Raw genomic sequence first — 44723 nt, 5'->3', positions numbered from 1 at the left:
CGCTGCTGGCGGCGGCCGGTCCGGCACGGGGGCGGCTGCGGCTGCTGTTCGCCGGACGGCGGTCGCGGGCGGGGGTGCGGGAGGCCGTGACCGGGGTCCGGGCGGCCGTCGCCGACGCGGCGGAGCGGGGGTTGCCGCCGCTGTTCGCCCAGGTGTCGGCCGATCTGCTGCGGGAGCCGGGGTCCCCGGCCGCCGCCTGGGTCGACTTCGAGCTGCGGTCCGCCGAGTACTACAGCCTGCTCGCGGAGCTCTCCGGCTCGGGGCCCGACCGGGACGCGGCCGAGGGGTTCCTGCCGTCGGGGATGGCCGGCCGGGTGCGCGGACTGCGGCTGGACGACGCCCGGCTGCGGGTCTCCCTGCGCGGCTACCAGTCGTTCGGTGCCCGGTTCGCACTCGTCCAGAAGCGGGTGATCCTCGGCGACGAGATGGGGCTCGGCAAGACCGTCCAGGCCATCGCGGCCCTGGCACACCTCGCGGCGCACGGGGAGACGCACTTCCTGGTGGTGTGCCCGGCGAGCGTCCTCATCAACTGGACGCGGGAGGTCCGGGCCAGGTCCACCCTGCGCGCGGTACCGGTGCACGGGCCCGAGCGGCGCGAGGCGTTCGCGGAGTGGCGGGAGTCCGGCGGGGTCGCGCTGACCACCTTCGACGCGCTGCACGCCCTGCCGGACGCGGCGGAGAGCGGGGTGCGGCCCGGGATGCTCGTGGTGGACGAGGCGCACTACGTGAAAAACCCGGAGACCCGCCGTTCGCGCGCGGTCTCCGGGTGGTCGGGCCGCACGGACCGGGTGCTGTTCCTGACCGGCACCCCGATGGAGAACCGGGTGGAGGAGTTCCGCAGCCTCGTCCGCCAGCTCCGGCCCGAGCTGGTCCCCGCGGTCGGCGCCGGCCACGGCGCGGCGGGCTCGCGGGCGTTCCGCCGCGCCGTGGCCCCCGCGTATCTGCGGCGCAACCAGCGGGACGTCCTCGCCGAACTGCCCGCCGTGGTCCAGGTGGACGAGTGGGAGGAGTTCGGCGAGGGCGACCTGCTGGCGTACCGGGAGGCGGTGGCCGCCGGGCACTTCATGCGGATGCGCCGGGCGGCGTACGCCCGGCCCGAGACCTCCGCCAAGCTGAACCGGCTGCGCGAACTCGTCGCGGAGGCGGCGGGCAACGGGCTGAAGGTCGTGGTGTTCTCGTACTTCCGCGAGGTCCTGGACACGGTGCGCGGGGCGCTCGGTGACGGGGTGTACGGCCCGCTGTCGGGGAGCGTGGCGGCGGCCCGGCGCCAGGAGCTGGTCGACGCGTTCGCGGCGGCGGACGGTCACGCGGTGCTGCTGAGCCAGATCCAGGCGGGCGGCGTCGGGCTGAACATGCAGGCCGCGTCCGTCGTCATCCTCTGCGAACCGCAGATCAAGCCGACGACGGAGCACCAGGCCGTGGCGCGGGTGCACCGGATGGGCCAGATACGGACGGTGCGGGTGCACCGGCTGCTCGCCGCGGACAGCATCGACCAGCGGATGCTGGACATCGTGGCCCGCAAGGAGCGCCTGTTCGACGCGTACGCGCGGCGCAGCGATGTCGCCGAGACGACGCCGGACGCGGTGGACGTTTCGGAGGGCGAGCTGGCCCGCAGGATCGTCGAGGAGGAGCAGCGGCGCCTCGGCGCGCCGACGGGCGGCTGAAGGGCTACCCGTCGTGTCCGGGAATGGTCCCGTCCCGGTCGGCGACGAGGAGCATGCCGCCCATCCCCCGGTCGGCGTGGCTCTGCACGTGGCAGTGGTACATCCAGGCGCCGGCACCCACGTGTTCGCCCGCGACCACCTGGAAGCCGAAGGAGTCCGCCGGGCCGACGATCTTCGTGTCGACCACCCGGCTCGGGTCGTCGGGCCCGGTGAGCATGCCCGTACGGTTGTCCGCCCAGCGGTGACCGTGCATGTGGAAGGTGTGGTAGAAGTCGCCGTGCGTGATCATGACGACTTCGAGCCGGTCCCCTAGTGTCGCCGTGAAGTCCGGGCTCTCACCGGCCGGGGTGTTGTTGATCGACATGCCGTTGAAGACGATCGTGATCGTCCTGTCCGGCAGGACGTCGCCCCGGCGCCGGACGACCAGCGGTCCGTAGAGCCCTTCGCGGATGCCGCCGGTGCCGTGGTCGGAGCCGACGGCGTGGTCGTGGTAGTGCCAGTAGCCCGCGCTGCCGGGCTGCCAGGTGCCGTCGCGGCGCAGGCCGGGGGTGTGGGTGCGCCAGGTGTACGTGCGGGTGGCGCCGGGTCCGACGGTGCTGTGGTTCATCCGGGTGCCGTCGCTGGCGATGTCGTAGTCGACGCCGTGCGCGTGGAGCCCGGCCGGCACGTCGAGGGTGTTGACGAACTCGATGTGCAGGGTGTCGCCCTCGTTGAGCTCGATGAGCGGTCCGGGCACGGTGGCCCTGCCCTTCTCCAGCCCGTAGCCCATCCGGCCGTCCGGCAGCTTCTCCGCGTACATGCGGATGTGCCGGACCACTCCCCCGGCGGGCGCCCGGCGGAGCCGGTGGGGCAGGGCGGCAGCGGTGGGCGCCGGAAGGGACAACGATGTCACCCCCGCGGCCGCCGCGACTCCGCCGCCCATCAGCATCCGCCGGCTGAAACTTCTGCGGTCCATGTCGAACTCCCCACTGCTGACGGGTGCTGCCGAGGATATGGCGACGGGTCGTCACGCATCCCGGAAAATCGCTTACCCACAGTAAGGAGAAGTCCGCCTCCGGGCCGTCAAGCCGGGTGGGCGAGTCGCGAAATACGCCTACCTGATCAGGTGACCGTCGCCGCGTGCTGCGGCATGTGCGCGCGCCCGCCGGGGTGGCGGTGGCGCCACACCCAGAAGACCGTGCACGAGACGAGTGCCCAGGCCGCGAGGACCAGGTAGGGGAAGAGGCGCTGGTGGCCCTGGTAGTAGACGGCGGTGTGCTGGGCGTTGACCGAGGCGCCGGGGGGCAGCCAGCGTCCGATGTGCCCGAGGAGCGAGGGCAGCAGCGGCCAGGAGACGGCTCCGCCTGAGGACGGGTTGCCCAGGAGCACCATGACGCCCCAGGTCGGCAGCATCGCCCAGCGGCCGATCAGGGTGTTGAACATGGTGAAGACCATGCCCGAGGTGAACATCGTGAACGCGAGGATCAGCCAGGACTCGACGAAGGGCAGGTCCACCGCCCCGAGCAGCCAGTCGACCACGGCGGCGATGGCGAAGGCCCCCAGGAGCGAGTAGAGGATCGTGAAGCCGATCCGTTCCACCGGGACCAGCGCCCGGGCGTGCACGCTGAGCTGGATGGCGCCCACGAAGCCGACGATCACCGCCGCGAGGGAGATGTAGAAGAGCGCGAGGCCGCGCGGGTCCCCCTTCTGGAGCGGCTTGACGTCCCGCACGGCCACCGGGATGTTCAGCGCGTCGCCCACCTTCACGGCGGACTCGGCGAGCAGCTGGGCGACGGCCGCCCCGGAGGCCGCGGCCACGTCCAGGGACACGCCCCGGGGGCCCGACCGCACGATGGCGAAGACCTTCTGCTCCTCCAGGGCCTCGCGCGCGGCGGCCGCCGTCGGATAGACGCGGATGACCAGAGAGGCGTCGAGGGCCTTGTCCATGCCGGCGACGAACTCGCGGCCGCGCGAGGTGTCCGGCTCGCTGACCACGGCGGTGGGGACGCTGTGCGGGGTCGGGTTGGCCATGGCGTAGGTGTAGGAGCCGGCGAAGAGCCCGGCGGCGGCCGAGAGGATGAACAGCAGGACGATCGCCGGGAAGTACGGGGACTCCTTGAAGCCCTGCCACTTCTGGCTCCGGGTCAGCGGCCGGCCGTGCGCCCCGTGCTCCGCGCCGGCTTCCGGCTCGCTCATGCCTCGTCGCCCTTGTCACGGCGGGCGCGGCTCGGCTGCACGCGCTTCGGCTCCCCGGGCATCTTCGGGTACTCGGGCGGGTAGGGCAGGTCGCCGGGCCCGCCGTCGCTCGCGTGCCGGTCGGCGAGTTCGAGCAGGGAGTCCAGGCGGAACGCCTCCTGGTCCATGCCGGCGTGCACGTCGCCGTGTTCCGCGTACCGCACGGGCATGGTGCGGAGGTCGAAGTCGCGGGGTTCGGCGTCGTCCAGCTCCTCCCAGCGCAGCGGGGCGGAGACCGGGGCGTGCGGGAAGGGCCGGACAGAGTAGGCGGAGGCGATGGTGCGGTCGCGGGCGGTCTGGTTGTAGTCGACGAAGATCCGCTCGCCGCGCTCCTCCTTCCACCAGGCGGTGGTCACCCGGTCCGGCATCCGGCTCTCCAGCTCGCGTCCGACCGCGATGGCGGCGCGCCTCACCTCGGTGAACGTCCAGCGCGGCTCGATGGGCACGAACACGTGGATGCCGCGCCCGCCGGACGTCTTGGGCCAGCCGCGCAGCCCGTGCTCCTCCAGGACGCCGCGCAGCTCGTGGGCGGCGCGGACCGCGTCGGCATAACCGGTGCCGGGCTGCGGGTCGAGGTCGATGCGCAGTTCGTCGGGGTGGTCGGTGTCCCCGCCCCGGACCGGCCAGGGGTGGAAGGTCAGGGTGCCGAGGTTGGCTGCCCAGAGGACGGCGGCCACCTCGGTGGGGCACATCTCCCGGGCGGACCGCCCGCTCGGGAAGGCGATCTCGGTGGTCGGGATCCAGTCGGGGAGGTTCTTGGGGGCGCGCTTCTGGTAGAAGAACTCGCCCTCGACGCCGTCCACGAACCGCTGGAGGGTGGTGGGCCGGTCGCGCAGGGCGCGCAGGATGCCGGGGCCGACCGCGAGGAAGTACTCGGCGACGTCCCTCTTCGTGTAGCCCTTCGCCGGGAAGTAGACCTTGTCCGGATGGGACAGCCGGACCGCCCGCCCGGCCGCGTCCAGCTCCACCGCTGTGCCCGCTGCTGCCATGTCGGCCACGGTAGGCCGGGCACACCTATGCCGCATATCGGGAGACTCCGGTCGTTGTACCGTTCACAATCGGTTCATGGACCTGCCGGTGATGCCACCCGTGAAGCCGATGCTCGCCAAGTCGGTGAAGAAGATCCCGCCGGGCATGCAGTACGAGGCCAAGTGGGACGGCTTCCGGGCGATCGTGCACCGGGACGGTGACGAGGTGGTGATCGGCAGCCGGACCGGCAAGCCGCTCACCCGCTACTTCCCCGAAGTGGTCGACGCCGTCCGGGAGAATCTGCCCGAGCGGTGTGTGGTGGACGGCGAGATCGTCGTCGCGTACGACGGCCGCCTCGACTTCGACCGGCTCAGCGAGCGCATCCACCCCGCCGCATCGCGGGTGCGGCTGCTGGCCGAGCGGACCCCGGCCGCGCTGATCGCCTTCGACCTGCTGGCGCTGGGCGACGACTCGCTCCTGGACACCCCGCAGGCCGACCGGCGCACGGTCCTGGAGGCGGCGCTCGCCGGGGCGTCGGCGCCGGTCCACCTGGCTCCGTCCACGACCGATCCGGCCCGCGCCCGGGAATGGTTCGAGCAGTACGAGGGGGCAGGGCTCGACGGGGTCGTGGCGAAGCCGCTCGACGCGCCGTACCGGCCGGACGTCCGGGCCATGTACAAGATCAAGCACGAGCGCACCGCCGACTGCGTGGTGGCCGGCTACCGCTTCCACAAGAGCGGCCCGGTCGTCGGCTCGCTGCTGCTCGGTCTGTACGACGACAGCGGCGCGCTCCAGCACGTCGGGGTGTGCGCGGCCTTCCCCATGAAGCGCCGGGCGGAGCTCGTCGCCGAGCTGGAGCCCCTGCTGATCGACGCCGACGACCACCCGTGGCGTGCCTGGGCCGAGGCCGAGGCGCACGCGGGTGCCCGGCTGCCCGGCGCCCCGAGCCGCTGGTCCGGGAAGAAGGACATGTCCTGGGTGCCGCTGCGGCCGGAGCGGGTCTGCGAGGTGGCGTACGACCACATGGAGGGCGACCGCTTCCGGCACACGGCCCAGTGGCGCCGCTGGCGGCCCGACCGTACGCCGGACAGCTGCACGTACGCGCAGTTGGAGGAGGTCGTGCGCTACGACCTCGCCCAGGTCCTGGCGGGTGGCGGCTGAGTCCTTCAGTCCGCCGTGGGCGGCAGGGTGGGCGTGGTGCAGGGTTCGTCGTTCGTCGCGGGGCCAGGGGAGGGCGAGCCGGTGGGCTCGGTGGTGTCGGTGGGCTCGGGCGCCGGAGTGGTCGTGCAGCCCGGGTCCGGCTTCGGCGTGGTCGGGTCGGGGTCGGGGGTGGTGCTCGGGTCCGGGGTGGCGGAGCCGGTGTCCGTGGGGTCGGGCGAGGGACCGGTGGTGTCCGTCGGGTCCGGGTCGGGCGTGGTGCCCGGGTCGGGGTCGTGGGTGCCGGGTGCGGTCGGGCGGGTGCTGGGGGTGGGCTGCGGGCCGACCTCGATTCCGCCGCCGCCGTCGTCGTCGGCACCCGAGCCGCCCACGGGGTGCTCGGGCTTGCGGGGACTGCCGGCACCGGGGCTCCTGGGGATGGGCCCCGTGCCGTCCGTGACCGGGTGGATGCCCTTGCGGTAGAACTCCAGCCAGGACAGCACCGTACGCAGATACGCTTCCGAGTGGTTGTAGCTGAGGATCGCGCGGTTCATGTCGGAGGGGACCGAAAGGTCGCGCGTTCCCGCGCACAGGTAGGCCCCGGCGGCGAGCGCCGCGTCGTACACGTTGTTCGGGTCCCGGCGCCCGTCGCCGTTGCCGTCCCGGCCCCAGTGCGCCCAGGTGGAGGGGATGAACTGCATCGGGCCGACCGCACGGTCGTATGTCGCGTCCCCGTCGTAGGCGCCGCCGTCGCTGTCCGGGATATGGGCGAACCCCGCCCCGTTGAGGACCGGGCCGAGGATCGGCGAGACGGTCGTGCCCTTCTCGTCGACCCGGCCGCCGGCCGCGTGCCCGGACTCCACCTTGCCGATCGCCGCCAGTAACTGCCAGGGCAGCCGGCAGCCGAGGTCGCTGCGCCCGATCGTCGCCTCGGCCTTGCGATAAGCGGCGAGCACGGTGGCCGGGATGCCCGCCTCGGCCCATGTCCGCTTGGCCGCGGGGCTCTGCTTCTCGCCCTTCTTCGGCGGCTTCGGGCTCTTCAGCGGCGGGAGTTCGGTGTGGTACGAGTCGTCGTTGGGGACCTCGGACCAGACAACGTCGTCCGTCTTCTGGCGGTGCTTCGGGGCCGCCTCGTGCGCGGCGAGCTGGGGTGCCTGGGACGCCGTGAGCGCGGCCATCGCGGCGACGGCCGCGGCGGTGCTGCCGAGACCGCGGCGCGTGGTGCCGTTGAACCTCATGCGTGCTCTCCTTGGGGGGTCGCCTGGATCACCGGGTGAAGGTGTCGATCGCGGAGATCCGCCAGCTGCCGCCCTTGCGGACCGCGTCCACGCTGAACATGGCGGCGGCGTACGTGGTCTCCTCGGACTTGCCGGTACGGGTGTTGCGCTGGTCGGCGTAGATCAGCAGCCGGGCGCGGTCGCCGTCGAGCATCTCCACGCCGCTGTCGGTGACGGTGGTGGTGAGGACCAGCTTCTGCTTCGGCGCCTGCGCCCGGACCTCGGCGAGCATGTCCGCGTGCTGCTGGACCGCCTTGCCGGTCAGGTACTTCGTCACCGCCGCCTCGGCCTTGGTGGGTGAGGCGTAGTCGTACGAGAAGACCGCGCCGACGGCCTCCGTGATCTGGCCCTTGACCTCGCTGGTGCGGCTGATGTCGGTCAGGGCCGTGTTCTGCCGGCCGGGGTCGTCGCGCAGGCCCGCCGCCGAGGTGAACGCCCAGGCGGCGACGGCGCCGAGGAGCAGGGTGAGGACACAGAGGACGGCGGGCAGGCTGAGGCGCGGGCGGCGCCGGGGGGTGGCCTTCTCCGGCTCCGGCTCACCCTTCTCCTCGTCCTCCGCGACCGCCTCGTCCGGCACGGCGTCGGGCTTCTCCGGATCCGGGCCGCGCCCCGGGCGGGGGCGGGGCGGGGCGGTCGTCGCGGTGCGTTCGGCGGCCGCGACCGTGGCCAGGCGGCGCTGACGGTTGACCAGGTGACGGGTGGTCGACATGTCGGGGTTCCTCTCGGTGCGGGGCGGGGGTGTCAGCCGGCGGTGTTGCCGACGGGCGCCTGGCCGAGGGCGCTGAGCTTCCACCCGTCGGGGGTGCGGGTGAGCTGGCCGAGCATCCGGCTCTCCTTCACCGCAGGCTTGCCCTTCGGTGCGGTCACGGTCACGCGCAGCGCCACCATGACCCCTGCCTTCCCGGCCCGGTCGTCCAGCTCGGTGACCGCGCCGGCCAGCACCTTGGCGGTGCTGACGGTCTTCGCCTCCTGGATCTGCTTCTCGAACCCGCCCCGCCCTTCGACCAGTTGCTGGTGCAGGTCTCCCGTGGTGGAGTCCTCCCAGCTGTCGAGCCCCTTCTCCAGCCGCGCGTGGTCGAGCGTGTTCATGTTCTGCACGGCCTGCTCCCCCGCCGCCAGCACCTCGTCGCGGGTCTGGGCGTACGCGGCCGAGCTGTCGTGCGCCGCCTGGTACCGGGACACCCCGCCCCAGCCCGCGGCGCCGGCCGCCGCGACCGTCAGCACGATCGCCGCCGCGACCAGCGGATTCCTCGTCATCGCTACCCGTGCCATCGCTGCCTCTCCCTGCCGGCGGTCCCGCCGTGCTGTGCTGTCCGTGCTCGGTGGTGCGGTGGTGCCGTCTCGGAGCTACCGGGAGGTGATCTCCACGATCGTCCAGTGCCCTTCGCGCAGTCGGGCCGTGACGGAGAGCTGTGCGGCCGCCTTGCTCGCCGCCTTGCCCTTGCGCTCGTAGACCTGGTCGAGGAAGACGAGCAGATGGGCGCTGTCGGGCGTCAGCCTGGTCACCCCGGCGCGCACGACATGGGTGGTGAGGGTGAGCTTCTGGTCGGCGGACTGCTTCTCGACCTGGCCGAACAGCGCCGCGTACTGCTGGAGCGCCTTGCCCGCGAGCAGCTTCTGCGCGGACGCCTTGGTGGCGGCGGTGCCCTCGGGGCTGTACGAGAAGACCGCGCCGAGGGCGTGGGTGACCTCGCCGGCCACCTGGGCGGTCGCCGCGCTGTCGGTCAGCGCCAGGTTGGCGGTGGCGGGCGTGTCCCGCAGCTGCCTGCCCGCCACGTACATCACGGCGCCGGCGGCGAGCAGGGCGACGACGAGGACCGCGGCGAGGACACGCGGCCAGCGGCGGGCCGGGCGGGTGCCGGCGTCCTCGGTGTCCTGCGGCGGCTCGACGGCTGCCTCCGGCTTCTCCTCGACGTCCGTGTTCATGCGCCGCTCCCTATGCCGAGCGCCGTGAGCGCCTTGATCTTCCAGCCGTCCCCGGTCCGGGCGAGCGTGGCCTCGAAGCGTTTGCGCTCGGTGCCCGCCTTGCCCGCGCGCGGGGTGACCTCGACGTCGACGGTCGCGATCATCAGCGCGGTGCCGGTCCGCTCGTCCAGCTCCGTGAGCGCGGCGTCGGTGACCTTGCCGCGCGCGGTGGCGCCGGACGCCTTGAGGTCGGCGGCGTCCTTCTTACGGGTCCGCTTCAGCTGGTCGTACAACGGGCCGGTGGCGGACTCCAGCCAGTCGGCCAGGCCCGCGTCCACGCTCGTCGCGTCCTTGCCGTCCAGCGTGTTGAGCCGGGCCAGCGCCTGCCGGCCGTCCGAGAGGGCGGCGTCCCGGCTCTTGGCGTAGGCCAGGTCGTCGTCGCCGCGCGCCTGGGCGTACGACCAGCCGCCCAGGGCGCAGACGAGGGCCGCGATCAGCAGGGCGGCCCAGCCGCCGAGGCTGCGCGTACGGGGGTTCACTCGCCGTCCTCCTGTCCCAGGCCGAGCAGCCCGGCCATGCCCTGGGCCCCCGGTGCCGTGTCGGTCGCCGCGCCGAGCGCACCGGGCAGCCGGTCCTGCCGGGCGTCCCCGACGAGCAGCGCGCCGGCCTTCGCCGGTTCGGGCAGCGGGCCGCCCGTCGGGGCGTTGGCGCTGCCCCGGACGTCGATGCCGGTGCCGGGCGAGGCGGCGCAGCGGGCTCTGGTGTTGACGGCGGGGGCGGGTGAGAGGTCGAGGCCGTTGCGGTAGGTCGTGCCCTCGTACCCGGCGGTACAGGGCAGCGGTTCGAAGAAGGTGACCGACATGCCGAACCGGGCGCCGTCCTCGTCCACCGCGCTGGCCCCGGCCGCCGCGACGGCGGGCAGTTTCACGAGCAGTTCCTCCAGGCCGCGCTGGCGGGTGACGGCGACGTCGGAGGTGGTGAGGAGGTTGGCGACGACGACGCCGAAACTGGGTTCGACGTCCCGGAGGAGCCCGCTGATCTGGTTCGTCGCGTCGGGGGCGGCGGCGATCAGCTTGCGCAGGTCGGTGTCGGACCCCTTGAGCTGGGCGGCCAGTTCCTTCGCGCCGGAGGCGAACCCCTTGAGTGCCTCGCCCTGTTCGACCTGGGTGCGCAGCACGGTCCTGCCGTCCTTCATCAGCCTGGTGTTGACGGGCAGGGCGTCGTCAGCGGCGTCCACGAACTCGCTGCCGGTGTCCAGGAGGACCTGGAGGTCGTCGCCGCGCCCGCTGAACGCGGTGCCGAACTCGTCCACGACGGTGCGCAGGGACTCCAGGTCGACCGAGGAGGTGAGGTCGTTCACGCTGGTGAGCACGTTCGTCACGGGCGCCGGGACGGTGGTCTCGGCCTCGTCGATGACCGAGCCGTTCGCGAGGTAGGGGCCCTCGGTGCGGGTCGGCCGCAGATCGACGTACTGCTCGCCGACGGCGGAGAGGTTGGCCACGACCGCCTTGAGGCCGTCGGGGATGCGCGGGGCGGACTTGTTGATCCGCAGCTCGGCCTCGACGCCGTCGTCGGTGAGTTCGATGGCCCCGACCCGGCCGACCGACACCCCCCGGTAGGTGATGTTGGAGTGCGTGAAGAGGCCCCCGGTGCGCGGGAGTTGCATCTTGACGGTGTAGTAGTCGCGCATGCCGACGTAATGGCCGAGGTCGGCGTAGCGCACCCCGAGGTAGCCGAGTACCAGCACGGAGATGACGAGGAAGGCGACGTTCTTGAGCCGGGTGGCGAGGGTGATCATCAGTTGCTCCCCTTCGATTCCGTGGGCCGGCTCGTCGTCGGTGCCGAGGTGGCGGGGAGGGGCAGCGGCAGCCCGGCGCCGGCGACCGCCTGGGCCGGAGCGGGCGGGGTCTGTGCGTCGGGGTCGTACGCGGGGATGATCTGGGTGCCGGGCTCGGCCGTCAGGTCCAGGTACACGTTGAGGTAGTCGCCCTTCACACCGCGCAGCACCTCGTCGGTGAACGGGTAGGTGAGCAGCACCTGGAGGGAGTCGGGCAGATCGTTCCCGGAGTCGGCGAGGGCGCGCAGGGTGGGGGCGAGGGCCTTGAGGTCGGCGATGGTGTCCGCCTTGCTCCGGTTGATGGTGGTGACGGCGACGCCGGAGAGGGTGTCCAGGGAGCGGAGCATCGTCATGAGCGAGCCGCGCTGCTTCTCCAGGACCTTCATGCCGGGGCTGAGTTTGGTGAGGACGGTACCGACCTGCTGTTTGCGGCCGGCGAGGGTGCTGGACAGCCGGTTGACGCCGTCGAGCGCGGCGGTGATGTCGCCGCGGTGGTCGTCCAGGTTGGTGACGAGCTTGTCGACCCGGTGGAGCATGGACTTGACCTGGGGTTCCTGCCCGCTCAGGGCCTTGTTGAGTTCGGTGGTGATGGTCTTGAGCTGCTGGACGCCGCCGCCGTTGAGGAGCATGGACAGGGCGCCGAAGACCTCTTCGACCTCGGGGTTGCGGTTGGTACGGGTGAGCGGGATGCGGTCGCCGTCGGCGAGGGTGCCCTGCTCCTTGCCCTTGGCGGGCGGCGTGAGCTGGATGTACTTCTCGCCGAGCAGGCTGGACTGCTCCAGGTGGGCGTAGGCGTTGCCGGGCAGGTCGATCTTCCCGTTGACCTCCATGGTGACCCGGGCCTGCCAGCCGTCGGGCGCCAGCGAGATCTTGGTGACCCGGCCGACGGCGACGTCGTTGACCTTGACCGAGGACTGCGGGGAGAGGCTGAGCACGTCACCGAAGTCCGCGGTGATCTCGTACGGGTGGTCGCCGAGGTCGGCCCCGCCCGGCAGCGGCAGGTCCTCGATGCCGGAGAAGTGCGGGGCTCCGCATCCGGTGACGAAGAGGGTGCAGCACAGGCCGAGCGCGACGAGTGCCGGCCCGCCCGTGGTGCCGAGGGCCGCGGGTCTGCGCGGTCTCCGGTTCATCGGTTCGCCCCCTTCGCGTCCTTCGTGTCCTTGGCGTCCTTGGCGCCCCCGGCGTCCGCCGGCGTGCCGTAGACCGTGCCCACGGCCGGGAGCGGCAGCGCGGGCAGGGCCTTCCGCTGTTCGGCGTCCACCGGGGCGAGCCCTTGGAGGGCGAGGCTCGATTCGAGGAGCGGGCCGCCCATGCTGAGTTCGTTGAGGTTGGTCCGGCCGTTGAGGGTGCGGTGCTCGGGGTCATAGGCGTTGAGGACGTTGCCCGCGGAGAGCGGCAGGACGTCCATCGACTCGGCCAGTGAGGCGCGTTGGTCGACGAGAGCCTGGGTGATCGGCACGAGCGCGTCCACGTTCTTCTTGAGCTCGCCCCGGTTGTCCTTGATGAAGCTCTTCACCTGGCCGAGCGCGGTGCCGAGTTCCTTGAGTGCGGCACCGAGGTTCTTCTTGTCGTCGGCGAGGAAGCCGGTGACGGAGTTCAGCTGTTCCTCGGCGGCCCGGACGTTTCCGTCGTTGTCCTTCAGCATGGTGGTGAAGGTCTGGAGGTAGGACAGCGTGTCGAAGAGGTTGCCGCTCGACTTGTCCAGGGTCTTGGTCGCCTTGCCGAACTGCTCGATGGAGTCGCCGATGTCCTTTCCGTTGCCCTTGAGGTTCTTGGCCCCGGTGTCCAGGAGCCCGGCGAAGGCCCCTTCGGCGTTCGCCCCGTCGGGGCCGAGCGCGGTGGACAGTTCGGTGATGGACGCGTAGAGCTGGTCGACCTCCACCGGGACGGCGTTGTTGGCGGCGAGCAGTTGCGCGCCGTCCTCCATGACCGCTCCCCCGGTGTAGGCGGGGGCCAGCTGGACGTACCGGTCGGCCACCAGGCTGGGGGCGACGACCACGGCGTGCGCGTCCTCGGGGACTCGGACGCCCTTGTCGATGCGCAGGACGACCTTGACGTCCTTGCCGCGCGGTTCGACGGATTCGACGCGGCCGACGCGTACGCCGAGTATGCGCAGGTCGGATCCGGCGTAGACGCCGGTGACCTGGTCGAAGTAGGCGGTGACGGTGGTGCCGCCCTGCTCCTCCAGGGCCGAGACCCCGGAGGTGGCGGCGACGGCCACGACGACGAGGCCGGCGCCGATGCCGATGACGCGGGTGAGTCTCATCTCAGTGCCCGCCTTCCTGCTTCGGCGGCATGCAGCCGGTCTTCGGGGGTGTGTTGGCGGGCAGGTAGTTCTTCGGAACGACCCCGCAGACGTAGTTGTCGAACCAGCGGCCGTTGCCGAGGGTGTTGCCGACGAGCCGGTTGTAGGAGCCGGCGAGCGCGAGCACCTGGTCGAGGCTCTTGCGGTTCTTCCTGAGCACCGCGGTGACCCGGCCGAGCGCCTTGAGGGTGGGCTTCAGCTGCTTGTTGTTGTCGGAGACGAGACCGGTGAGCTGGGTGCCCAGGTCGCGGGTGCCGGTGAGCAGCAGGTGGATGGAGTCGCGGCGGGCCTGGATCTCGCCGAGGAGCAGGTTGCCGTCGTCCAGGAGGGTCTCGAAGCCGCTCTTCTTGTTGGCGAGGGTCTTGGTGAGCTGCTTGCTGCCCTTGAGCAGGGTGGCCAGCTGGGCGTCTCGTTCGGAGACGGTCTTCGAGAGCGCGGAGAGCCCGTTCGCGGCGCTCTTCACGTCGGGCGGGGAGTCCTTGAAGGTGGCGGAGATCGTCTCGAAGCTCTTGGCGAGCTGTTCGGTGTCGATCTCGCCGATGGTCTCGCCCAGTCCGTTGAACGCCTGCGTGACGTCGTACGGGGATGTGGTGCGGGAGGCCGTGATGCGCTCGTCCGGGTCCTGCGGGGAGTCACCGAGCGGGTCGACGGCGAGGTACTTCTCGCCGAGGAGCGTCTTGATGGCGATGCCGACGGTGCTGGCGTTGCCGATCCAGGCGTCCTCGACCTTGAAGGTGACCTTCACCTTGGCGCCGTCCAGGGAGACACCGGTGACCTTGCCGACCTTGACGCCGGCGATGCGGACCTCGTCGCCCTCGCCGAGCCCGGCGGACTCGGTGAAGTCGGCGCTGTAGGCGGTGCCGCCGCCGATGAAGGGGAGCGAGTCGGCCCGGTAGGCCCCGAATCCGAGGAGGGCGAGGAGAAGCAGGCCCACGACTCCGACGGCGACGGGGTTGCGGTGGCGTATCGGCTTGATCATGACAGGCACCTCGGCTGGGTGATCTCGATGCCGGTCGGCGGGGTGCTGCCGTCGCTCGTCGTCACGCCGCTGACCTTGGCCTCGCAGAGGTAGAGGTTGAGCCAGGAGCCGTACGAGGTGAGGCGGCTGATGGCCTCCATCTTGGCCGGGGTCTTCTGGAGGAAGTTCTCGATCTTCGGGGTGTTGTCGGCCAGGTTCCCGGAGAGGCGGCCGAGCTGCTTGATGTCGTCCTTGAGGGGCTTGCGACCGTCCTCGAAGAGGTCCGCGGTGACCGTGGTGAGGGCGCCCATCGCGGTGACGGCCTCGCCGAGGGGTTTGCGGTCGCCCGCGAAGCCGGTGACGAGGGCCTGGAGGGTGTCGACCAGGTCGTTGAAGCCGGCTTCCCGGTCGTTGACGGTCTTCAGGACCGAGTTGAGGTTCTTGATCACCTCACCGATCACCTTGTCCTTGGCGGCGACCGTGCCGGTCAGCGAGCCGACGTGCTGGAGGATGGAGTCGACGGTGCCGCCCTCGCCCTGGAGCACCTGGACGATGGAGCCGGCCAGCTCGTTGACGTCGGGCGGTGAGAGCCCTTCGAAGAGGGGCTGGAAGCCGTTGAAGAGCTGGGTGAGGTCGAGCGCCGGGGTGGTGCGCGACAGCGGGATGGTGGCGCCCGGGGCGAAGCTCTCGCCGACGGGGCCCGCGCCCTGGTCCAGGTCGATGTAGCGCTGGCCGACCATGTTGAGGTACTTGATCGACGCGGTGACGGAGGCCGGGAGCTTCTTGCTCCTGCGGACGCTGAAGCGGACCTCGGCGACCCGGCGGTCGGCGACCTCGACCGACTCGACCTGGCCGACCTTGACTCCGGCGACGCGGACGCTGTCCCCGACGACGAGTCCGGTGGCGTCGGTGAACCGGGCCTTGTACGAACGGGTCTCGCCCACACCGGTGTTGGCGATGGAGAGGGCCAGGACCGTGGTGGCCAGGCTCGTCACCACGATGAACACGATCGATTTCGCGAGCGGTCCCGCGAGGGAGCGGCGCTTCACTTGAGCTTCACCTCCACACCGCGGAAGGCCGGGCCGATGAGCACACTGCTCCACTCGGGCAGGGCCTGCGGCCGGACTTTCAGTGAGGGAGCGACCAGCTCGTTGACGAGGCGGCTCTCCTGCGGCGAGTTGGGCATGCCGAGCGACGGGTCGGCCGCGGGGACCTCGACCGGCGTGGCCGGGTCCGGGTCCGCCCGGTCGGTGTCGGCGGCGGTCCTGGCGTCGGCGGTGGGCACGGTCTGGCCGACGTAGGGGATGGAGTAGCAGTGCGGTCCGCCGGTGGCGTTGTAGACCGGGGTGTCCGTGCCCGCGACGTACTTCCCCTTGGACGGCACGGTCTTGAGGGTCACGTGCAGCCCGGGCTGGTCGGTGCCCTTGCCGAGCGCCTTGTCCATGGCCGGGACGAAGTTGGCCACGGTGCGCAGGGTGCAGGGGAACTCCGAGGAGTACTTCGCCAGGGTCTCCAGGGTGGGCCTGCCGCTGGCGGCGAGCCGGATGAGGTTGTCCTTGTTCCGCTGGAGGAAGGCGGTGACGTCGCGGGCCGACGCGGTGGTGGACCCGTACACGTTCGCGAGGTTCGCCTGCTGTTCGGCGAGGGTGCCGCTGGTGGTGGTGAAGTCGGTGAGGGCGTCGAGGACGTCGGGGGCGGAGTCCGCGTAGAGCCGGCTCACCTTGACGAGTTCCTTGATGTCCTCGTTGAGCGTGGGGAGTTGCGGGTTGAACCGCTGGAGGTGGGAGTCGAGCTTCACCAGCGTGTCGCCCAGTTTCTCGCCCCGGCCCTCCAGTGCGGTGGAGACCGCGTTCAGGGTGGCGGACAGCTTCTCCGGTTTCACGGCGGTGAGCAGCGGCAGGACGTTGTCGAGGACCTCTTCCAGCTCGATGGCGTTGCTGGACCGGTCCTGCGGGATGACGTCGCCCGCGCCGAGGGTCTTCGTCGAGGGCACGGGGGGCGGTACGAGGGCGACGAACCGTTCCCCGAAGAGCGTGGTGGGCAGCATCTGGGCGGACACGTCGGCCGGGATGCGGTCCAGCTTGTCGGGCTTGATCGCGAGGGTGAGCCGGGCCCCGTCGCCGTCGGCCGAGATGTTCCGGACCTGGCCGACGACCACGCCGCGCAGCTTCACGTCGGCGTTCTCGTGCATCTCGTTGCCGACGCTCGACGTGCGCACGGTGACGGTCGCGTCGTGCGTGAAGTCCTTCTCGTACACCGACACCGAGACCCAGATGAGGACGGCGGGCACGAGGAAGAGGGCGACTCCGGCGGTTCTCCGGGCGGTGGCCCGGGCGGCGCGTGAGGTCATCAGCCGGCCACCTTCACCGTCGTCGTGGCGCCCCAGATGGCGAGGGAGAGGAAGAAGTCGGTGACGCTGATCAGCACGATCGCGTTCCGCACGGACCGGCCGACGGCCACCCCGACCCCGGCGGGTCCGCCGGTGGCGTGGAAGCCGTAGTAGCAGTGGGCGAGGATCACCATCACGCTGAAGATCAGCACCTTGAGCACCGACAGGAGCACGTCCGCCGGGGACAGGAAGAGATTGAAGTAGTGGTCGTACGTGCCCGCCGACTGTCCGTTGAACAGGACGGTGACGTAGCGGGACGCGACGTACGAGGAGAGCAGCCCGATCGCGTACAGCGGGATGATCGCGACGACCCCGGCGATGATGCGCGTGGTGACGAGATAGGGCATCGAGCGCACGCCCATCGATTCGAGGCCGTCGACCTCCTCGTTGATCCGCATGGCGCCGAGCTGCGCGGTGAAGCCGGCGCCGACGGTCGCGGAGAGGGCGAGTCCGGCGACGAGCGGGGCGATCTCGCGGGTGTTGAAGTACGCGGAGACGAAGCCGGTGAACGCGGCGGTGCCGATCTGGTTGAGGGCCGCGTACCCCTGGAGTCCGACGACCGTGCCGGTGGCCAGGGTCATCGCGATCATCACGCCGATGGTGCCGCCGACGACGCCGAGGCCGCCGCTGCCGAAGGCGACCTCGGCCAGGAGGCGCTGCACCTCCTTGAGGTAGCGGCGCAGGGTGCGCGGAATCCAGATCAGTGCCCTGATGTAGAAGGCGAGCTGGTCACCGGATCTGTCGAGCCAACCGAGCATTGACATGGGTCAGCTCCCCTTCGCGGGGACGATCTGGAGGTAGATCGCCGTGAGGACCATGTTCACGAAGAACAGCAGCATGAAGGTGATGACGACGGACTGGTTGACCGCGTCGCCCACGCCCTTCGGGCCGCCGCGCGGGTTGAGGCCGCGGTAGGCGGCGACGAGGCCCGCGATGAAGCCGAAGATCAGCGCCTTGACCTCGCTGACGTAGAGGTCGGGCAGCTGGGCGAGGGCGGAGAAGCTGGAGAGGTACGCGCCCGGGGTGCCGTGCTGCATGATCACGTTGAAGAAGTAGCCGCCGAGGGTGCCGACGACGGACACGAGGCCGTTGAGCAGGACGGCGACGAGCATGGTGGCGAGCACGCGCGGGACGACCAGGCGCTGCACGGGCGAGACGCCCATGACCTCCATGGCGTCCAGCTCCTCGCGGATCTTGCGGGAGCCGAGGTCGGCGCAGATCGCGGACCCGGCGGCCCCGGAGACCAGCAGCGCCACGATGATGGGGCTGGCCTGCTGGATGACGGCGAGGACGCTGGCGCCGCCGGTGAAGGACTGGGCGCCGAGCTGCTGGGTCAGGGAGCCGACCTGGAGGGCGATGACCGCGCCGAACGGGATGGACACAAGGGCGGCGGGCAGGATGGTCACGCTGGCGACGAACCAGAACTGCTCGATGAACTCCCGCACCTGGAACGGCCGTCGGAAGGTCTCCCGGGTCACGGTCCCGGCCAGCGCGAACAGCCGCCCGGTCTCGCGCAGCGGCGCGGCGAGCCTGCTGGGACGCGGGGCCTCGGGCGCCTTCGCGGGCTCCGGGGCGCGGTCCACCACCGGCTCCGGTCCGCCGGGGGGCCGTACGGGCATGGGGGCGGTCATCGGCGTCCACCGCCCACGGCGGGGCTGTAGCTGTTGAGGATCGCGGTGCGGGCGGCCTCCGGCAGCTCGCCGAGCATCGACATGACGCGCTCCCGGCGGCGCAGGGCGCCCTGGCGCACCGGCAGGCCGGGCGTGGGCTCCAGCTGGGGGACGACGGTGCGCGGGGCGTTGGCCGAGCTGATGCCCTGGCCGTAGCCGTTGAGCTCCTCGGCGGCGAGGGTGGCGGCGTCCTTCTCCTCGGACATGCCGATGGGCCCCTCGCAGCGGCCGGCGAGGAACTGGTTGACCACGGGCAGGTCGCTGGTGAGCAGCACCTCGCGCGGCCCGAAGGTGACGAGGTTGCGGCAGAACAGCATCCCCATGTTGTCCGGCACGGTGGAGGCGATGTCGAGGTTGTGGGTGACGATGAGCATCGTCGCGTCGATCTGCGCGTTGAGGTCGACGAGGAGCTGGGAGATGTACGCGGTGCGGACCGGGTCGAGGCCGGAGTCCGGTTCGTCGCAGAGGATGATCTGCGGGTCCAGGACGAGGGCGCGGGCGAGGCCGGCCCGCTTGCGCATACCGCCGGATATCTCGCCGGGGAGCTTGTTCTCCGCGCCCAGGAGGCCCACGACGTCGATCCGCTCCATGACGATGCGGCGGATCTCGGATTCCTTCTTGCGGGTGTGCTCCCGGAGCGGGAACGCGATGTTGTCGAAAAGCGACATCGACCCGAAAAGGGCGCCGTCCTGGAACATGAGGCCGAAGAGCTTGCGCGTCTCCATGATGTCCCGCTCGGAGCCGTTCACCATGTCGACGCCATTGACGAGAACCCGCCCGCGCTCAGGTTTGAGGAGGCCGATGATGGATTTGAGGAACACCGTCTTCCCCGTCCCGGACGGGCCGAGCATGACACTGACCTCGCCTGCGGGAAGCGTGAGCGACACATCCTGCCAGATGTTCTGCTTGCCGAAAGACTTGGTGAGTCCTTCGACCACTACTTCGATTCCCATCCCACCTCCTGCGTGCGCTCACGAAGTGACAGAAATGCGCTGAGGGGCGCACGTTAAGTTCACCGGCACCGCCAGGACAAGCCCTTGAGCAGCCCGTTCGCAAAGATCCGGACCGCTTGTCATCGGATGACAAATTCCGGTTCCGATCTTGTGAAGTACTGCGCACTGCCGTCCGTCGGTGCAGGCCGGAACCCCGCGGCCCAGGGGGCCGGATATGCGTCCGGGCTCCCCGCCGACGGGTGAGCAATCTCCGGACGCGCCGGAGGAGTTGCTGACGGAGGCGACGCTACGGGTGGGTAACCTGGGCCGCAATACCAGGTCATCAAGTTTTCGCGCGAGAGTGCGAAGGGGGCGATTCTTTCGCATCTACTGAGCAGAGCGACCGGAAGAACTGTCTCCTGGTGACAAGTTCCGGGGCCGGCCGGCCGGGTCCGCACGCCGCACGGGACATCGAGGAGCGCTCGGGACCGGTTCGGATACACAAACGGCAGCCAAGATTCCGCATATCCGGTCGGCCGGAGTCGCTGCGGCAGGGGCGAGAGGCTGCGCACGAAGTGACAAGAAGGCCGGATCTCGTACTCATCCCTGACGGAGATGCACGCCCCTTCCATAGATTCTCATACGCCGGGATTGTGTACCGGTGTTTCCCGCCAGTAACCTCACGGATCGGTGAATGGGATTTCGTACCGGCTCGTTTCGAGGCGGTCCCGGCACCCGCATTCTGCGTTCCGTGCTCAATTCCACTCTGCACCGTTCATCTCCGGACTCAGCCGGCCGCCACGGCGGCGGCCGCCTCCCATCCGAAAAAGGGGAAGACATGAGAACTGGCTCGAACCGGGTTCGTGTGGGGCTGCTGGCCTCCTTCACCGCGCTCGCCGCCGTCGCCTCGATCGGGTCGGCCACTGCCGCCACCACGTTGAACGGCGACTGGGCGCCCTTCAGCCGCTGCCCGGTGGACGACCCGGCCATGCTGGCGGCCGACGGGGCGACGGACATCGCCATCTGCGTCTCCTCGCACTCGGCGAGCGGCTCCATCAAGCTGGGCAACACCGTGGTGCCCTTCGGCGCCAGCGACCTCCAGATCGGCGTGGTCAACCACCCGGGCGCCGTCTCGACCGTGGTCTCCCCGAAGGACGGAGCACTCGTCGCGGACTCCGCGAAGGTCCCGGGCGGCCTGCTCGGCCTGATGTGCCCCAGCGACGTCCCCGTGATCACGGGCATCTGCAACACGCTCACCGATGTGAAGCTGAACCGGGTGACGGCGACCATCGAGTCGGTCAACACCCCGACCGGCTTCCAGCTCCTGGCGGGCGCGACCACCGGCAAGCCGATCATCACCCTCCCGGTCCGCATCCACCTGGAGAACCCGCTCCTCGGCGACAAGTGCTACATCGGCTCCGCCTCGGACCCGATCCTGCTGAAGCCGCAGAACCTGACCCAGCCGGCCGTCACCAGCGAGAACTTCGCCGGTGACGGAACCCCGGACCCGAACGGCCCGATGAGCCGGCTCAGCCTCCAGGGCGCCACCCAGACCGACACGACGTACGCGGTCCCCGGGACCAACGGCTGCGGCCTGCTCGGCTCGCTGAACTGGGCGGTCAACCTCAAGACGGGCCTGCCGTCGGCCGCGGGCAAGAACAGCGTCACACTGAACAACGCGCAGACCGACGTGGCGGCGATGGCAGCCCCGGGTGACATCGCCCCGAACGCGGGCAAGGTCATGTCGCAGTACTGGCACTCGGCGGCGCGGTAGCCGTCCTCGCGTCCGGCGCCCGAAGGGGCCACCTCCTGGGTGGAGGTGGCCCCTTCGGGTGCGTCGGGCGGGCGGTGGGCTACGGCTTGGGCCCCGTGCCGGGCAGTTCCGCCGGAGGAGGTGGGCAGTAGGAAGCCTCGGGGTTGGTGGGAACACAGGTCGAAGCCTGTTCCATGACGATCCGGTTCCCCGGACCCGAGATCGCAGCGGTGAACAGCGGATTCAGGTTCTCGCCGCCCGTGCCGCATCCGGTGAAGGGCGGGATGGTGACCTCGCCGTCCAAGCGGCCGCCCACGCCGACGTTCGTATACGCTGCCCCGCCGTTCAGTACCACCTTGAACGCCTTCTCTGTCCTGCAGTCGTTTCCTACATCGAGTGGCGTGCCGTTGATTTCGACGTCGTGGAGGCGGAGAGACTGCTTGAAGTAGGCCGTGGAAAATACCGTACTACCGACGTTTCCAAAGGAGATGGTCATCGGCCCGGTCTCGAAGGACACCTTCGCCGTCACCGGCTGGAAGCCGAAGGCGAGAAAGGTGGAATCGGCATCCGGAAGGTCGATGTCCGCGAGGGAATCGAAGCGGATGTAGTACCCGCCCACCGCGTCGAACCCTCGGATGGTGATGCGCGCCGCCGGCTTCACACTGATGAGGGCAGGATGGGCTGGATGGGCCGGATCATTGATGATCATGGCTCCGTTCAGCTTCTGGACATTGGCCAGGCCCACCACGTTGGCACAGGCGAACTGCGGATTCGCGTTCTCCACGACACGTGGCGCATCGCCCGGCGGAGGCTGCGGTGCCTCGCTCCCGTCCATCTCCCCCACCGGCGGATCCACAGGACAGTAGTCGGGGTCCTCGTCGTCCTCGGCGGCCGCCGGTTCCACCGCGATGTCCTTCTCCTCCGCCCGGCCGGAGCCACCCCCTGGAGGGGTGGACGTCTCGGGGGTCCCCGACGGCTCGGCGCCGGTGCCGCTGCCGTCGGTCACCCGCGTGGTCGCGAGGTGTCCGTTCTCGCCCTCCTTCAGCCGACACGTCACCTTGGTCAGAGGCGGTGCGGTCTTCTCGGACTCCGCTGTGGCGGACCGCAGCTCGATCGTCAACTCCTTGACGGAGAAGACGACATCACCCGGGGATCCCAGCGTGACGTAGGGGACCTCACCGGAGTGGACGAGGGCTACGTCACCGTCGGCGGGAAGAGGGGTGCTCGGCGCGTACAACTCCCACGGAGCCTCCGTGGACTCCCCGTCCTGGGCGATCTTCACCGTGAGCGCCGCCCGGCTCACGAACGCCTCGGTGCCCTCCGGCACCAGCCCCGCGAGATCCGCCCGCGAGAGGGTGACAGTGAGCGTCGCGGGCCCCGGCTGCACCGGGCGGCCGATTTCACCGGTCGCCGGTACATCCACCGCCACGGCGACCGTGGCCGCCACGGTCGCCGAGCCGCTGTCCTCGGCTCCACAGGCGGCGGTGAGGCTGACGGGTCCGGTGCTCTCGTCGGCGGCCGAGCCCCCTCCGGACAGCAGCCCGGCGAGCAGGGCGAGACCGGCGACGGAGGCGACCCTCACGGAACGCCCCCCACGGGTCACGGGTATCTGAGTGTGCATATCGGGCCTGTCCTCCACGGGGTGCGATCGGTGGTACAGCTGCGGTGGCGCCCGCCCCCGGGCGCCGGAATCAAGCAGACCGGGCCGGCCGGGAGAGCGCGCGGCCGGCCCGTGCCCGTTCCTTGAGGTCTACGAGGTCTTGATCAGCGGCGCCTTGCCCGTCGACGCCATGGCCATGTGCCACGAGGACTTGAGCGTGACGACGTCGCCGTCGTTGATGAGCCCCATGCAGTTCACGTTGGAGGCGATCAGGCCACCGGACGTGTCACTGATGACGAGGTTGCCGGTGTCGTTCTCGTAGTGCCCGTAGAGGGTGCCCTTCACGTCGGCGACGCACCCGAAACCCGCCCAGTGGGTCGAAACTCCGCTGATCCTGACGTCCACCCAGTTCGTGTGGGAGGGGTTCTGCCCAACGATGTCGATGGCCCACGCCGGAGCGCTCTTCGTCACGGTGTACTCGATGCCACCGATGGGGCAACTGCCGACGACGGAGTCGATCGTGCCGAGCCCGCTTCCCGTCGTCCCGGTCGCTTCGAGCTTCCCAGCCGTCACGTCGAAGGAGCGACACGCCCAGAACAGGGCCGGGAATCGGAACGTGGGATAGTTGGCGTGGGGGGCTGTGAACGCCCCTGCCGGCGTCACGGTCCACGTGCCCGTCGTAGCGGCCGAGGCCGAGGACACCACTGTCCCGAGGGCGGAGGCCAGGGCGGCGGCCACGACGGCGAGACGTCGCGAGCGGAAGTTCACGAACTCACATCCTCAAGGTCATGGCGCCGCGTCCGCGGCGCCCTCAACGAGAAGGCCGGGCCGGCCGCGAAGAGGCTCCGCGGCCGGCCCGTACCCGTGTGCTGCTAGGTCCCTACGGCGTCGTGATCTTCGGCGAGGTGCCCGTCGAGGTGATCTTGACGAGGTACGAGGCCTTGAAGGAGGCCACGTCGCCGTTGTTGATCAGGCCGAGGCAGTTGGCGTTGGACGCCTTCAGGTCCGTGCCCGAGCCGTCGATGACCAGCCTGCCGGTGCTGTTGTCGTAGTACCCGTAGGCCTTGCCCTTGAAGTCGGCGGCGCAGCCGAAGCCGCTGATGTGGGCCGAGATACCGGTGACGTTGCCCTTGACCCGGTTGGCGTTGGAGGGGTCCACCCCGGTGACGTTGATCGCCCACGGCGTCGCGGTCATGGAGACGGTGAAGGTGATGCCACCGACCGAGCAGCTGGTGAAGCCGATCGTGCCGATGCTCGCCATGTTGGCCCCCGTGGCGCTGGTCGCGGCTACGTTGCCCGCGGTCACGCTGGAGGAGGCACACGACAGGGTCGCGGCGGGGACGGTCAGCGTGGGGCTGGTCGCGCTGGCGGTGTACGCGCCGTTCGGGGTCGCCGACCACGAGGCGGTGGCGCCGGCGGAGGCGGAGGTGGCCGCCATACCGAGGGCGGCGCCGGCGGCGGTGGCGATGATGGCGGCTCTACGTGCAAGGGTGTTCACGGAATCCGGTTCCCTTCGAGGGTGTGTGACCTACACCGGGGGGCCACTTCCGGCCGGGTAAGCGGCGCTCCCGGAGTGGGGGGTCACGAGACAGGAATGTGGCAGTCCGGCCTGACGGACTGCTCGACCTCTTGCGTTCGGCGATGACGCTACGGGCGAGTAATGTCGCTCCGCAACACGCTGGAACAAAGAATCTCCACTACGATCGTTCTCTCTCAGAAATTGCTTGCGAGGCGAGTACGGCGCGCGGATTTTTTATCGAGAAGTGAGCAGATCTCCCGGAGCCGGAGCGCCCACCCCTGCTCACCCGATGACGGAACGGCACCCCGCCCGGCCCAACACCCCACGTCACGGCCCTACCGTACGGCCTCCTCCACCACCACCGCCCAGCGCGCCGGTCACCCCGCCACACCCTTGACTTCCCCTCGCCGGCCGAGTGGAATTCACCACGAAAAGCGGGAGCGGGAATCTCCGGGGAGCCGGGAGCACGCACCGGAACCATCGCCGCATTACCGGAATCCGCGCCCCCGCGTCAGCACCGCACGAGTGATCCGCGAGTCGGTCGCGCGTGCGGAGGCCCACCATAGAGGTGGCCGAAAACAGCCGATACATGGCCCATACATTTCGTCTTGTCCTGCCTGTGTTCAGAGCCACACACGTGGACTATCTTCGGCAGCCGAAGTTGGTACGCACCTGAGAACGGCTGGGAGCGCTCTCCCGTCCGTCACCCCCCATCGGGCGCCGAAGAGCAAGAAGGGGTCAAGGTATGCCGGGAGTCGCGCAACCCTCGGATCTGGGCGAGCCGCTGGGACCGCTGCCGCAGGAGTTCGCCACGATCGTGCGGCCCGAACTGCCCAGCCTCATCAAGGAGATCGGCCTTGAGGTCACCCGCGCCTACCCCGAGTACGCGCGACTCCTCGACGGCCCGTACGGCCAGGGCATCCGGGTCGGCGTCGAGCAGAGCATCTCCGTGTTCGTGGACCAGGTGGCCGAGCCCGCCGCACCCTCCGCGCTGCGCGACGAGATGTGCCGCAGGTTCGGCCGGTTCGAGGCGTACGAGGGGCGCAGCCTGGACCAGTTGCAGGGGGCGTACCGGCTGGGCGCCCGGGTGGCTCTCCGCCGGGCCAAGAAGATCGGCAGGCGCTACAACCTCTCCCCCACCATGATGCTGACGTTCGCCGACGCGCTGTTCAGTTACGTGGACGAGCTGGAAGCCCTGTCGCGCGAGGGGTACTTGGAGGTGAGGTCGGCCTCGGACGACCACACGGACACCTTGCGGCGCCGGCTGCTCCACCTGATCCTCGCCGGGCGGCCGGTGCCGCGGGTGGCCATCGCGGAGCTGTGCGAGCAGACCGGCTGGACACTGCCGGACGAGGTGACGCTCGTCGCCGTGCGCCCGTCCCCCGATCTGGACCGGCTGGCGATCGACCGCGACGTACTGGTCGACTTCACCGACCCGCAGCCGCACTTACTGATCCCGGGCCCCTTCGACGACATGCGAAGACGCATGCTGGAACACGCACTGCCGGGCGTCCGCGCCGCCATCGGCCTGACCGTCCCCTCGTCGCTGGCGTCGGACTCGATCCGCTGGGCCCGGCGGGTGCTGGAACTCGTGGACGCGGGCGTCATCGACGACGCGCCGGCCATCCTCTGCGACGACCACCTCATCACCCTGTGGCTGCTCTCCGATCCGGTCCTCCTCGACCAGCTCGCGCGCCGCGAACTCGCCCCGATGGCCAACATCAGCGCCAACCGGCGCGAACGGCTCATCGAGACGCTCCGGATCTGGCTCGACACCCGGGGCACGGCAGCCCAGATGGGCGAGCTGCTCGACGTACACCCCCAGACCGTCCGCTACCGGATGCGCAATCTGGAATCGATCTTCGGCGATCAACTGGTCGATCCGGAGGCGCGGTTCTCGACGGAGACCGTGCTCCGCGCCATGCGGCTGCGGGCCCGCAGCAACGACACACCCATCTGAACAGCGCGCGACGCACCTTCGGCCCGACGAGAACTTCACGCGACGTCAACCTACTTGCTGGTAAGAGGAAATAGCCGGTCATTCCCAAACGGTTGCCACACGGAGACGTACTCAACGAGAAACCAGGAACTGCGTCTCGTTATATGGAGTGGTGTCGGTCCGCCCACCCGGCGGTCCGACACCCGACCTCCTGGCCACCATCGAGAGGGAACCCCCCATGACCGCCCCGCACCTGCTCGTCCCCGTCCCGATCCCGGACCGCATCGCCGCGCTCATCGGCGCCTGCACCCCCGCGCACATCCTCCAGGCCGAGTTCGACGCCGACTGCGCCGCGCGCGAGGTCCGCAGGTTCCGCGGACCCCGGCTGGGCATCGAGGACCAGGCCGACCGCGAGCTGGCCCTGTCGGAGCTGGCCCGCGCCAACAAGGTGCTCGCCGCGCACCACCCCCATCTGGTGGTGCGCCCCGGTTCCGCCTGGTGACCCCGTAGGACGACCCGCTCCCGCACCTTGCGAAGAGGCCGCCGCGCCCTTACCTTACTCAAAAGTAAGTTTACTCCAGAGTAAGGAACTGGCGTGGCCGACAACAGCAGCGGCAAGGTCACCGACGAACTGGCCGCCCTCGACTTCGCGGCCGTCTCCCCCGAGGAGTTCGCGCGGATCGTGAAGGGGCTGTCCGCCAAGCAGCTCGCCGAGATCATGCACGGGGAGCTGCGGACCCGGGTGCTCGGCGAGGTCTTCGGCCGGATGAGGCAGCAGTTCCGCCCGGAGGCGGCCGGGGCGCTCACGGCGCTGATCCGCTGGAAGATCACCGGTGACACGGAGGTGGTCTACGAGACCTCGATCGCTGACGGCACCTGCGCCGTCAGCGAGGGCCGCTCGGACGCGGAGCCGCGTACCACGCTGGTCATGGCGGACGCGGAGTTCCTGAAGCTCGTCTCCGGCAACGGCAACCCGATCACCATGTTCATGATGCGCAAACTGAAGGTGGCCGGGGACGTCGGCCTGGCCTCGGGCCTCACGCGCTACTTCGACATCCCGAAGGCGTGAGCCGATGAGCTACTTCTCCCTCGCGCTCACCGAGGAGCAGCAGGACCTGCGCGACTGGGTGCACGGCTTCGCCGCCCAGGTGGTGCGCCCGGCGGCGGCCGAGTGGGACGCCCGCGAGGAGACGCCCTGGCCGGTCATCCAGGAGGCCGCCCGGATCGGTCTCTACGGGTTCGAGTCGCTGGCCGACATGTACGGCGACCCGTCGGGGCTCTCCCTCCAGATAGCCAACGAAGAGCTGTTCTGGGGCGACGCCGGCATCGGCATGGCCCTGTTCGGCACCTCGCTCGCCGTCGCCGGGATCTTCGCCTCCGGGACCCCGGACCAGCTCGCCGAGTGGGTGCCCCAGTGCTACGGCGACGAGGACGACCCGAAGGTCGCGGCGTTCTGCGTCTCCGAACCGCAGGCCGGCTCCGACGTCTCCGCGATGACCACCAAGGCCCGGTACGACGAGGCGAAGGACGAGTGGGTGATCTCCGGCCAGAAGGCGTGGATCACCAACGGGGGCATCGCCGAGGTCCACGTCGTCGTCGCCTCGGTCGACCCGGCGCTCGGCGCGCGCGGGCAGGCCGCGTTCATCGTGCCGCCGGGCACGGAGGGCCTGGCGGCGAGCCGCACCATCAAGAAGCTGGGGCTGCGCGCCTCGCACACCGCGGACGTCTTCCTGGACGACGTGCGGGTGCCGGGGCACTGCCTGCTCGGCGGCAAGGAGAAGCTGGACGCCCGCTTCGCCCGCGCCCGCGAGGGCTCCACGGCCAAGGGGCAGGCCGCGATGGCCACCTTCGAGGTCAGCCGGCCCACGGTCGGCGCCCAGGCGCTGGGCATCGCGCGGGCCGCGTACGAATACGCGCTGGAGTACGCGGGTGACCGCGAGGCGTTCGGGCGGCCGATCATCGAGAACCAGTCGATCGCGTTCGCCCTGGCCGACATCCGTACCGAGATCGAGGCCGTACGGCTGCTGATCTGGCAGGCCGCGTGGATGGCCCGCAACGACCGCGCCTTCGACGCCGGACAGGGCTCCATGTCCAAGCTCCGCGCGGGCGAACTCGCGGTGGCCGCGACGGAGAAGGCCGTCCAGATCCTGGGCGGCGCCGGATACAGCCGGGAGCACCCGGTGGAGCGGATGTACCGCGACGCCAAGATCTACACGATCTTCGAGGGGACCAGCGAGATCCAGCGCCTGGTCATCGCGCGGGCGATCTCGGGCCGGCACATCCGCTGAAGGCGGGGGCGGCGGGCGGGAGCGGGAGCGGGCCAGCGAGGATATGCGGGTCCGCACACCGCCGCACCCGGGGGAACGCCATGCCCGCCGTCCCGCGTCCGTCCGTCCTCTTCGTCACCGACCTCGCCTACGAGGCGCGCGGCCGGCGCTACTGCGACGAGGACATCGGGCTGACGGCGCGCCTTCGCGAGGACTTCGACCTCGCGCTCTGCCACCCGCGCGACGCCGCCGCCCTGCTGGACGGATTCGACGCCGTCGTCGTACGCAACAGCGGTCCGGTCCTGCATGACCAGGAGGCGTACGACGCGTTCCGGGCGCGGGCCTCGGAGCTGGGCACCCGGGTGTACAACCCGCTGACCGGGCGCGGGGACATGGCGGGCAAGCAGTACCTCGTCGACCTGAGCCGGGCCGGATACCCGGTCATACCCACCGTGGACCGGGCGGCGGACCTCGGGCTGCTGCCGCACGCCGACGGCTATGTCGTCAAGCCGAAGCTGGGCGCGGACTCGGTGGGCCTGCGCTTCGTGACGACGCCCGAGCTCGACCCCGGCGCCGACGGCACCCTGCTCGTCCAGCCCCGGATCGACTTCCGCTACGAGGTGTCCTTCTATTACGTCGACCACGACTTCCAGTACGCGCTGCACGCCCCGGACCCGGAGCGCCGGTGGGTCCTCGAGCCGTACGAGCCGAGCACCGCGGATCTGGCCTTCGCCCGGTCGTTCGTGGAGTGGAACACGCTGGAGCACGGCATCCAGCGGGTGGACGCCTGCCGGACCGCGGACGGCGGCCTGCTCCTCGTGGAACTGGAAGACCTCAACCCGTATCTCTCGCTGGACCGGGTAGCCGCCCCCGTACGGGAGGCATTCGTCACCCGCATGACGCGGTCGCTGCGGGATCTGCTCGCCTGACACGTCCGGGCGTTCCCCGCATGCGGGTGACACGAGGCGATGTGAGGGTGCAAAGGTGACCACTGCCAGCGAGACCGCCCCCGCCGCGCAGAGTGCCGCCGCGCCGCCCGTGCTGGATCCGCGCCGTCGCAACATCGTCTTCGCCACGATCGTGCTGGGCATCCTGCTGGCCGCCCTGGACCAGACGATCGTGGGTACCGCGCTGCCGACGATCGTCTCGGACCTCGGGGGCGCCGCGCACATGTCGTGGGTGGTCACCGCCTACCTCCTCGCGGAGACGGTGGCGACGGTGCTGGTCGGCAAGTTCGGCGACCTGTTCGGGCGGAAGATCGTCTTCCAGCTGTCCGCCGTCATCTTCATCACCGGTTCGTTCCTCTGCGGGCTCGCGACGAACATGACGCTGCTGATCGTGTGGCGCGGCCTCCAGGGCATCGGCGCCGGCGGTCTGATGGTCACCTCGATGGCGCTCATCGCCGATGTCATCCCGTTGCGCGACCGGGGCAAGTACCAGGGCGCGATCGGTGCCGTCTTCGGCGTGTCGACGGTGATCGGACCGCTGCTCGGTGGGCTGTTCACCGACCATCTGACCTGGCGCTGGGCGTTCTACGTCAATGTGCCGATCGCGATCGCGGTGGTCATCGCGGCTGCCCGTACGATCCCGTCCGTGAAGGCGGCCGGCCGCCCGGTCATCGACTACCTGGGCATCGCGATGGTCACGGTCGGGGCCAGCGCCCTGATCCTGGCCACCAGCTGGGGCGGCAACGAGTACGCCTGGGGCTCCGGCGTCATCATCGGCCTGTTCGCCCTCGGGATCGTGGCACTCGCGCTGTTCTGCCTGGTCGAGTTCCGGGCGAAGGAGCCGATGCTGCCGATGCGGCTCTTCGGCAACCCGGTCTTCACGGTCTGCTCGATCCTCAGCTTCATCGTCGGGTTCGCGATGCTCGGCGCGATGATCTTCCTGCCGACGTACCTCCAGTACGTGGACGGCGACTCGGCGACCCTGTCGGGCGTGCGCACGCTGCCGATGGTCGTCGGCCTGCTCGCCGCCTCCATCTTCAGCGGCAACGTGGTGAGCAAGACCGGCCGCTACCGGATCTTCCCCGTCATCGGTTCGCTGGTCATGGCGGTCGGTCTGTTCCTGCTCTCCCGGATGGGCCCGGACAGCGGGGTCTGGCTGGAGTCGCTGTACATGCTGGTGCTCGGCATCGGCATCGGGCTCTCCATGCAGGTCCTGACGATCGCCGTGCAGAACACCGTGGACTACGCGGACCTGGGCACGGCGACCTCGGGCGTCACCTTCTTCCGTACGCTCGGCAGCTCCTTCGGCACCGCCGTCTTCGGGACGATCTACGCGAATGCCCTCGGCCCGCACCTCGAGGACGGGATCACCGAGGCCGCGCGGGCGGGCGGCGATCCCGCCGTGCTGGCGAGGGCGTCCCAGAGCCCGGAAGGGCTGCACGCGCTGCCCCCCGCCCAGTCGGAGCCCCTGGCCCAGGCATACGCGGACACGCTGCACACGGTGTTCCTGTGGACGGTGCCCGTGGCGCTGCTCGGGTTCGTCGTCGCGCTGTTCCTCAAGCAGGTGAAACTGCGCGACACCGTGCGGGCGGGCTCGACGGACATGGGTGAGGGCTTCGCCTCGCCGAACACCCAGGACCCGGCCCAGCTGCTCGAATTCTCGGTGGCCAAGGTGCTGCGGCGGGTGGATCCGGAGACGGCGCGGCGGATCGTCGCGGAATCGGACACCCGGCTCGACATGGCGGGCGCCTGGGCGGTGATGCAGGTCGAGCTGTTCACGCGGATGGTCGGCCACGCGGGGCTCCGGCTGATCGCGGCCCGGCACCGGATTCCGCCGGAGGTCCTGGTGCCGGTCTTCGACCGCATGATCGAGGAGGGCTTCCTCACCGGCGACGGCCACCTGTTCCAGCACACCGCGGCCGGCGCCCGCGAGGCGCGGACCATCACGGACGCCTGGGCCCACTGGCTCAACGACCAGCTGGGCGAGGACGGCGGTCGCCCGGACGACGCCCGGCTGCGCGCCGCCGTCGACGTGATCGCCAAGCGGCTGCTCGCGGAGGACCTGACGCAGGAACTGGCGCCGGTCGCCCCCGCGGGTGCGCCGGTCTGAGGACGGGCCCTCAGAGCGCGAAGACGGCGCTCTCGTAGACCCAGGCGCCCTCGTACCGGACGAAGCGGCTCTTCTCGTGCAGGGAGTCGGCGCGTCCGCCCGCCGTGTAGTGGGCGCGGAAGGTGACGGTCCCGGTGGTGTGGAAGGCGCTGCCCTCCGTCGTCTCCAGGACCTCCAGGCCCTGCCAGCGCTGCCCGGGGTCGAGGTCGAGGACGCCGGGGCGGTGGTCCGGGTGCCAGGTGCGCAGCAGATATCCCGCGTCCCGGACGACGAAGGCGGCGTACCGCGACCGCATCAGCGCCTCGCAGGTGGCGGCCGGGGCCCCCGCGTGCAGCCGGCCGCAGCACTCGGCGTAGGCGGCGGGCAGCCCGCAGGGGCACGGCGAAGCCGCGCCGATCTCAGGGACGGGGGCGGTGCGAGGGCTCGTGGCGGACGGGCGCCGGGAGCGGGAGGTGCGTCGGGACATGGGTCCATTGTGGCGTGCGCGGGCACGCGGCCCCGACGTGCGGCTCAGGTCAGCAGGAAGTCGGCCTGGCCGGCCTTGGCCCCCTGGATGAAGGCGGCGATCTCGTGGGGGGTGTAGATGAGGGCCGGACCGTCGGGGTCCGCGGACTGGCGCATGGCGATTCTCCCGTCGGCCAGTTTCATGGCCTCGACGCAGGTACCGCCGTTGCCGCCGCTCCACGGCTTGTACCAGCCTTCGGAGCCGAGGTCAGCGGCCGGCATGCCGTTGTATATGGGTGTCATCACAGCTCCTTGCGGAAGTCCCGGAGGAGTTCCTTCGTGCGTTGTGCCGTCGCGGCCTGGGCCGCCATGCGGTCCATGACCTCGAGATAGGAGGCCACCTCCGGGCGCGCGTCGAAGTAGACGGCCCCGGTCAGATACTCGCTGTAGACCATGTCGGGCAGTTCGGGCACGGCGAAGCGGAACAGCACGAACGGCCCGTACGTCCCCGGGTGGTGACCGGTGGAGAACTCCGCGATCTGCAACGTCACGTTCGGCATCGACGTCGCTTCGAGGAGCTTGTCCACCTGCGCGCGCATGATGTCGGCGCTGCCGACCGGGCGGCGCAGGACGGTCTCGTCCATCACCACCCACAGACGCGGGGCGTCCGGCTTGGTCAGCAGGGCCTGCCGCTCCATCCGCAGCGCCACATGGCGCTCGATGTCCTCGGCCCTGACCTTGCCCACGGCCCCGGTGCGCATCACGGTGCGCGCGTAGTCCTCGGTCTGGAGGAGTCCGGACACGAAGTGGGGCTCGTAGATGCGCAGCAGGCTCGCCGCGCCCTCCAGGCTGACGTACATGGAGAACCAGTCCGGCAGGACGTCGTGGAACCGCTGCCACCAGCCGGGTCTGTTGGCCTCCTCCGCCAGCTCCACGAAGGCGTCCGTCTCCGCCTCCGAGATCCCGTACGCCCGCAGCAGCAGCTGCACATAGGGGATCTTGAGGGCGACCTCGGCGGTCTCCATCCTGCGTACGGTCGCCGGGGCGACGTGCAGCACCTTGGCGGCCTGGTCCCGGCCCATGCCGGCACGCTCCCGCAGATCCTGCAGCCGCTTGCCGAGAACGACCTGGCCCACGGTCGGGGCGGACCGCGGTTCGCTCACTTCAGACCTCCCCCTGCGCTGTATGCGTGCAGTGTGCCATGCGGTCGCCGCCATGGACACAGCCACTCTGGAATTTTCAGAGTGCCCCTTGCCAAGTGTTCACGACAGGGGGAGAGTTGGGGGACGAAACCAGTTGACCTGTCGCGCCCGCGGCTTTTTCGAAGATCGCGAAGCGTGACGCAGCCCCCACTGTGAGGATTCGGTCGTGGCACCTGGCAGTGCGCTCATCCCCCGGCTCGTGGAGACCGGCCCGGGGACCGAAGCGCTCCGATACTGCTTCGCGCTGCGCGCGCATCCCGAATCGGTCGCCGTCGCCCGGCGCCTGACGAAGGCCCGGCTCGGCGAGTGGCGAGCCGGCGGCGACACCCTCGACGCCGCGGTCCTGATCGTCTCCGAACTGGTCACCAACGCGGTGGTGCACACCGGCAGCGCACGGGTGCTGTGCGAACTGCGGTGCCTCGACGGCCGGCTGCGCCTCTCCGTGCAGGACCAGGGGCACCAGCCGGACGGACCACGCCTCGGCAGAGGCGCGGACGACGAGCACGGACGCGGCCTGCTGCTCGTCGACTCACTGGCCCGCGCCTGGGGCTCGCGCGACGCCGGGGACGGCTCGGGCCGCATCGTCTGGGCAGAACTGCCGCACGGCTCGGAGCACTCATGCTGAAGAACGCCATGAACCACTTCCTCGCACACCGCCGGTCCCGCGAGCCCGTCGGCTCCCCCGCCGGCACCGGCCGGGTCCAGCTGCCGCTGCCCACGACCCTCTCGGCGAGCCTCGGCTGCGACGCGGTCGGGGTGCCCGCGCGCCACGGCTTCCGCCTGATGTCCCATCTGCCGCGTACCGGCTGCGTCTTCGCGGACGCCGAGCGCTGGTGGTGGATCGTCCCGGCCGGCTCCGACCTCGACCTCGACTGGCCCGAGCAGGTGTCGTACGCGCGCGGGACGTGGGTGCCCGCGGTACGGCCCCGGCTCATCCATCAGCCCGACAGCCGCACGCCCTACACCCCGCCCATCCCGCTGTTCCTGATGGTCTGCCAGGTGACGGGCGTGACGCCCTCGTGGACCCAGGCGTACGGGCCACGGGCCGTCTCCGCTCCCTGATCCGGGCCGCGCGCCCGGCCTTCCCCGCCTCGGTCACCCTGCGTTGTCAGTGGCCGGTCCTACGGTGGAACCACTGATCGAAATCCCGCGGAACGCGGGGTCAACGGGTGTGAAGGGGGCGGCCGGTGCGTGCTGTGGAGCCTGTCGAGGGCGGTACGTCGCGGTTCGAGGAGACCGGGACGGACGAGGACACGTTCGTCTTTCCGGACGGCTGGCGGCGGCTGGTCCATCCCCGGCGCGGCGGCATCGCGGCGAATCCGGCCCGGGTGGACAGCAAGCTGGTCGACGCGGTCGCGGAACGGACGGCCGAGGAACACGCCTGGATCCAGGAGTATCTGGACGCGCCACGCAGCGACGCCGCCCTGGTCGCCGAGGTCCGGCGGCATCTGAACGGGGAGCCCTCCCCCGCCGGGGCGGCGGCGGTGGCGCTCATGGTGGGGACGTACGAGCCTCCGGCGGCCGCGTGGGCGGACAGCTGGACGCGGCTGCACGGACTGCCCTTCGCGGCCCGCGCCGCGGTGGAGCTGTTCATGACCAAGGTGCACTACATGCAGAGCGGGAGGCACCGTTACGACGCCTGGCTGGAACCGGCGTCCACGGCACAGGAGACCCTCTCCGGGCACTACAGCCGGATCGCCGCCGACCGGGTGCGGGCTCTGCTCGCCGTCGCGGACGACGGGACCTACCGGGCCACCGTCGAGGCGCTGTCCGCCTGTCGCACCGACACCCACCGGAAGATCGTCACGGCCTACCTGGCACCGAGCGAGTCCGACTGGGTCGCGGAGCTCGGCGCCGTCCACGGGCCGGCCGGAGAGCCCGGCCCCGGGCTCCTCTCCCTGATCTTGTGCACGCTCGACTCGCCCGAGCAGGCCGCGCTCTACCCCGACGCCTTCGGATGCGCCCGGAATCCGGCCGTGATCGCCACGGCCGCCGAGGGCATCGGCACGGCGATCGTGCCCGTACTCACGAAGGAGCTGGAGAGGGGGCACTTCTACGCGGACGGGATGAAGAAGCTCGCCGAGGCGCTCGTGGAGTTCCCCACCGACGACGCCTTCGGGGCCCTGCTCGCGCACTCGGACGACAAGCAGGTCCGCCCGGCCCTCCTGGAGGCGATGGACCGCTATCCGGCCCGTGCGTTGCGGCTGCTCGCCGCGGACGCCCGGGACCGGGCGGAGTCCGCGGCCTCCCCGTCGGTCCTGCTGCGCACCCACCTCGCCCGCCACCGCACCCTCGCGGAGCGGCTGCTGCCGACGCTGGACGGCGGCCTCGCGGCCTTCGTGGAGCCCTTGCTGCATCCGGCCGGCCGGATCGCGGACGCGCCCGCCGATGCCCTTCCGGCCGTGCTCACCGCGCCGCCGTGGACCCGGCAGCGGACCACGGCCCGGCCCAGGACCGTCACCGGCCTGACGGCGGACACGGGGAAGGCCGCGCTGTGGCTGGCCGGTGAGCGGGAGAAGTGGGCGGCCACCAGCAGCTGGTACACCCGGCGCGAGGCGGTGGAGGACTGGGACCGGACGCTCGACTCGCTGCGCTACGGGCTCGACTCGTCGGACCTGCGCCCCGCCTGGGTCTACGTCCACGGGCCCGAGGAGCGGGTCGCGCCCCTGCTCGAGACCTGGGACCCGACCGATGTGTGGGAGGCCGTGGACACGCTGAAGCCGGTCGCCGCCCGCTTCGGCCTCGGGGCCCTGCCCCTGCTCCTCCGCGTCGTGCCGCGCCGGCCCAGCTCACTCGCCCCGCTGCTGATGCCGTACGTCGACGCGCGGGTCGCCCGGCTCATGGCCGACTGGGCGGTGCGCCTCAAGTCCACGGCAGCCGTCGTCCACGCGTGGTTCGAGCGGCACGGCGTGCGGGCGGCGCCGCTGCTCGTGCCGGACGCGCTCGGCAAGGCCGGGGCCGCCCGGCGCGCCGCCGAACAGGCGCTGCTGCTGATCGCCGGGCTGCACGGCGACGCGGTGGTGCGGGAGGCCGCCGAGGGGTACGGCGAGAAGGCGGCGGACGCGGTGGCGGCACTGCTGGCCGCCGATCCGCTGGAGCGGTCGCTGCCCGCCGTCATGCCGGAACTGCCGCAGTGGGCGGACCCCGTGCTGCTGCCGCAGATCTCGGTCGCGTCGGGCGGGGCGCTGCCGGAGGAGTCCGTCCGCCATCTGCTGACCATGCTCGCCCTGTCCAAGCCCGGTGAGCCGTATCCGGGGCTCGCCGACGCGCTCGGGGTCGTAGACGCGGTCTCGGCGGCGGAGTTCGCCTGGGCGCTCTTCGAGCAGTGGCGCGCCGCGCTGCTGCCCGCCAAGGAGGCGTGGGCGCTGCACGCGCTGGGTCTGCTGGGCGACGACGGAACGGTGCACCGGCTGACCCCGGTGATCCGCGCCTGGCCCGGTGAGAACGCCCATCACCGGGCGGTGGAGGGGCTGGACGCCCTGGCGGCGATCGGCAGCGACGTGGCGCTGCTCCAGCTGCACGGCATCGCGCAGCGCGTGAAGTTCAAGGCCCTGAAGACGCGGGCCACGGAGAAGATCGCCGAGGTGGCGGCGGGGCTCGGTCTGACGGGCGAGCAGCTCTCGGACCGGCTGGTCCCCGACCTCGGTCTCGACGCGGACGGCTCCACGGTCGTGGACTACGGCGGCCGGACGTTCACCGTGGGCTTCGACGAGCAGTTGCGGCCCTGCGTCCGGGACGGCGACGGCGAGCTCCGCAAGGACCTGCCGAAGCCCGGGGCGAAGGACGACCCGGAACTTGCCCCGGCCGAGCGCAAGCGCTTCATGGCCCTGAAGAAGGAGGTCCGGACGCTCGCCTCCGACCAGGTCCGCCGACTGGAGGCGGCCATGCTGGCGGACCGCTCGTGGACGGCGCGGGAGTTCACCGAGCTGTTCGTCGGCCATCCCCTGGTGTGGCACCTGGTGCGCCGGCTGGTGTGGCTGAGCGAGGCGGACGGGGTGACCACGGCGTTCCGGGTGGCGGAGGACCGCACCTTCGCCGGCTCCGGGGGCGACGCGTTCGCGCTGCCCGAGGGGGCGACCGTGCGGCTGCCCCACCCACTGCGGCTGGGCGAGGCGGTGGCCGTCTGGTCGGAGGTGTTCGCGGACCACGGGATCGCGCAGCCGTTCCCGCAGCTCGGGCGCCCGGTGTACGCCCTGACCGAGGAGGAGGCCGCCGGCCACCGCCTGGGACGCTTCGAGGGGTTCAAGGTGCCCACGGGCAGGGTCCTCGGTCTGGAGCGGTACGGCTGGCAACGCGGGAACCCGGAGGACAACGGTGTGGAGCGCTGGATCTCCAAGCGGCTGGGAGACGGTTGCCACCTGGTGATCGCCCTGGACGGGGGCATCGCGATCGGCGCGGTCGACACGTACCCGGAGCAGACCCTGGAGACCGTCTGGCTCGACGTCGAACCGTCCGACTACTGGCACCACCGCCCCCACGACCTGCGGTTCGACGGCCTGGACGCGGTGACCGCCTCCGAGCTGCTGGCCGACCTGACCGCGCTCACCGAGGACGCGGTGTCATGACCGTACGGCACCCAGATACGCCAGCCCCGGGTGCGCCTTCACATAGCCGTCGACCAGGTGGTGGGCCACGGAGACCGAGTCGACCAGGGGGTGCAGGGCGAAGGCTCGGACCGCGTCCGCGCGCGATCCGCTCGCCGCGGCGTCCAGGACCGCGCGCTCGACGGCCTTCACCGAGGTGACCAGGCCGACCGCGTGGTACGGCAGGGGGTCGACGGAGACGGGGCGGGCGCCGTTGGCGTCGACCAGGCAGGGGACCTCGATCACGGCGTCCGCGTCCAGGACCGAAAGGGTGGACCTGTTGCGGACGTTGAGGATCAGCGTGGTCCGCTCGTCGCGGGCGATCGCCCGCATGAGGGCGAGGGCGACCTGCTCGTAGCCGCCGGATTCCAGGTCGCTCTCCTCGCGCTCGCCGGCTCCCGCGACGTCCCGGTTCTCCGACATGTAGGTCGCCTCCCGCTCCGCGCGGGTGCGGTCCCAGGTGGCCAGGGCGGGGGTCTGCGGGTCCCTCATCCGGCCGTAGAAGCCTTCCTGCTGCTCGCGGAGGAAGGCGCCCCGGGTCTGCGCGGCCTCCTGGTAGGCGCGGACGGCTTCCCGGTTGAAGTAGTAGTAGTGCAGGTACTCGTTGGGGATCGCGCCCAGCGAGCGCAGCCAGTCGGCGCCGAACAGCCGGCCCTCCTCGAAGGAGCCCAGCAGCCCGGGGTCGGCCAGCAGGCGCGGGAGTTCGTCGCGGCCGTCGACGTACAGCCCGCGCACCCAGCCGAGGTGGTTGAGGCCGACGTAGTCCACCCGGGCCAGGTCCGGGTCGGCGCCGAGGACGCGGGCGACGCGGCGGCCGAGGCCCACCGGCGAGTCGCAGATGCCGATGACGCGGTCGCCGAGGTGCCGGGACATCGCCTCGGTCACGAGCCCGGCCGGGTTGGTGAAGTTGATGACCCAGGCGTCCGGGGCGATCCGGGCGATGCGCCGTGCCAGGTCGACGGCGACCGGTACGGTGCGCAGTCCGTACGCGATGCCGCCCGCGCCGACCGTCTCCTGGCCGAGGACGCCCTCGTCGAGCGCGACGCGTTCGTCGGCGGCCCGGCCCGCGAGACCGCCGACGCGGATCGCCGAGAAGACGAAGCCGGCGCCGCGCAGGGCCTCGTCCAGGTCGGTCGTGGCGTGCACGGCGGGCGCGTCCGGGACGGCTTCGGCCTGCTCGGCGAGGACCCGGGCCACCGCGGTGAGCCGGTCGCTGTCCGTGTCGTAGAGGGTGACGGCCGTGACCCGGCCCTCGGCGTGGTCGGCGAGCAGCGCCCCGTACACCAGGGGTACCCGGAATCCGCCGCCGCCCAGAATTGTCAGCTTCACGCTTCCGCATGGTACGTGGCGCCCACGGGGCGTCCGGTGGAACTCCGGGCCGGCGGGTGCCGTCGCGGGGCGGCCCGGTGGCGGGGCGTCGCTGTCCGCCCGCCCGCCACCGGGCCGCCCTGTCGTCGCGCGAACCTCAGTCGCCGCCCCACCAGCGGGTCACGACGCGCCAGAGTCGGGCGGGTCCGCCGGGCTTGCGCTGGCGCGGGACCCGTCCGGACAGCGTCTCCGCCGATCCGTCGGCCGTCGCGGTCGCCCCGGCCGGGGCGGCGGACGACGGCGCGTGGGACCCGTCCAGGGGGGCGCGGACGGGGGTCGGGGCGGTGTGGCGTACGGCGGACTGGACCTCCCAGTCCTGGCGGGCCGCGGCGGGCCGGCCCATGGACGGCGGTTCCCGGTCGTCCTGCGGGGAGCGGGGGGCGAATTCGGCGGGGAGCTCGACCAGGTGACGGCTCATGAAGTTGCCGACCCAGCGCAGCTCGTTCTCGGCCACCGCGAGTTCGAGGTCGGGCAGCCGCAGCAGGAGGGCGTCCACGCCGACGTCCGCGATGGCGCGGCCGATGTCCTGTCCGGGGCACTCGTGGGGGCCGCCGCTGAACGCCAGGTGGGAGCGGTTGCCCTCCATGTTGGCGGCCAGGTCGGGGCGGACCACGGGGTCGGTGTTGGCCGGTGCGATGCCGACGATCAGGGCGTCGCCGGCCTTGATGTGCTTCCCGCCCAGTTCGGTGTCGCCGACGGCCCAGCGGCCGAAGACCGCGGTGAACGGCGGCTCGTCCCACAGGGTCTGCTCGACCGCCTCGGGGACGGTCATGTGGCCGCCGCTGAGCCGGGCCCGGAAGCGCGGGTCGGTGAGGACCATGCGCAGGACGTTGGCGATGAGGTTGGCGGTGGCCTCGTAGGACGCGATCAGGATGAGCCGCAGATGCTCGGCGACCTCCTGGTCGTTCATGTTCGCGGGGTGCTCGACCAGCCAGGTCGCGAAGTCGTCGGCCGGTTCGCGGCGGCGGCGCTCGACCAGGCGGGTGAGCGCTCCGACCACGTAGGCGTTGCTCTGGACGGCGGTCGCGGTGCCCTTGATCATGTCGCGGGCCGCCTCGACCATGCGGTCGTTGTACTCCTCCGGCATGCCGAGGATGGCGCACATGACCATCATGGGCAGCCGTTCGGCGAACTCGGCGACCAGGTCGGTGCGGCCCTCCTGGCAGAAGCCGTTGACCAGCCGGTTGCTGTACCGGTTGACGTGGCGCCGCACGCCGCGCGTGTCGATGCGGGCCATGGAGTCGGTGACCGCGCCGCGCTGGCGTTCGTGGCTGGCGCCGTCGGCGAAGACGCAGATCGGCTGCCAGGTGAAGATCGGTGCCAGCGGGTGGTCGGGGGCGACGCTGCCGTCCTGCAGGGCCCGCCAGCGGCGCGAGTCGCGGGAGAACTGCGAGGGCGTACGGGTCATGTGCAGGTTCTCGCTGTGGCCGAGGACCAGCCAGGCGGGCACGTCGCCGTGCAGCAGGACGGGGGCCACCGTGCCGTGTTCGGCGCGCAGCTTCTCGTACAGGCCGTGCGGGTCCTGTTCGGCCTCGGGGCCGTAGAGCCGGCGCAGACCGCCGGGGCCGACGCCCAGGCCGTGGGCCGGGCACTCGGGGGGCGGGACCTGGCCGTGCTCGTAGGGGAAGGGGGTTGTCACGATCGCTCCAGGGGTCGGGCCTCGGGGGCCGGACGGTCGGGGGCGCGGTGGGGACGCGCGGAACGGGTTCGGGTGCGCGGGAGGGTCAGCCGAGCGGGCGGGTGATGCTGTGCAGATAGCGCATCAGGGTCATCAGCACATCGCGGCTGGAGCCGCGCAGCCGGGCGTCGCAGTCGATTATCGGGACCTCCTCCGAGAGGTCCAGGGCGCCGCGCAGCGCCTCGACGGGGTACTTCGGGGCGTCGGGGAAGGTGTTGATGGCGACGACGAACGGCACCCCGCGTTCCTCGAGGCGCCCGATGACGTCGAAGCTGGTTTCGAGCCGGCGGGTGTCGAGGAGGACCACGGCGCCGAGGGCGCCCTCGAAGAGGCCGTTCCAGAGGAACCAGAAGCGTTCCTGGCCGGGGGTGCCGAAGAGGTAGAGGACCAGCTCCTCGCTGATGCTGATCCGGCCGAAGTCCATGGCGACGGTGGTGGCGGTCTTGCTCTCCACGCCGAAGTTGTCGTCCACGCCGACGCCGGCCTGCGTCATCGTCTCCTCGGTGGTCAGCGGCCGGATCTCGCTGACCGAGCCGACCATGGTCGTCTTGCCGACCCCGAACCCTCCGACGATCACGACCTTCACCGCGGCGGTGGCCGTGGTGGGCAGGACGTCCTCGCTGCGGGGGCCCGTGATCGTGTCAGAGTTTCTGAAGTCCATGCATCACCGCTTCGAGGAGGGAACGGTCCGGGAGGGTCGCGCGGACGATCGGGGCGCGCGATTCGATCAGACCGGTGGCGAGGAGTTCGGTGAGGAGTGAGGTCACCACGCTGAACGGCAGGCTGAGGTAGGCGGAGAGTTCGGCGACGGATAACGGTGCCTGGCAGAGCCGCAGGATCACGGCCTGCTCGGGCTGGACCGTCGGTGACGGCTCCGACTGCGAGACAATCATCGTGACCAGGTCGAGCGCTGCCCGCTCGCTGCCGTCGGGATCGCCGGTGATGACGTAGAGCCTCTCCGGATCGCTCAGCGCCGGGTCGGCCTTGCGGCGTTCTCGTCGGGGAGAGTTCATCCGGCCTGCCCGTCGTGGCGGGGCGGGCTCGTGAGATGGCCGCCGATGCGGACGACCATGTCGCGCATCCGCGCCCCGACGTGCCCGGCGTCCACCGTCTCACCGGCGAGCACCGCGAGGTAGGCCCCGGTGCCCGCGGCCATCAGGTAGAAGAAGCCGCCGGTGACCTCGATGACGACGAGCCTCATCCGGCCGTCGCTGTACGGGATCTCGGAGGCGACGGCCGCCGCCAGGCTCTGGAGGCCTGCGCAGGCCGCCGCGAGCCGGTCGGCGACGTCGGGGTCGCCGCCGTGCTGGGCGATGCGCAGTCCGTCGGCCGAGAGCACGACGATCTGGTGGATGTCCGGGACGTCGTCGGCGAGTTCCCTGAGCATCCAGTCCATGTTGCCCCGCTGCTGGATCACCGCTGATCTCCCTTGTCCCACGCGTCGTCAGAGTCTTCGCCGGCCCTGGGCTCCTGGGGCACGCCGTTGGCGGCCTTGGTGAACGCCTCCAGCCAGATGCCGGGGGGCGGTTCCTTGCCGCTGCCCTGTCCGGGGCCGTAGCCGGCGGTGGGGTCGGCGGCCTGTGCGGGGAGGTTGTGCGAGCCGAGGGGGGCGCGGCCGCGGCTGCGGCGCTGCGGGAGTCCGCCGGCGGTCCACTCCGTCACGATGGGCACGTCGTCCTGCATGGCGGCGGCCGGGATGGCAGGGGCGGCCGGGATGGCAGGGGCGGCCGGGCGGAACTCGGAGACCACCGGGCCGGTCGCGGGGCGCGCGGCGACGGGGCTGGGCTTGCGGCGCTTGCCGCGGGGTGGCACGACGTGCTTCATGTCGTCGAGGTCGATGTCGCTGGTGGGCCGGGAGGTGGCGCCGATGCCGTGGGCGATGCCGGGGGCCGGGCCGGTGGTGATCATGGCGCGGGGCACGATGAGCACGGCGCGTACGCCGCCGTACGCGGACTGGCGCAGCGAGATCTGGAGGTCGTACATCCGGGCGAGGCGGCCGACGACGGCCATGCCGAGGCGCGGGGACTCGCCGAGGTCGTTCATGCTGGACCCGGCCTGTGCCCGGGCGAGCATGCTCTCGGCGCGGGCACGGGCCTCCTCGCTGAGGCTGACTCCGCCGTCCTCGATCTCGATGGCGATGCCGGTCTGCACCTCGACCGCGGTGACGTGCACCCGGGTCTGCGGGGGCGAGTAGCGGGTGGCGTTGTCGAGGAGTTCGGCGCAGGCGTGGATGAGCGGTTCGACCGCGGTGCCGATGATGGCGACCTTGGCGATCGAGTGCAGGTCGACGCGCGGGTACTCCAGGATGCGCGACATGGCGCCGCGCAACACGCTGAACAGCGGTACGGGCTTGGGCCACTGGCGGCTGGGGCGGGCGCCGCCGAGGACCGCGATGGAGTCGGCGAGGCGGCCGATCAGCGCGGTGCCGTGGTCGATGCGGAGCAGGTCGTCGAAGACGTCGGGGTTGCGCCCGTGGTGCTCCTCCATCTCCCGGAGCTCGCTGGCCTGGCGGTGGACGATCGCCTGGACGCGGCGGGCGACGTTGACGAAGGCGCGCTGCGCGGAGTCCCGGGTCGCCTCCTCGTTGTCGATGATGTCGAGCACCGTGTAGACGAGGGAGCGCTGGGAATCGGGCAGGTGGCGGTAGACCGGGTCGGAGTCCACCACGTCGCGCAGCACCTCGTCGGGCGAATTGCCCACGCGCAGGCGGTGGATGGCGGAGGGCAGCAGCTCCTTGCCGATGCGGACGGTCTCTTCGTCGTGCTCGGCGATGCGCCGTTCCAGGACGGAGACGCGCTGTTGGTACTCGGTGCTTCGGCGGCGGATCGTCCGGCCGCGGCGGGCGATCTCCACGGAGAGCGCGGCGACCACGACGGTGGCGAACGCTCCGCACCAGACGACTGGTATCCGCGCGGGCTCGGCGACCAGCGCCGCCGCGGCGGCGGTCGCCCCCGCCATCACGACGACGGGAAGCAACAGGGCGCGGGCGACGGGGGCTTCCCGGCCGGCCGGCGGTGATTCAACACGGGCCATCTGAACCTCTGGCGGTTGATTCGGTAGGTATTCCGGAGATTCGGCGCTTGTCTGAACGAAGGGAACAAGCGCGCGAATTCACCTCAACTCGGCTTCACTGCGCGTGAGCTTAGTCAGATCGAATCAGCGCTTTCGCACATTCCTCCAACCCCCTGCGCGAGCGCTCCCGCGGTAGTACGCTCACGAGTTTTCCTACGCACCGCCTTCGAGCGTGTGCGGGGAGTAACGAGGCGGAGGAACAAGGAAGAATCGGCCCACAGGGCGAGAGATGGGCACATATGAACGAGGGTGCCCGTACGAGTGGTGCCGGGGAGATCTTCTAGCGGCGGGCGCCGCCGATACGCCCCTCCAGTTGCACCAGGAGCTCGCTGAGCTGGGCGCTGAGCCGGTCGCGGGGCTCGGCGTCGAGACCGGAGAGCACCGCGCGTTCGTACGCCAGCTGCCGGGGCAGCAGCCCGTCGACCAGGTCACGGCCCTCGTCGGTGAGGCGGACGTAGGCGACCCTGCGGTCGCGCTCGTCGCCGCGCCGGGCGATCAGGCCGCGTTCCTGGAGAACCCGCAGCCGCTTGGTGACGGCGGCGCCGGAGGAGAAGGTCTCCCGGGCCAGTTCACCGGGGGTCAGCTCGCGGTCGGTACGGCGTACGGCTCCGAGCAGGTCGAACTCCGCGCGGGTCAGGCCGGCCGCCCGCAGCGGGGCGTCCTCGGCCTGCTGGAGCAGCGCGGAGCAGCGGTTGATCCGGCCGATGAGCTCCATGGGCCCGGTGTCCAGATCCGGGTTCACGGCCTGCCACTGCCGGACCACCGAGGCGACGATGTCGTCGGTCACACCGCTCCGTTCTCCTGGGCGGGGACGAGCAGTCCCCGCCGTTTCGCTGTCGCCGCGAGCGTACGGTGTCCGGCCTGCTCGGCGGCGAGCACCGCCTCCCGGGGCAGGGCCGGCTGCCACCACTCGCCGGCCGCGGTGTCGTCCGCCTCGCGCAGCTCGACCAGGGAGCCGGTGAGCCGGCGGCGGGCGGCGTCCAG

General features: G+C 71.1%; 42 protein-coding genes and 1 pseudogene. 12 read left to right on the top strand and 31 right to left on the bottom strand.

Annotation, left to right across the window (positions count from 1 at the left end):
* On the top strand, positions 1–1664 hold a 1664-nt coding region (locus G3I41_RS02285; RefSeq protein ID WP_164398608.1), incomplete at its 5' end, for a DEAD/DEAH box helicase.
* A 4-nt stretch (positions 1665–1668) separates the two neighbouring features.
* Here the strand turns inward: G3I41_RS02285 and G3I41_RS02280 are convergent.
* From G3I41_RS02280 to ligD, 3 genes are all read right to left on the bottom strand, one after another.
* Positions 1669–2619, bottom strand: a complete 951-nt coding sequence (locus G3I41_RS02280; protein WP_164398607.1) for a multicopper oxidase domain-containing protein — start codon at positions 2617–2619, stop codon at positions 1669–1671.
* A gap of 146 nt (positions 2620–2765) precedes the next feature.
* Positions 2766–3839, bottom strand: coding sequence for an ABC transporter permease (locus G3I41_RS02275; RefSeq protein ID WP_164398606.1), 1074 nt, complete (start codon positions 3837–3839; stop codon positions 2766–2768).
* Entirely contained in the window at positions 3836–4846 is a 1011-nt protein-coding gene (gene ligD / locus G3I41_RS02270; protein WP_164398613.1) for a non-homologous end-joining DNA ligase, read from the bottom strand. Before ligD ends, G3I41_RS02275 begins: the two co-directional genes overlap by 4 nt.
* Positions 4847–4943: 97 nt before the next feature.
* On the opposite strand from ligD, the gene G3I41_RS02265 reads away from it, so the two are divergent.
* Positions 4944–6008 carry an ATP-dependent DNA ligase gene (locus G3I41_RS02265; RefSeq protein ID WP_164398605.1) on the top strand — a complete coding sequence of 355 codons (1065 nt, stop codon included), beginning with the start codon at positions 4944–4946 and terminating at the stop codon, positions 6006–6008.
* Positions 6009–6013: 5 nt separating this feature from the next.
* On the opposite strand, the gene G3I41_RS02260 is transcribed toward G3I41_RS02265, so the two are convergent.
* The 14 genes from G3I41_RS02260 to G3I41_RS02195 form a co-directional block, all read right to left on the bottom strand.
* Positions 6014–7222 carry a lytic transglycosylase domain-containing protein gene (locus G3I41_RS02260; RefSeq protein ID WP_164398604.1) on the bottom strand — a complete coding sequence of 403 codons (1209 nt, stop codon included), beginning with the start codon at positions 7220–7222 and terminating at the stop codon, positions 6014–6016.
* Between the two features lie 28 nt (positions 7223–7250).
* The gene (locus tag G3I41_RS02255; protein ID WP_164398603.1) at positions 7251–7970 is read right to left on the bottom strand and encodes a nuclear transport factor 2 family protein; all 720 of its coding nucleotides are present in this window, start codon (positions 7968–7970) and stop codon (positions 7251–7253) included.
* Positions 7971–8002: 32 nt separating this feature from the next.
* Entirely contained in the window at positions 8003–8533 is a 531-nt protein-coding gene (locus tag G3I41_RS02250) for a hypothetical protein (RefSeq protein WP_164398602.1), read from the bottom strand.
* 75 nt (positions 8534–8608) lie between these two features.
* Positions 8609–9187, bottom strand: a complete 579-nt coding sequence (locus G3I41_RS02245; RefSeq protein WP_164398601.1) for a hypothetical protein — start codon at positions 9185–9187, stop codon at positions 8609–8611.
* A complete protein-coding gene (locus G3I41_RS02240) occupies positions 9184–9705 on the bottom strand; it encodes a hypothetical protein (protein WP_164398600.1) in 522 nt (173 codons plus the stop codon). The genes G3I41_RS02245 and G3I41_RS02240 overlap by 4 nt, the downstream gene beginning before the upstream one ends.
* A complete protein-coding gene (locus tag G3I41_RS02235; RefSeq protein ID WP_164398599.1) occupies positions 9702–10964 on the bottom strand; it encodes an MlaD family protein in 1263 nt (420 codons plus the stop codon). Before G3I41_RS02235 ends, G3I41_RS02240 begins: the two co-directional genes overlap by 4 nt.
* Positions 10964–12133, bottom strand: coding sequence for an MCE family protein (locus G3I41_RS02230; RefSeq protein WP_164398598.1), 1170 nt, complete (start codon positions 12131–12133; stop codon positions 10964–10966). Before G3I41_RS02230 ends, G3I41_RS02235 begins: the two co-directional genes overlap by 1 nt.
* Positions 12130–13269, bottom strand: coding sequence for an MCE family protein (locus tag G3I41_RS02225; RefSeq protein WP_164398597.1), 1140 nt, complete (start codon positions 13267–13269; stop codon positions 12130–12132). The genes G3I41_RS02230 and G3I41_RS02225 overlap by 4 nt, the downstream gene beginning before the upstream one ends.
* Before the next feature lies 1 nt (position 13270).
* Positions 13271–14287: an MCE family protein gene (locus G3I41_RS02220; protein WP_164398596.1), complete on the bottom strand. Its 1017-nt coding sequence runs from the start codon at positions 14285–14287 to the stop codon at positions 13271–13273.
* Positions 14284–15315 (bottom strand): MCE family protein, encoded by a 1032-nt coding sequence (locus tag G3I41_RS02215; protein WP_164398595.1) that lies wholly within the window; start codon positions 15313–15315, stop codon positions 14284–14286. Before G3I41_RS02215 ends, G3I41_RS02220 begins: the two co-directional genes overlap by 4 nt.
* Positions 15312–16616 carry an MCE family protein gene (locus G3I41_RS02210; protein WP_164398594.1) on the bottom strand — a complete coding sequence of 435 codons (1305 nt, stop codon included), beginning with the start codon at positions 16614–16616 and terminating at the stop codon, positions 15312–15314. Before G3I41_RS02210 ends, G3I41_RS02215 begins: the two co-directional genes overlap by 4 nt.
* Positions 16616–17419, bottom strand: coding sequence for an ABC transporter permease (locus tag G3I41_RS02205; protein WP_164398593.1), 804 nt, complete (start codon positions 17417–17419; stop codon positions 16616–16618). Before G3I41_RS02205 ends, G3I41_RS02210 begins: the two co-directional genes overlap by 1 nt.
* A 3-nt stretch (positions 17420–17422) precedes the next feature.
* Positions 17423–18286: an ABC transporter permease gene (locus tag G3I41_RS02200; RefSeq protein WP_164398592.1), complete on the bottom strand. Its 864-nt coding sequence runs from the start codon at positions 18284–18286 to the stop codon at positions 17423–17425.
* Positions 18283–19278 carry an ATP-binding cassette domain-containing protein gene (locus tag G3I41_RS02195; protein ID WP_164398591.1) on the bottom strand — a complete coding sequence of 332 codons (996 nt, stop codon included), beginning with the start codon at positions 19276–19278 and terminating at the stop codon, positions 18283–18285. The genes G3I41_RS02200 and G3I41_RS02195 overlap by 4 nt, the downstream gene beginning before the upstream one ends.
* Positions 19279–20095: 817 nt before the next feature.
* On the opposite strand from G3I41_RS02195, the gene G3I41_RS02190 reads away from it, so the two are divergent.
* Entirely contained in the window at positions 20096–21031 is a 936-nt protein-coding gene (locus G3I41_RS02190; RefSeq protein WP_203600022.1) for a hypothetical protein, read from the top strand.
* A gap of 79 nt (positions 21032–21110) precedes the next feature.
* Here the strand turns inward: G3I41_RS02190 and G3I41_RS02185 are convergent, their stop codons facing one another.
* The 3 genes from G3I41_RS02185 to G3I41_RS02175 form a co-directional block, all read right to left on the bottom strand.
* Positions 21111–22457 carry a DUF6801 domain-containing protein gene (locus tag G3I41_RS02185; RefSeq protein ID WP_343242040.1) on the bottom strand — a complete coding sequence of 449 codons (1347 nt, stop codon included), beginning with the start codon at positions 22455–22457 and terminating at the stop codon, positions 21111–21113.
* Between the two features lie 303 nt (positions 22458–22760).
* Positions 22761–23378: a hypothetical protein gene (locus tag G3I41_RS02180; protein WP_343242039.1), complete on the bottom strand. Its 618-nt coding sequence runs from the start codon at positions 23376–23378 to the stop codon at positions 22761–22763.
* Positions 23379–23490: 112 nt separating this feature from the next.
* Positions 23491–24108: a hypothetical protein gene (locus G3I41_RS02175; protein ID WP_343242038.1), complete on the bottom strand. Its 618-nt coding sequence runs from the start codon at positions 24106–24108 to the stop codon at positions 23491–23493.
* Positions 24109–24874: 766 nt separating this feature from the next.
* On the opposite strand from G3I41_RS02175, the gene G3I41_RS02165 reads away from it, so the two are divergent.
* The 6 genes from G3I41_RS02165 to G3I41_RS02140 all read left to right on the top strand — a co-directional run bounded on the left by G3I41_RS02165 (position 24875) and on the right by G3I41_RS02140 (position 31392).
* Positions 24875–26089 (top strand): PucR family transcriptional regulator, encoded by a 1215-nt coding sequence (locus tag G3I41_RS02165; protein WP_164398588.1) that lies wholly within the window; start codon positions 24875–24877, stop codon positions 26087–26089.
* 217 nt (positions 26090–26306) lie between these two features.
* Positions 26307–26570 (top strand): hypothetical protein, encoded by a 264-nt coding sequence (locus G3I41_RS02160; RefSeq protein ID WP_164398587.1) that lies wholly within the window; start codon positions 26307–26309, stop codon positions 26568–26570.
* A 93-nt stretch (positions 26571–26663) separates the two neighbouring features.
* Positions 26664–27137 carry an SCP2 sterol-binding domain-containing protein gene (locus tag G3I41_RS02155; RefSeq protein WP_164398586.1) on the top strand — a complete coding sequence of 158 codons (474 nt, stop codon included), beginning with the start codon at positions 26664–26666 and terminating at the stop codon, positions 27135–27137.
* Positions 27138–27141: 4 nt separating this feature from the next.
* Positions 27142–28356, top strand: a complete 1215-nt coding sequence (locus G3I41_RS02150) for an acyl-CoA dehydrogenase family protein (RefSeq protein WP_164398585.1) — start codon at positions 27142–27144, stop codon at positions 28354–28356.
* A gap of 80 nt (positions 28357–28436) precedes the next feature.
* On the top strand, positions 28437–29264 hold the full coding sequence (locus G3I41_RS02145) for a hypothetical protein (RefSeq protein ID WP_164398584.1): 828 nt from the start codon (positions 28437–28439) through the stop codon (positions 29262–29264).
* 55 nt (positions 29265–29319) lie between these two features.
* Positions 29320–31392: an MDR family MFS transporter gene (locus G3I41_RS02140; RefSeq protein WP_164398583.1), complete on the top strand. Its 2073-nt coding sequence runs from the start codon at positions 29320–29322 to the stop codon at positions 31390–31392.
* Positions 31393–31402: 10 nt separating this feature from the next.
* Here the strand turns inward: G3I41_RS02140 and G3I41_RS02135 are convergent, their stop codons facing one another.
* The 3 genes from G3I41_RS02135 to G3I41_RS02125 are packed head-to-tail and all read right to left on the bottom strand — an operon-like array spanning position 31403 to position 32999.
* Positions 31403–31858, bottom strand: coding sequence for a YchJ family metal-binding protein (locus G3I41_RS02135; protein ID WP_164398582.1), 456 nt, complete (start codon positions 31856–31858; stop codon positions 31403–31405).
* Positions 31859–31902: 44 nt separating this feature from the next.
* Positions 31903–32139, bottom strand: coding sequence for a DUF397 domain-containing protein (locus G3I41_RS02130; RefSeq protein WP_164398581.1), 237 nt, complete (start codon positions 32137–32139; stop codon positions 31903–31905).
* The gene (locus G3I41_RS02125; RefSeq protein ID WP_164398580.1) at positions 32139–32999 is read right to left on the bottom strand and encodes a helix-turn-helix transcriptional regulator; all 861 of its coding nucleotides are present in this window, start codon (positions 32997–32999) and stop codon (positions 32139–32141) included. The genes G3I41_RS02130 and G3I41_RS02125 overlap by 1 nt, the downstream gene beginning before the upstream one ends.
* Positions 33000–33204: 205 nt before the next feature.
* Between G3I41_RS02125 and G3I41_RS02120 the strand changes: the two genes are divergently transcribed.
* From G3I41_RS02120 to G3I41_RS37580, 3 genes are all read left to right on the top strand, one after another.
* On the top strand, positions 33205–33663 hold the full coding sequence (locus tag G3I41_RS02120) for an ATP-binding protein (protein WP_164398579.1): 459 nt from the start codon (positions 33205–33207) through the stop codon (positions 33661–33663).
* Positions 33657–34100, top strand: a complete 444-nt coding sequence (locus G3I41_RS02115) for a hypothetical protein (RefSeq protein WP_164398578.1) — start codon at positions 33657–33659, stop codon at positions 34098–34100. Before G3I41_RS02120 ends, G3I41_RS02115 begins: the two co-directional genes overlap by 7 nt.
* Positions 34101–34225: 125 nt before the next feature.
* Positions 34226–37603, top strand: a complete 3378-nt coding sequence (locus G3I41_RS37580; protein WP_343242037.1) for a DUF4132 domain-containing protein — start codon at positions 34226–34228, stop codon at positions 37601–37603.
* Here the strand turns inward: G3I41_RS37580 and G3I41_RS02105 are convergent.
* From G3I41_RS02105 to G3I41_RS02070, 8 genes and pseudogenes are all read right to left on the bottom strand, one after another.
* Positions 37598–38950, bottom strand: coding sequence for a 6-phospho-beta-glucosidase (locus G3I41_RS02105; RefSeq protein ID WP_164398577.1), 1353 nt, complete (start codon positions 38948–38950; stop codon positions 37598–37600). The genes G3I41_RS37580 and G3I41_RS02105 overlap by 6 nt on opposite strands.
* Positions 38951–39086: 136 nt before the next feature.
* Positions 39087–40628, bottom strand: coding sequence for a cytochrome P450 (locus G3I41_RS02100; protein ID WP_164398576.1), 1542 nt, complete (start codon positions 40626–40628; stop codon positions 39087–39089).
* Positions 40629–40713: 85 nt separating this feature from the next.
* Positions 40714–41328, bottom strand: a complete 615-nt coding sequence (locus tag G3I41_RS02095) for an ATP/GTP-binding protein (protein WP_164398575.1) — start codon at positions 41326–41328, stop codon at positions 40714–40716.
* Complete coding sequence (locus G3I41_RS02090) at positions 41309–41680, bottom strand: DUF742 domain-containing protein (RefSeq protein ID WP_164398574.1); 372 nt, start codon at positions 41678–41680, stop codon at positions 41309–41311. Before G3I41_RS02090 ends, G3I41_RS02095 begins: the two co-directional genes overlap by 20 nt.
* Entirely contained in the window at positions 41677–42084 is a 408-nt protein-coding gene (locus G3I41_RS02085; RefSeq protein WP_164398573.1) for a roadblock/LC7 domain-containing protein, read from the bottom strand. Before G3I41_RS02085 ends, G3I41_RS02090 begins: the two co-directional genes overlap by 4 nt.
* The gene (locus G3I41_RS02080) at positions 42081–43700 is read right to left on the bottom strand and encodes a sensor histidine kinase (RefSeq protein WP_164398572.1); all 1620 of its coding nucleotides are present in this window, start codon (positions 43698–43700) and stop codon (positions 42081–42083) included. The genes G3I41_RS02085 and G3I41_RS02080 overlap by 4 nt, the downstream gene beginning before the upstream one ends.
* Positions 43701–44019: 319 nt before the next feature.
* Positions 44020–44526 carry a MarR family transcriptional regulator gene (locus tag G3I41_RS02075; RefSeq protein ID WP_164398571.1) on the bottom strand — a complete coding sequence of 169 codons (507 nt, stop codon included), beginning with the start codon at positions 44524–44526 and terminating at the stop codon, positions 44020–44022.
* Positions 44523–44723: pseudogene (locus tag G3I41_RS02070) on the bottom strand (FUSC family protein); the annotation flags it as partial. The gene G3I41_RS02075 and the pseudogene G3I41_RS02070, both read right to left, overlap by 4 nt.

Origin of the sequence: Streptomyces sp. SID9727 (genome assembly GCF_010550605.1) — a bacterium.
Classification (GTDB): Bacteria; Actinomycetota; Actinomycetes; order Streptomycetales; family Streptomycetaceae; genus Streptomyces.
The sequence above is the reverse complement of the archived record's forward strand: the minus strand, read 5'-3'. Positions and strand labels throughout refer to the sequence as shown.

Coding starts and splice junctions, on each gene's coding strand:
- G3I41_RS02280 (WP_164398607.1), bottom strand. CDS start 2,619: ATGGACCGCAGAAGTTTCAGCCGGCGGATGCTGATGGGCGGCGGAGTC.
- G3I41_RS02275 (WP_164398606.1), bottom strand. CDS start 3,839: ATGAGCGAGCCGGAAGCCGGCGCGGAGCACGGGGCGCACGGCCGGCCG.
- G3I41_RS02265 (WP_164398605.1), top strand. CDS start 4,944: ATGGACCTGCCGGTGATGCCACCCGTGAAGCCGATGCTCGCCAAGTCG.
- G3I41_RS02260 (WP_164398604.1), bottom strand. CDS start 7,222: ATGAGGTTCAACGGCACCACGCGCCGCGGTCTCGGCAGCACCGCCGCG.
- G3I41_RS02255 (WP_164398603.1), bottom strand. CDS start 7,970: ATGTCGACCACCCGTCACCTGGTCAACCGTCAGCGCCGCCTGGCCACG.
- G3I41_RS02250 (WP_164398602.1), bottom strand. CDS start 8,533: ATGGCACGGGTAGCGATGACGAGGAATCCGCTGGTCGCGGCGGCGATC.
- G3I41_RS02245 (WP_164398601.1), bottom strand. CDS start 9,187: ATGAACACGGACGTCGAGGAGAAGCCGGAGGCAGCCGTCGAGCCGCCG.
- G3I41_RS02235 (WP_164398599.1), bottom strand. CDS start 10,964: ATGATCACCCTCGCCACCCGGCTCAAGAACGTCGCCTTCCTCGTCATC.
- G3I41_RS02230 (WP_164398598.1), bottom strand. CDS start 12,133: ATGAACCGGAGACCGCGCAGACCCGCGGCCCTCGGCACCACGGGCGGG.
- G3I41_RS02225 (WP_164398597.1), bottom strand. CDS start 13,269: ATGAGACTCACCCGCGTCATCGGCATCGGCGCCGGCCTCGTCGTCGTG.
- G3I41_RS02220 (WP_164398596.1), bottom strand. CDS start 14,287: ATGATCAAGCCGATACGCCACCGCAACCCCGTCGCCGTCGGAGTCGTG.
- G3I41_RS02210 (WP_164398594.1), bottom strand. CDS start 16,616: ATGACCTCACGCGCCGCCCGGGCCACCGCCCGGAGAACCGCCGGAGTC.
- G3I41_RS02205 (WP_164398593.1), bottom strand. CDS start 17,419: ATGTCAATGCTCGGTTGGCTCGACAGATCCGGTGACCAGCTCGCCTTC.
- G3I41_RS02200 (WP_164398592.1), bottom strand. CDS start 18,286: ATGACCGCCCCCATGCCCGTACGGCCCCCCGGCGGACCGGAGCCGGTG.
- G3I41_RS02195 (WP_164398591.1), bottom strand. CDS start 19,278: ATGGGAATCGAAGTAGTGGTCGAAGGACTCACCAAGTCTTTCGGCAAG.
- G3I41_RS02190 (WP_203600022.1), top strand. CDS start 20,096: ATGAGAACTGGCTCGAACCGGGTTCGTGTGGGGCTGCTGGCCTCCTTC.
- G3I41_RS02165 (WP_164398588.1), top strand. CDS start 24,875: ATGCCGGGAGTCGCGCAACCCTCGGATCTGGGCGAGCCGCTGGGACCG.
- G3I41_RS02160 (WP_164398587.1), top strand. CDS start 26,307: ATGACCGCCCCGCACCTGCTCGTCCCCGTCCCGATCCCGGACCGCATC.
- G3I41_RS02150 (WP_164398585.1), top strand. CDS start 27,142: ATGAGCTACTTCTCCCTCGCGCTCACCGAGGAGCAGCAGGACCTGCGC.
- G3I41_RS02145 (WP_164398584.1), top strand. CDS start 28,437: ATGCCCGCCGTCCCGCGTCCGTCCGTCCTCTTCGTCACCGACCTCGCC.
- G3I41_RS02135 (WP_164398582.1), bottom strand. CDS start 31,858: ATGTCCCGACGCACCTCCCGCTCCCGGCGCCCGTCCGCCACGAGCCCT.
- G3I41_RS02130 (WP_164398581.1), bottom strand. CDS start 32,139: ATGACACCCATATACAACGGCATGCCGGCCGCTGACCTCGGCTCCGAA.
- G3I41_RS02115 (WP_164398578.1), top strand. CDS start 33,657: ATGCTGAAGAACGCCATGAACCACTTCCTCGCACACCGCCGGTCCCGC.
- G3I41_RS02095 (WP_164398575.1), bottom strand. CDS start 41,328: ATGGACTTCAGAAACTCTGACACGATCACGGGCCCCCGCAGCGAGGAC.
- G3I41_RS02090 (WP_164398574.1), bottom strand. CDS start 41,680: ATGAACTCTCCCCGACGAGAACGCCGCAAGGCCGACCCGGCGCTGAGC.
- G3I41_RS02080 (WP_164398572.1), bottom strand. CDS start 43,700: ATGGCCCGTGTTGAATCACCGCCGGCCGGCCGGGAAGCCCCCGTCGCC.